Raw genomic sequence first — 57671 nt, 5'->3', positions numbered from 1 at the left:
TGCGTGACACAACGCCATATGATCTGGTTAATGAGTCGATTAATCAGACGCTTGGTCGTACTTTGATTACGTCTTTAACGACCTTGTTTGTGTTGGTTGTCTTGTTCGTTGCAGGTGGCGAAGCCATTCATAACTTCTCTATGGCATTGTTAGTAGGTATTATAATTGGTACTTATTCTTCTATTTTTGTTGCGGCAAATTTATTGCTGGCGATGAATGTAACACGCGAAGATTTGATTCCTGTGCCGAAAGAAGAGTTGGAAGACGATTTACCTTAAGTAGATCTTTTTCTTTTGTTTATAAAAAAAGCCTGCTTCGTGCAGGCTTTTTTGTTCGCTAGCTAGGTTTTGTTCGTTAGTGGTCTTTGTACCTGTTATGTTTTGGTCTTATTTAAAGTCGAGGTGAATCACTGAAGATGTATTTTTTATTGCTTAGCTCATTACTTTTGTTGGCTAGTGTTCAGGTAAATGCTAATGCCTTGGATTTAAGTGCAATGGATAAAACAGCGCAGAGCTTTTCCAATATCAAGACGATTCAGGTCGCTTATAAGGGGGAGCTTGTATGGTCAAAGGCTTATAACAAGGCGGATATTAATGCTGTTACCAATATTAAGTCGGCTTCGAAGTCTCTCATGTCAGCTATTGTTGGTATTGCTATTGAACGTGGTGTAGTTGATGGAGTTGATCTGTCTGTTGCATCTCTGCTGTCGGATCAACTGCCAGCTAATCTAGATCCTCGTTTAAGTGATATTACGATTGGGCATTTGCTTTCTATGCAGGCGGGCTTGGAACGAACCTCTGGGCGTTATTATGGTCGTTGGGTGGCAAGTGATAATTGGGTTCAAGCTGTTTTGTCGCGACCTTTTGTTGATGATGTCGGTGGTGATATGCAGTATTCAACCGGCAATACGCATCTTTTGTCTGCGATCATCATGTACCAGACAGGAGAGAATACTTATCAGTTGGCGAATAAGTGGTTACAAGGAAGTGGTATTCGAATTCAGAGTTGGGAAATCGATCCGCAAGGTATTCCAATGGGTGGAAATCAAGTGGGCATGACACCAGCGTCGCTATTGGCTTTTGGGGAATTGTATCGACGTGGAGGGGTGACTGCAAAAGGTCGTCGTTTACTTTCTGAAAAATGGATAGCCGAAAGTTGGGAGCCAAAAACACAATCTCGTTTTCATCGAGGGCTGTATGGGTATGGATGGTTTATTCAAAATTTTGAAGGTGTGCAGGGTTACTATGGTTGGGGTTATGGCGGGCAAATGATTTATGTTTTTCCGGAGCTGGATTTAACTGTAGCAATCACATCGGATGAGTTTTTGCCTTCTGGAAAGACTGGCTATCGTGACTCACTTCATGAAATGGTCGGTCAAGATATTATCCCTGCCATTCAGTCAGTTATGTAGTTTGAGTATTGGTTTGTAGTAGTAAAAAGCCTGCGATGATGGGCAGGCTTTTTTTGGTATGATTTTCTGGTGGTAATTACATGTTGGTGATTTTGCCGAAATGCATGCCCATTTTGGTTGGGGTTTCAGCTTGTATAGATTCTTCCCAATTTACCGCATCCTTGCCAAAAAGAACGATGGCGGTTGATCCAAGTTTGAATCGCCCCATTTCTTCACCTTTCTTAATCTCAATGTTATTGAGCTCTTTGTAGTCCCAAGTGACAACATTTTTGTTGAATGGTGTCACTTGCCCTGCCCATACCGTTTCTATGCTAGCTACGATCATAGCGCCAACCAAAATGACTGCCATCGGACCGGCTTCTGTATCGAATAGACAAACGGTGCGCTCGTTACGAGCGAATACGTTGGGAATTTGCTCAGCGGTTACTTTGTTTACTGAAAAGAGCTTGCCAGGGATGTGGATCATCTTGGTGAGCTTGCCTGTTAATGGCATATGGACACGGTGGTAGTCTTTAGGGGATAAATACACCGTAGCGAAAGAGCCGCCAAGGAATTGATTAGATAAAGAAGCATCGCCGCCCAATAGTGTTGTGAGGCTGTAGTGATGTCCTTTCGCTTGGAACAATGTGCCATGTTCTATTTTGCCAAGCTGGCTGACTGCTCCATCAGCAGGGCAGGCAATACCGTTTTCTTCATTGCAAATAGGGCGTAGTTCTGGGCGAATGGCGCGGGTGAAAAAATCGTTAAAGTTGCGGTATGACAATTCATCGCTGTTGATTGCTTCAGACATATCTACTTGGTATTTTTTGACGAATTGACTGATAAAGGTGTTTTTTACCCATTTATTTTCGCATTCCGCTATTTTTCCGATAGCTCTAGATAATGTTTTCTGCGGGGTGATATGTTGTGCAAAGGCAAAAAGTTGATCTTTAGTCACGTTGATTGTCCTGATATAAGTGAATTTATAGTGTGCTGTGGCTGATTAAAGACACGATCTGTTTTAGGTTCTTGTAATCTGTTTCATTAAATTCGGTACGAGTTTCTAGCCAAAATATAGCCGTTTCTTTTTCTGATATTTTTGTGGATGCCAAAATAAGGTGGCTGTTGGTGTCAATTATTTGGTCCGACGTGTGCGGAAAATCTTTCAGTAGATTATCAAGTTTTTGCCCGTATATGTGAATGGCTGAGCGTTTGTTAGATAACTTTTTAAATACGCTTGATGGGGCGCTCCATTGGATCGATTTAATGACGTCTATGTTATAGCCAAATTGAAACATGGGAGATATTTTGTCGTTCGCATGTTTAAAAATAATGCTGTGTTGTGTGTTTGGTATGGCTTGCTTGATGGTTTTTAGGGCAAGTCCGGTTTTATGTTTTGCGTCATATTCTTTGTTTTGGTTGAGTGCTTTTTTGAGTGCTGCAATTGGCGTCAAAGATACTTTAGGTTTTGAATTTTTTTTCCCTGTATATAATTCGGGATCAAGTAATTGTTGCGCTAGCGGAATTTTTCCTCCGGTGTTGTAGAGCTTGGCGGCTTCAGTGCTTGCGAAGTGGGCGGTTTGAATGATTTCGCCAAGTCGACGATGCATGACTGTCGCAACTACACGGTAGAAAAATGGCAGGTTTTTGGAGTCCCATCGCATTAAATTTGCTTCATGAGCGACCTTGTTTGCGCAATACGAGAAAATAAGTGGGTTGTTTACTAGGATGGTTAATCTTTTATCTTCGGTGAAGCCGGGCAGTTCATCTGGGTGGTGTGCTAGGTGAGCCAGTTCTTGTAGCTCTTTTGTATTTGGTATGTGTTTGGTCAAAAATGATTCGATGACTTTGTTCGGCGTATTCCAATAGGTGCATAAATGCACAGTTAGCTCATCTATGCGGCAGCCTAAAATATTTAATTCAGCTTGGCTGGATTTTTCACCTTGCTGGATTTTTTGGTTGATTTCTAACATGGTTGGATAGGCATAGAACCATAATAGCCATCTTGCTGAATCTCGAAATAAGGTTATCCAGAAAATATCATCTTCGTTGTTAGTCAGTTTTTCAATTGACCAGTGTCTCGCGATAGTGGCTGCTTCGTAGCTGGTCTGGAGCTCTCTTAAGAGTGCCATTAAATGAGGTTGTTTTTGTCTGTCTTTGGTTTCATAGGCAACAAAATGGGAAAACAGTCTTGCAATGCCGTTCATGCCAACCATAGCGGCAGCGTGAAAAGGTGTTTTTATTTCACTGTTTTTATTCGGCATGATGCGATTGGCTTCGTTGAGAATAGCAAAAGCCAATAATGGGTCGGAGGCTATATTTGCTTGCATGCCATCAAGAGTGTCTTCTGTTCTTTTTATTTGAGTCTTCAGGCGCGATAAATTGACTGCTCTAACAGGGAGTTTTTTATTTTTAAGAAAATGTAGCCATTCATTTAGGCCAGAAGGTGACTTGTCTTTCATAGCTGGTTACATTAGTGGCTCGGTTGTTGGATTTATAAAGGCTCTTATATTTTAGATCTCATTAATCATACTGTATATTGATATGAGAGCATACTTTGTCGGTATTAAGGAAGTGAATATGTTTGCATTAGCTGGCTTGCTAGTTGTAATTGTTAGTGTTGTGTCTGGCTATTTGGCATCTCATGGGAATATGTTGGCGCTGTGGCAACCTTTTGAGGTACTCATTATTTGTGGTGCGGCTCTAGGGGCTTTTATGGTAGCAAACCCATTTGTGATACAGAAAAAAGTGCTGACTATGTTGCCTCAGGTTATTACTGGCAGTCGGCACAATAAAAAATTCTATTTGCAATTGTTAGGCTTGATGTACAGCTTGTTTCAAAAAAGTCGCCAAGATGGTTTTTTGTCTATTGAAGAGGATATTGAATCGCCTTTTACCAGTGAGTTGTTTAGTCGCTTTCCGGATGTGGTGCGTGATCATGAGGTGGTGGATTTTCTGACAGACAATTATCGAATATTCACATTAACAGGTCTTCCAGCTTATGAAATAGAAGCCATTATGGATAATGAGATTGAGCAGATTCAGGAAGAATTAGTAGCGCCAAGTCATGCGCTAACGCGAGTGGCTGAAGGTTTGCCAGGTTTTGGTATTGTTGCGGCGGTATTGGGTATTGTTATCACCATGGGATCTATTGGGGGGCCGCTAGAGGAGATTGGTGCACATGTTGCGGCCGCTTTGGTTGGGACATTTTTGGGTATTTTTTTCGGTTATGGTTTTGTTGGACCTGCTGCCTCTCATCTGGAAAGTTTGGGTACTCATGAGTTGAAAGCCTATTTGTGTGTTAAGGCGTGCTTGAATTCCATAGTATCTGGCTACGCGCCACCTGTTGCCGTTGAAACTGGTCGGAAGTTGTTGCCACCAGAAATGCGTCCGAGTTTTATTGAATTGTCAGATGGTCTTAAGCAGTATCGTTAGTATGGGGGCATCGTACCTAGTTAAGGAGGGTTTTGGATGGCTCTAGGCTCTAATGGGTTGGTAATCCGCCGAGTAAAGAAAATCAAAAAAGGCGGGCATCATGGTGGGGCTTGGAAGATAGCGTTGGCAGATTTTGCTTTAGCTATGATGGCGTTTTTCTTGGTTTTATGGATTATGGGTGTGGCTTCTCCAGAGGAGTTGAGAAGTATTGAAGGATACTTTCAGGACCCGATGGGTTCTTCCTCAGCAGGTTATAGTGCTAATCCTATCGATTTAGGTGGAAGTTCAGCGAAAAGTACAGAAAATAAATTAGATCTTCAGTTGCCTGAAGTAGGCAGTACTGATACTCAATCTATAGATAAGCTTCAAGATAATGGTCGGGATTCTGCTGAATCTAAGAGTATTAGTAATATGCTGCAGGAAGAAATGAGTAAGATGAACGTTTTGCTTTCGCAGCAGAATAATATGCGCATTGAAATTACGCCGCTGGGTGTACGTATTACGTTATTAGATGATCCAGATAAGCCTATGTTTGAGCGCGGAAGTGCTCGGATGATGGCGGATACTGAAAATACTTTGCTGAGTATGTCGCCGATATTTAATAAAGTGACTAACCCTATTGTTATTACGGGCCATACTGATTCATCTAAATTTGGTGCTTCGGGTCGGATTGATAATTGGGATTTGTCGACTTTGCGAGCAAATGCGGCGCGCCATATCTTGGAAGAGGGTGGTGTTGAGGATAGACGTATTGCTCAGGTGATTGGTCTGTCTGATACCATTCCTTTCAATCGATTTGATACGGATAGCGCAGAGAATAGGCGCATTAGTATTACCTTGTTAACCGATGATGCTTATAAGAAATTGCTGGACCAGAATCGTAGTAATTTTGGTAATCCTGGTCAGCAATCTGATTTGAAAATAACGCCTCAAACGGTTTTTTAGAAGGCTTGGTTTTCGCGTATTGAGTGTTTGATTCTTAGGAAGCTTTGGAAGCGGTGCTCCGTGATTTCTCCTTTTTCTAGAGCTTCTAAGATTGCGCATCCTGGTTCTTTTTCATGGGCGCAATCGCGGAATCGACAATAGCCAATATGTGGTCGAAATTCGATAAAGCCGTTTAGTAGTTCGTCTTCCGAAATATGCCATAAGCCAAACTCTCGAATCCCAGGGGAGTCGATGAGGTCGCCGCCTTTCGGCATATGGAACAGTCGAGCGGTAGTGGTGGTGTGTACACCCTTTTTGCGTTTCTGTGAAAGTTCACCCACGCTAATGTCAATATCAGGAAGCAAGGTGCCAATGAGAGAAGATTTGCCTACGCCTGATTGCCCCACAAAAACACTTGTTTTATCCTGCAAGAAATCATAAAGCGATTCCATACCAGCTTGGTTTTTGATGGAGGTTCTGATGATTTTGTAATTCAGATCTTCATAGGTTTTTAGTAGCTGATCCAAGTCTGCTTTATTGCTGTCGTCGATTAAATCGCATTTGTTTAGCAAAATAACGGGTGGTATGCCAACGGTCTCTGCAGCCACTAAATAGCGATCTATTAGGTTGGCATGCGCAACTGGCTCGGCGGCAATGACGACGATTATATGGTCGATGTTGGCGGCAACTGGCTTTATTCTGCCGTGCATGTCTGGACGAGACAGGGAGGTGTGTCTTGGTGTTGTGGCAACAACAACACCACCTTCATTTTGTTTTGGGCGCCAGACAACTTTGTCGCCAGTCACAAGTTGACCTAGGTTGGCGCGCAAATTACAGCGCGTGGAGATGCCAATAAAAGGTTCTTGAGTGCCTTCAACTTCTACTTGCGTACCGAAGTGGGAGATAATAATGCCTTCAGTTTCAGGTCCGAGATCGGATGACTGAAGGAGTTCTTCGGCGGCATCACCTCGCTTTTGAGTGCGTTCTACGCGCTCTTTGTGAATTCTTTCGATTCGCCAAGTTTGTTGTTTAGTAAGTTTTCGCTTCGACATTAGATTCGTCTGGTCATAAAGTAAGGCGCATAGAGTATAATGCCTAGCATTGATAATAAAGGACTTGGAAGATTATGAGCTTAAATGAAGAGAATTTAGTGTGGATCGATCTTGAAATGACAGGATTGGACCCAGAAACCGATACCATTATTGAAATTGCTACTGTGGTTACGGATAAGCATTTGAATGTATTGGCGAAAGGTCCAAGCCTTGCTGTCCATCAAGAAAAGGCAGTAATGGATGCAATGGATGAATGGTGTACACAGCATCATGGTGACTCTGGGTTAACGGCTAGAGTGTTGTCTTCGACTATTAGTATGGCACAAGCAGAAGAAGAGACTGTTAAGTTTTTAGCTCAGTATGTTCCGGCTGGAAAGTCGCCTATTTGTGGTAACAGTGTTGGGCAGGATCGTCGTTTTTTGTATCGCTACATGCCTAAGTTGGAAGCCTTTTTTCATTACCGTTATTTGGACGTTAGTACAGTTAAAGAGCTGGCTAAACGTTGGAAGCCAGAGGCGCTTGATGGCTTTTCTAAATCTGGTTCCCATTTGGCGATGGACGATATTCTAGAATCTATTGGTGAGTTGAAGCATTACCGTAAAACTATGTTTGGTTTGGAAGATAAGGCTTAATTAGTCGGTTCTTGTTTGTGTGAATTGGCGGGCTACATTTCGTTTGTTGCTCGTTAGTTTCTTTATTATGGTTCTCTTTTTAGCTTGCGAGTCCTGATACTCCGTCCCATATTAGCTTTAATCCTGTTAGGAAGAGAAAACTGTACATGATTTTGAAAAACAGCGCCGTGGACAGTTTGTAGTGTAGCCATGCGCCGAGTTGGACCCCCGAGAAAGCGACTGGCGTAAAGCACAGCGACAAAAGTACGTTGGAACTATTTAGCTGGCCCAGCATCCCGTATGGGATGAGTTTTACGTAGTTGACCGCGGTAAAAATAACGGCAGCAGTGGCCACGTATTGAGTTTTGTCTAGGTTTGCCCTTAGCAAATAGACACTCATTGGTGGTCCGCCAGCGTGGGCGATAAAGCTTGTGAAGCCGCCAAGCGTGCACCAGAGCCTTCCAGCAATCGTACTAAGCGGCTTTTGTTGACTGGTTTGGTTTTTCTTGGGCCATGAATTTAATGTAAAGCCTACCGCAATAATCCCAACCATTATTTTTAGCCATTCTGCTGAAAACCATGATGCTGTGAGTCCGCCGATGATGACGCCAATAATCGCAGCGGGTATGCATTTTATAAGTTGTTCTGTGTTCCATTTCTTCCAGAATTTTTGCACGGTAAATATGTCCATTATGCAGAGAATTGGAAGCATTATGGCGGCTGCAAGTGTTGGGGAGGTTTGTAGTGAAATCAGCGGAACCGCGAGAATGCCAAATGCGCCAGAAAAGCCGCCTTTTGATACGCCAGTGATAAAAACGGCAACGGCAATGATTGAAAGAAAAAGCCAATCCATGTGCATCCTTTATTGGGTGTTTGTTTTTGTGGGTAGTAGGTTGGTTTATTATGAGTGATTGATGCTTGTTTCAAAAGGCTTCTGTATTAGAATTGTCGGAAATAAAATGATCGTGCATTTGGTGTTTTCTCAAGATTGAGTAGTAAAAGGGTTGATTGGTAATGCGAATAGAAAAAGATGTTTATGGTGAGGAGGCGATGGAAAAGCTGGGTGAGGTTTTTTCATCGGTGCTGAAGTCTGGTGCGGTGGTGTATTTGGAAGGTGATTTAGGTATGGGTAAAACCACGCTGGTGAGAGGTGTTTTGCGTGGTTTGGGATATCAAGGGCCAGTGAAAAGTCCTACCTATACGATTGTTGAGCCTTATGAAATGTCTGGCTTTGAGGCGTTTCATTTTGATTTATATCGAGTTGCGGATGCTGAAGAGCTAGAGTTTATGGGGATTCGCGACTATTTTAATGATGGTAGTTTGTGTTTGATTGAGTGGGCAGAAATGGGGCGAGGGATTTTGCCAAAGGCGGATTTAGTTGTCTCGCTGAGCTTAATTCGTCAAGGGCGCCATGTGTGTGTAGAGGCGAACACAGATAAGGGTGGTGAGGCTTTAAGCGTCTTGAAAGAAACGATAACTTCTTGATGTATAGAAGACTTTACTATAAGTAAGATTGAGATCCATTTAATCAGCAGTTATAGTGTGTCAGATATACTAGCTAGCTGTCTGATATGCATACTAAATTTCGTAATTATCTATTTATTTTTATTTGTTCAATCCTGTCTTTGGCGACTTGTAGTGTTTTGGCTGCAGAGGTTCGAGATATTCGTGTTGCTCAGCAAGAGGGGGTGACACGTTTGGTGTTTGAGCTTTCTGAGGCTGCAGAGCACCGTATTTTTCCTCTTTCTAATCCTGATCGTATTGTTTTAGATATTAGCGGAGTGGTTTTAAGTCCCTCAGTGGTAAATGGCTTGTCTGCGCTGTCTTCAGATGTCTTGATGCGAGTAAGATATGCGCGCCGGGATTCAGGTGTTCGGTTTGTACTTGATTTGGGGCAGGCGGCTAAGGCGAAAAGCACTGTTTTGGCTGCCAATGGTACTTATGGCCCTAGGATATTGGTTGAGCTTGAGTACGGGGTAAGAAAACCTGCGACTATTGTTAAAAGTTTAGCGAATCTCTCTAAAGAGAAGCGGGATATTGTGATTGCAATTGATCCAGGTCATGGCGGTAAAGACCCTGGTGCATTGGGTCAATATAATGTGCGAGAGAAAGATATCGTGCTTTCTATTGGTAAAGAGCTGGCGCGCCGTATCAATGCGGTTGACGGCTTTAAAGCGGTGTTAACTCGCTCAACAGATAAATACCTTCAGCTGAGAGATCGTTCCCGCGTGGCGCGTGAGGCCAACGCTGATTTGATGATATCCATTCATGCGGATGCGTTTACCAAATCCAGTGCTAGAGGGGCTTCTGTTTGGGCGTTGTCATTAAGTGGCAAAAGTTCTGAAATGGGTCGCTGGCTGGCTCAACAGGAAAACTCGGCTGATTTGGTGGGCGGAATTTCGTTGGATGATAAAGATCAGTTACTTGCTGAAGTTTTATTGGATATGTCGATGAATTCGACTATCCAAATGAGCCTTAATATCGGTAAGAGTGTTCTGGGGGAGATGAAGGGGGTTGCAGTATTGCATAAAGACAGTGTTCAGCAGGCTGGCTTTGTGGTGCTGAAGTCGCCAGATATTCCTTCTATATTGATCGAAACTGGCTTTGTGTCCAATAAAACCGAAGCCAAGAATTTATCGAGCAGAACGTATCGTGTGAAATTAGCCGATTCTATTTCAAAAGGTGTGGTTGAGTATTTCACCAAAAATGCCCCTGATGGAACCTTGGTTGCTTGGAAGCAAAAGAAACATTCTGATTATGTTTACACGGTTAGTAAGGGTGATACTCTATCCGAAATCGCGCGTCGAAATCAGGTGTCCTTGTCTGTTTTGCGTCAAGCTAACAATCTAAGTAATGACGTTATTTGGATTGGTCAGAAGCTTGTTATTCCTGCTGGTTAAAAGTCTTATTAAAGCCTCTTTATTTCTCAAAGAGGCTGTTCTCAAATTAAAGGTCGTTCATGCAAAGAATTAATCTTTTATCTCCACGTCTAGCCAACCAAATCGCCGCGGGAGAGGTGGTTGAACGTCCAGCTTCCGTTGTTAAAGAATTGCTTGAAAATAGTCTTGATGCTGGCGCATCGCAGCTTGATATTGATGTGGAGCAAGGTGGCGTAAGACGTATCAAGATTCGCGATAACGGCACTGGCATCATGAAAGATGACCTGTCGTTAGCGTTAAGTCGTCATGCTACCAGTAAAATCATTACCTTGGACGATTTAGAGGCTGTTTGTACTCTTGGTTTTCGTGGTGAGGCGTTAGCCAGTATTAGTTCTGTATCGCGAATGCACTTAACCTCTCAGGCTGAAAATGAAGTAGAAGCTTGGAGAGTTGAGGCGGAAGGCAAAGATATGGCGACGGCAATTCGTCCAGCCTCCCATCCCCAGGGTACAACTATCGACGTGCGTGATTTGTTTTTTAATACGCCTGCTCGTCGTAAGTTTCTTCGTACTGAAAAAACGGAATTCGCGCACCTTGAAGAAGTCGTTAAGCGGCTGGCGTTGAGTCGTTATGAAACTGGCTTTCGACTGAGTCATAACGGTAAACAAGTTTATGACCTTCGTCCTGTCACCGATCAGCTTCATGCTGAGCATCGGTTGGCAACTTTGCTGGGCAAAAAATTCATCGAGAATTCATTGACGCTAGATGTTGAGGCGGCTGGTTTGCGTTTGTGGGGGTGGATTGGTTTACCGACGTTTTCTCGTTCTCAGGCGGATCTGCAATATTTCTTTGTAAACGGCCGAGTGGTCAAAGATAAGCTAGTGGCTCACGCTGTGCGCCAGGCTTATCGCGATGTTTTATATAATGGTCGCCATCCGACTTTTGTTTTGTATCTTGAGTTGGACCCCTCGACGGTTGATGTGAACGTGCATCCGACAAAGCATGAAGTGCGTTTTCGTGATGGTCGTTTAGTGCATGACTTCTTGTTTAGTCGTATTCATAAGGCTATCGCGGATGTTCGCCCAGAATCAGATGCCGCCCCTACTGGGATGAATGATTCGGCGCAGACTGATGAGCGGGCAAGTTATGGTGCGAATATAACAGAGCAATCTGCTTTGCCCTTGTCTAATCGTTCTGCGTCTTCTTCGATGGACTGGATGCGCTCTACTTCAAATTCGTTGGGAGCGTCAGAGGTTCGAGGCCAACTTGATGGCATGAGTCGCCTGTCTGGTTATGCGCAAGAGTATGCGGCAAAAACGGAAGAGGTTGATCCTGAAACAGGTGAAGTTAGAGAGGTTTCTCCTACAAATGTTGTGGGGCAGGGTGAAAGTCCGTTTGTTAGATCTGAAGGTGATTACCAAGCGGTTCCACCATTGGGTTTTGCTGTGGCTCAGTTGCACGGCGTTTATATTCTTTCTGAAAGTGAGCAGGGTCTTATTTTAGTGGATATGCATGCGGCTCATGAACGAATTGTCTATGAGCGTATGAAGACAGCGTTTTATCAAAAAAATATTTCATCTCAGCCTTTGCTGGTACCGATAAATATTGCTGTGTCGCAAAGTGAAGCGGATCTTGTTGAGGAAAGTGGTGAGGTGTTTGAAGCATTTGGCTTTCGAGTAGAAAGAACTGGGCTAGAAAGTGCTATGGTTCGCGAAGTTCCCGTTATACTGATACGGGGCGATGTGGAAGGTCTTGTGCGTGATGTGATTAGTGACTTGTCTGCGAATGGTGTGTCCGATCTGATGGAGTCGCGGGCTAACGAGTTGATGGCTTCAATGGCGTGTCACGGTGCTGTGCGCGCAAATCGTAAGTTGACTATTGCCGAGATGAATAGTCTTCTTCGTGATATGGAGGTCACTGAGCGAAGTGGGCAGTGTAATCACGGCCGACCAACTTGGGCACACTTAAGTATGTCTGATTTAGATAAACTCTTTTTGAGAGGACGTTGATATGACAAAACCGCATGTTGTGTGTTTGATGGGGCCGACGGCATCAGGGAAAACAGGTTTGGCAGTTGAGCTGGCTGAGCAGCATAATTTTGAAATTATCAGTGTCGATTCTGCTCTTGTTTACAAAGGAATGGATATTGGTACGGCCAAGCCGGATGCACAGTTGCTTGCTAGAGCACCTCATAGATTGATTGATATTATCGATCCTCTTGAATCTTACTCGGCCGCTGATTTTGTTTTGGATGCGGTCGAGCATTCGCAAGAGATTATTGCCAAGGGGAAAACGCCACTTTTAGTGGGTGGTACTATGATGTATTTCAATGCTTTGCAAAAAGGTCTGGCAGAAATGCCGCAGGCGGATGCAGAGTTGCGTGCGTTGATTGAGGCTGAAGCAGCAGAAAAGGGTTGGGTGGCTTTGCATGAAGAGCTACAGAAGTTTGATCCGGAGGCAGCGTCTCGGATTCATCCTAATGATCCTCAGCGTTTGCAGCGTGCTATTGAAGTGTATCGGCTGACCGGCAAAACGATGAGCCATTTCTGGGCGCAGCAGGAAGCTGTGTCTTTGCCGTTTGAGATGATTAATATGGCAGTGATGCCAAAAGAGCGCAGTGTGTTGCACGAACGTATTGAGCAGCGTTTTTATGACATGATGGATCAGGGGTTTTTGGCTGAGGTTGAAGGCTTCTACAAGCGTGGTGATCTAACGATTGATATGCCATCTATGCGTTGTGTTGGCTACCGACAGTTATGGCAATATTTAGACGGTGCTGATTTGCTAGATGATGCTATCTTTAAAGGGGTGGTTGCTTCTCGTCAATTGGCAAAAAGGCAGCTTACTTGGTTGAGGGGATGGGAGGATCTGATGATTTTTGATAGTTTGTCGAAAGATCTTGTGCCTGAAGCCTTGAATTATATAGAAAGCAGGATTATATAGGGAAATAAATAAAGATTTGGTGTACTATCTATAGTATTGTTTTATCAATAATTAATTTAATTTTTTTGCTTGTTTAAGGAGATCACAATGTCAAAAGGGCAATCATTACAAGACCCTTATCTAAATATTCTACGTAAAGAAAGAGTGCCAGTATCCATCTTTCTTGTAAATGGAATTAAACTTCAAGGTCAAATCGAATCATTCGATCAGTTTGTGATTCTATTGAAAAATACTGTTAGTCAAATGGTTTACAAACACGCCATTTCTACAGTTGTGCCTTCCCGTACAATTCGCATCCCGTCTCCTGATCAGCCGGAAGATGACGCTGAATAGTTTGTCTGTAATAAGACAAGCAGAGGAATAATAGATTGTTTTTTGAACGTCCAGATAGTGGTGATATAGCTGTATTGGTTCATATAGATTTTCATGATCAAAATGAGTCTTATGGTCCAGAAGAGTTTGTTGAACTTGCTATTTCTGCTGGTGCCGACCCTGTGGCTGTTGTCACGGGATCTCGTCAGCGACCTGATGCTAGATATTTTATCGGTACTGGCAAACTAGCAGAAATTAAAGATATTGTTGATCGAGAGGAAGCCCAAATTGTTCTTTTTGATCATGCATTATCTCCTTCCCAAGAGCGTAACTTAGAAAGTGTCTTACAATGTCGTGTGCTTGATCGTACAGGGCTTATACTTGATATTTTTGCTCAGCGAGCACGTACCCATGAGGGTAAATTGCAAGTTGAGTTGGCTCAATTACAACACATGTCGACTCGTCTTATTCGTGGTTGGACGCATTTAGAACGCCAAAAAGGCGGTATAGGTATGCGTGGGCCCGGTGAAACCCAGCTTGAGACTGACCGTCGATTGCTTAGAGAACGTATCAAAGCCATTCAGAAAAGACTGGCAAAAGTAGGTTCTCAGCGGGATCAGAATCGCCGATCGCGTGATCGTTCCTCTGTTCCAACGGTGTCGCTGGTGGGCTATACCAACGCAGGCAAATCTACTTTATTTAATAGAGCAACAGGCGCTGAAGTTTTTGCGGCCGACCAATTGTTTGCCACCCTAGATCCAACTTTGAGGCGTTTAGATTTAGAACAAATAGGCTCTATAGTATTGGCTGATACGGTGGGATTTATTCGTCAATTACCTCACCGATTGATCAAGGCATTCCAGGCGACCTTAAAAGAGTCGTCTGAGGCGGATTTGTTATTGCATGTAGTGGACGCAGCGGATATTTCTCGTGATGAGAATATGAAGCATGTTGATTCTGTGCTGGAAGAAATTGGCGCTAATGAAGTGCCAACTTTGACTGTATTTAACAAAATTGATGCCTTGCCGACAGCAGAACCTAGAATTGATAGGGATGCTAACGGGAACCCTTTCCGAGTTTGGTTGTCTGCTCGTGATGGTCAAGGTGTTGACTTACTTAAGCAAGCTATTGCTGAACTATTAGCAGAAGATGTTTTTAGTGAAACACTTTATTTGTCGAGTCAGTATGGTCGTTTAAGGGCTATGTTGTTCGAGCATGGAGCGGTGAAATCGGAGCGCTTTGATGAGGCGGGTCGTTTTGTTCTTGATGTAAAGTTGCCTAAAAAAGATTATTTGCAGATTTTGGCTCGCGCAGGCATGTCTGAGGATCAGATAGAAGCGGTGTGAGCTGTACAGGATTATCATTAAAATAAAGTGGAGACGTAGTATGGCCTGGAATGAACCGGGTAATAACGACAATGACCCATGGAATCCAGATAAAAACCGTAATAATGGTGCTGGGCGCCCAGATGGAGATCGTGAAAAAGAGACCAACAATGACCCTTGGGGTCGTAAGCCTGGAGGCAATGAACAAGGGCCTCCAGACTTGGATGAGGCTTTTCAGAAGTTAATGGGGATGCTTGGCGTTAAAAAAACGCGCAAATCCGGTGGCTCTGATGGTGGTGGCTCTGGTGGTATGTCTAGCAAATTTGGCGGTGGTTTGATTGCCATTGTGTTGATTGCTTTGCTTGCCTTGTGGGCAGCTACTGGTGTTTACCAGGTAGATCAGCAGGAGCGAGGGGTTGTGCTTCGTTTAGGTAAGTATCACTCCACGGTTATGCCAGGTCTTCATTGGAATCCACCTATGATCGACTCTGTGAGTAAAGTGAATGTAACGAAAGTTCGTTCTCATGATCATAAAGCGCTGATGTTGACGGTTGATGATGCCATTGTTGAGGTGGGTGTTTCTGTCCAATACTCTGTTCAGGATCCAAAGGATTTCTTGCTTAATGTTCGAAATCCAGAAGAGTCTCTTGCTCAGGTGACAGAAAGTGCACTTCGTCATGTTGTTGGTAGTTCTGAAATGGATCAGATTTTAACGGAAGGTCGTGAGTTATTGGCGTCAGAAGTTAAGGCACGTATTCAGGATTACAGTAGTGCATACGGTACCGGTTTATTGATTTCGAAAGTCAACGTTGAAAATACTCAAGCGCCGACTCAGGTGCAAGAGGCTTTTGATGATGTTATCAAAGCGAAAGAAGATGAGTTACGTGTACGTAACGAAGCTGAATCTTATGCGAATGGTATTATTCCAGAAGCTCGTGGTCGTGCTCAGCGTATCAGAGAAGAGGCTGAGGCTTATCGATCTGAAATAGTAGCTCGAGCGAGCGGTCAAGCGGATCGTTTTGATCGATTGTATCGTGAGTATACTAAGGCGCCAGACGTTACACGTCGTCGTTTGTATATTGAGACGATGGAGTCTGTTTATAAAGACGCAAATAAAGTTGTTGTTGACACTAAAGGTGGAAATAACATGATGTATTTGCCTCTGGATCAATTGATGAAACAGCGTGCTGAGTCTTCTAAAGGTGCTGGATCTTTGAATTCAAACAACATTGGGGCGTTAACTGATCAGGTTCTTGATGAGATTCGCAAACGCCAAAGTGCAACCATTCGTAGAGAGGGCAGAAACTAATGAGAGGCTTTTCTTTTTTCATTTTATTTATTGCCCTTCTTGGTGTGTTGGTCGCATCTCAGACGTTATTTGTTGTTAAAGAGACAGAGCGTGCTGTAGTGCTTAAGTTTGGTGAAATTGTTCAGGATGATGTTAAACCTGGTATTCACTTTAAGCTTCCAATCATGAATGAGGTTAAGACATTTGACGCTCGAATTCTAACAATGGACTCACGCCCTCAGCGTTACTTGACGCTAGAGAAAAAGGCTGTTGTGGTTGATTCTTATGTTAAGTGGAAAATCGATTCTGTTGCCAAGTTTTATCAGGCTACGTCTGGTGATGAGTTTGTTGCCAATCGAGTTCTATCTTCTCGTGTAGATACTGGCCTTCGTAATAAGTTCGGTGAGCGAACTATGCATGAAGTGGTTTCTGGCGAGCGTGATCAGCTAATGACTGAGTTACGTGATGACTTGAATCAAGTTGCTCAGAATGAATTGGGTATCTCGATTGTGGATATTCGAGTTAAGCGAATCGACTTGCCGCCTGATGTTAGTGAGTCTGTTTATCAGCGTATGAGAACTGAGCGTGAGCGTGAAGCTCGTGAGCACAGATCGAAAGGTTTGGAGTTGGCTGAAGGTATTCGTGCTGATGCAGATCGTCAGCAAGTAGTATTGGAAGCTGAAGCTCAACGTGATGCTGAAATGATTCGCGGTGACGGTGACGCTAAAGCAGCGGCTATTTACTCGAAAGTTTACAAGCAAGATCCTGAGTTTTACGAATTTTATCGTAGTCTTCAGGCATACCGTGAAAGCTTTAACGGTAACAATGATTTGTTCGTTCTTGAGCCAGATAGCGAATTCTTTAAGTATCTGAATAGCTCCACTAGTCGTAGTGCTAAATAGAGTGGATATTCGTCAATAATCGTACATGAGGCCTATTTGTTAAAATGGGAAACATGGTACTATTACACAAACCGGGCCCAGCCCGGTTTTTTAATGGTCAAAATAAAGAGAATCTATGCAGGAATTGTTGCAGTCGCTGCTGGTTGGCGTCAGCCTTTTATTGATCGCCGAGGGCATTTTGCCGTTTCTCGCGCCTAATGTGTGGAGAGAAATAATGGTAAAAGCTATCGCGAGCTCAGATTGGAATTTGCGTATTCTGGGCGCGGTTAGTATGTTTCTTGGATTAATGCTTCTTTTGCTGACTCGAAGCTAAGAGGATAATTTAATGACATTAGCAGATCGCTGGTTACTTCCAGAGGGCGTTGACGAGGCGTTGCCTGAACAGGCCGCTAAGATTGAGCACCTTAGAAGAACTCTGCTTAATCTCCATGAAAGTTGGGGATATCACTTAGTAATACCTCCTCTTTTAGAGTATCTAGATTCCCTTCTTACGGGTGCTGGCTCAGACCTAGAAATTGAAACATTTAAAGTAATCGACCAATTATCAGGTCGACTTTTAGGTATTCGTGCCGATTTCACATCCCAAGTGGCTCGTATTGATGCTCATTGCCTTAAAGATGATGGTGTGCAGCGTTTGAGTTATTGTGGCAGTGTTCTACGAACAATGCCGGCTGGCTTAGATGGTACTCGTAGTCCCATTCAGTTGGGCGCAGAAATTTATGGGCATGGCGGCGTAGAAAGCGATGTTGAAGTTTTGTCTTTGATGTTGCAAACCTTGTCTACGGCCGGTTTGTCTAACCTTGTTCTTGATCTTGGGCATGTTGATGTCGTGAGTGGTGTTCTTGCTGCTTGCGATTTGACTGCGGATCAAGAAGGTAAATTGATTGAGCTTTATAAGGCTAAAGATTTGCCGGAGCTTGATAGATATGTTGATGGGCTTGAATGTCTGCGTGATATTCAGAAGCAATGGTTGGTTGGTCTGCCACGTTTATGTGGCGGTAAAGAAGTATTAAAACATGCGGCAGATTTGCTTGGTGATGTAAGCGAGTCAATCCGAGATGCGATTGTTTTGCTGCAGAAAGTGAGTGAATCAATTTGCCAGCGTTTCCCTGCGGTGGGTCTACATTTCGACCTGAGTGATTTGGTTTCTTATAGTTACCACACAGGTGTTGTTTTTGCGGCTTACGTGCCTGGGCATGGTAATGCCATTGCTCGTGGTGGACGATATAACAATATTGGTCAAGTGTTTGGGCGGTCCCGTCCTGCTACAGGTTTTAGTACGGATGTAAAAGCCTTGGTTGCTTTGACAGAGATTGTGGTCAATAAGCCAAAAACTGTTCTTTCGCCAATTTGCTCAAGTGATGCGCTTTGGCATAAAGCGAATTCCTTGCGGGCTGAGGGATATCGAGTGGTAGAGGTCTTGGATGATGTTTACCCTGGAGATGCTGATTTTAAGCTGGAATTTGTTGATGAAGCTTGGCAGTTGATGCCAGTTCAGAGCTAGACTTTTCTTTAAGAACTATCTAAATGAGACCTGAAATTATGGGTAAAAATGTTGTTATTCTAGGCACTCAATGGGGCGACGAAGGTAAAGGTAAGGTTGTAGACCTACTTACTGAAGATGTTGCTGCGGTTGTACGTTTTCAAGGTGGTCACAATGCTGGCCATACATTGGTTATTGATGGCAAGAAAACAGTCTTGCATTTGATTCCTTCTGGTATTTTGCGTGAAGGTGTTCAATGTATTATCGGTAACGGTGTTGTGTTGTCTCCTGCAGCATTGAAAACTGAAGTGCTTGAGTTGTTGGAGCAAGGTGTTCCAGCGGTTGAGCGCTTGAAAATCAGTGCGGCTTGTCCACTAATTCTTCCTTATCATATTGCTATTGATCAGGCTCGTGAGCTTGCTAAAGGTGAGAAAAAGATAGGTACAACGGGTCGTGGTATAGGGCCTGCTTATGAAGATAAAGTGGCACGACGTGCTATTCGTGTTGGTGATTTGCTGGATTCTGAGCGCTTTGCGGCCAAACTTAAGGAAGTCCTTGAGTATTACAACTTTGTCCTCACTCAATATCATAAAGTTGAGCCTATTTCCTTTGACGAAGTGTATGCTGCTGGTTTGGAAATGGCGGATTTCTTGCGCCCTATGGTGGCTGACACTATTACCTTGCTGCATGACTTGCGTAAAGCGGGTGCGAACATCATGTTCGAAGGTGCTCAAGGTTCATTATTGGATGTCGATCACGGTACTTACCCTTATGTGACATCTTCAAATACAACGGCAGGTGGTGCTCCAGCGGGTACTGGTTTTGGTCCTTTGTATTTAGACTACGTGCTTGGTATTACAAAAGCTTATACCACTCGTGTTGGTTCTGGTCCTTTCCCGACTGAACTTTTTGACGAGGATGGCGAGCGTTTGGGTCGTCGTGGTCATGAGTTTGGTGCAACTACGGGGCGCTCTCGCCGTTGTGGTTGGTTCGATGCTGTTGCTTTGCGCCATGCCGTTCAGATTAACTCTGTTTCTGGTATTTGTTTGACTAAATTGGACGTTCTTGACGGTTCTTCTGTCATCAAAGTTTGTGTTTCTTACGCAGATGAAAATGGTAATCCTGTCGCCGGCTCTTTGGTTGATAGTGAAGGTTATGAGAAGGCTAAGCCTGTTTATGTTGAGTTGCCTGGTTGGGCTGAATCAACAGTAGGTGCTGCAAATTTTGAAGCGCTACCAAAAAATGCTCAAGATTATATTCGCTTCCTTGAAGAGCAGGTTGGTGTGCCAATTGATATTATTTCTACTGGCCCAGATCGTAACGAGACAATTGTTATTCGCGACCCTTTTAAACAATAAGTTTTAAATAATGGGTTTGTTGTTAAAAAAAGCCGCTTAGTTGCGGCTTTTTTTGTTTTAATGGGTTGCTAAGTTCAGCATATTAGCATTCTTTGTAAATAGAGTGAAAAGAGGGGGAGGAGTTTGTCTGGGGCTAAGGTAATATTTACAATTGAATTTAAGGCAATTTAAATGCCTGCTAAATAATGAAAAAATGAGAGGGAATATTTATGGTTAAGTTATTGCTTGCTGATGATGATGCTCGTTTATCGGATTTGATTAAAGAATATTTTGATGGCGAGGGTTACGAGGTAGCGCATGCTTGGAATGGTCGTGAAGCGTTAGAGTTCATGGCTGCGGAGATGCCTGATATTGTTATTCTCGATGTTATGATGCCTGAGTTGGATGGCTTTGAAACGTTAAAGCAGATACGTAATAAGAGTTCGGTGCCTGTTATTATGCTGACGGCAAAAGGCGATGATATAGATCGTATTCTTGGCTTAGAGATGGGGGCGGATGATTATTTGTCTAAACCATTTAATCCGCGAGAGTTGTTGGCTAGAATTAAGGCTATTTTGCGTCGAGCAAGTCAGGAGCGAGAAGACGACCCAACTGCTGATATAGATCTTTCTGGTGTATTATTGCGCCGCAAAGATCGGACTGTATATTTGGAAGGTGAATTGGTCGAGTTAACAACTTCAGAATATACCTTGTTGGAATGCATGCTAATGGCACCCGGCCAGGTATTAACAAAGCAAGAGCTTTCTGAAAAAGCTTTGGGTCGTAAGTTGACTATGTATGATCGTAGCTTGGATATGCATATTAGTAACCTGCGCAAAAAAATTGGTAATTTAGAAAATGGTGATCCTCGAATCAAAACCGTCCGTGGTGTAGGCTATATTTTTGTGTCAAATGAACTAGGTGCTTAGCTTTTTATGAAAAATACTTTTCTGCGTGTGTTTCTGGTAGTGCTTCTTTCCAATATTGTTGTGGTGAGTATTGGTTTGGGGATGGTCCAGTTTATCCAGAAACGCAATCAGGTGTCAGCTGATTTACTGGGGGATGTCGGTGTTCAGTTGGTGGCTGGGTATGAAAAGTTCGGTATTACTTCTTTGCAAGAGGAAACAGAAAAAGCTGAAAAGCGTTTGTCTGGAACGATTTATCTTTATCAGGAGAACGGTCGTCCTCTTTTAAAAGCTTTGCCTCGTAACTTTAGAGAGCAAAATACGCCAAGTGCTACAAGTAGGCCCTCGGCGGATTTTTTACATAGTCAATTTATTCAGGTTATTGGTGGGGATAATGTTCAGTATTTGCTTATCTTTAAACCAAATCCTGAAATTAGCTCTCTAGCACCGGAAGCGGTTGTCGGGTTTTCTTTATTAGGCTTGCTCGTTTCGAGTGGTGTTTTGGCTTATTGGCTATTGGGGCCATTGCTTAAGTTGCAGCGTGTTGCTCGCTCTTTTGGTCAAGGTGATATGACGGCTAGGGTTGAAAATAAGCTGGCTCGAAGAAGTGATGCTGTTGGTAAGTTAGCCCGTGAATTCAATGAGATGGCCGTTAGAATAGACACTCTACTGTCATCGAAAGAGCGGTTAATGCGTGATGTTTCGCATGAGTTAAGAACGCCACTTGCTAGGATAGAGGTGGCGTTAACGATTGCAGAAGACAAATATGGTACAGAGGCGCAAAGAGGCTATTTGAACCGAATTCGAACAGAGCTTCATGAGCTTGATGAGCTAATAGGTCAGGTGCTTACTTTGAGTCGTTTAGAGGCGGCCTCTCTCATAAAAGAGGAGGTGGATCTTCAAGATTTCTTGGGTGATATCGTCGAGGACGTGAGTTTTGAAAGTCAGTTGAAAGGCATTTCAGTCACTAAAATCGGTCGTGCGCCAAAAACTATATTGGGTGATCCGCTTCAGTTGCGGCATGCTATTGAAAATGTACTTCGCAATGCATGTTTCTATGCAGGTTGTAATGGTGTGATTGAGGTTGAAACTCAAGAGAAGGCGGGTACTGCTTTTATCTACGTGCGAGATAATGGCCCTGGTGTTTCTGATGACAAATTAGAGAAGATTTTCCACGCTTTCTACCGTTCGTCTGAAGCTCGGGAGGCTAACAGTGGTGGTTTTGGTGTTGGTCTTACTATCTCTCAGCGTATTATTAGTGCTCACAAAGGGCAGATAAGTGCTAAGAATCGTCAGGAGGGTGGTTTAGAGGTGTGTTTTCAACTGCCTGTTGCTTAAACTTAGATTTTAAGTTCAAGAAAAACTTCTGTTTTTGATAAAGCGCTTGTTATTGTCTTTATAGATAAGTAATATGCGCCTCGCAAGTTGGCTAGGCAGTCGCCGCTCAATTTATTGGGGGGAGGAAAGTCCGGGCTTCGCAGGGTAAAGTGCCAGGTAACGCCTGGGGGGCGTGAGCCTACGGAAAGTGCAGCAGAAAATACACCGCCTAAGCAGTTTACTGCCGGTAAGGTTGAAATGGTGCGGTAAGAGCGCACCGCGCGACTGGCAACAGTTCGTGGCAAGGTAAACCCCACTTGAAGCAAGACCAAATAGGAACTCTTTGGCGTGACCCGCGCTGAGTTCGGGTAGGTTGCTAAAGACGTGCAGTGATGTACGTATTAGATGAATGACTGTCCACGACAGAACCCGGCTTATCGGCCAACTTGCACTTTTTTACTTTCTGTTTTTTTCTTCCTGCTTTGTTTTCTATTCTATTCAATTGGTGTCATGGCTAATGGCGCTTTCTTTACTGCTACTTCTCTATATCTTTTAGCTCTTCCACTTCTCGTTTGTTTCTATCCCTTAGAACGGTCTTTTTTTGTCTAAAAAGTGTCACTTTGTGGTTTTTCTCCTGTTTTAGTCTCTGTGTTTCTCTCTTTTTCACGTCTTTACAAAATCATTGCATCTATTTTTGTCTATTTGGTTGGTTTTTTTTTACTCTTTTTCATAAATAGTGTTAAATTGTGGGATAAAGTGTCGATAAGTGGGATATGGCAATGTTTCGTGGGATTCATCAGGTGAGTGTAGATGTGAAGGGGCGAATGTCTCTTCCGGCACGCTTACGCGATGATCTTGCCCAATATGATGAAGATGGTGTGGTTGTGACCATTGATCCTGTTTCTCGATGTTTGCTGCTTTATCCCTTATCTGAGTGGGAAGTAATTCAACAAAAATTAGATAAGTTGCCCACATTTCAGCCACAGGCAAGGCGTTTGCAGCGTCTTTTGGTGGGGCACGCAACGGATTTAGAGGTGGATAAAGCGGGGCGTATTTTATTGCCCGCGCCACTGCGTGAATTTGCTCGATTAGATAAAAAGCTAACGATTCTTGGTCAAGGCAAAAAATTAGAAATTTGGAGCCAAGAAGAGTGGGAAGCGCAACGTGAAGATTATTTATCTCAAGACGCTCTTGAGGATTTACAAACTGAAACCATGATGGATATTTCTTTATGACAAAGACGATGGCAGAACACATAAGCGTCATGCTTAATGAGTCCGTCGATATGCTTGTAACTGACGCTAATGGTCTTTATGTCGATGGGACATTTGGCCGTGGTGGGCATACTCGTTTGGTTTTAGATCGATTAGACAAAGGTCGTTTGCTTGGTTTTGATAAGGATCCAGTGGCGATAGGGTATGGCAAGGCATTGGAGCAAGAAGATTCACGCTTTTCGATTGTTCAAGATAGCTTTGCGAACATGGCTGAGCACATTAATGCTGTATTTGGTGTTGATAGAATTGATGGTGTGATGATGGATCTTGGCGTCTCTTCACCTCAGATTGATGATGCCGAACGCGGTTTTAGTTTTATGAACGATGGTCCGTTAGATATGCGGATGAACCCAGATAAAGGTCAGAGTGCGGCAGAGTGGATTGCTGCTGTTAGCGAAAAGGATATGGCGGATGTTATGTATCAGTATGGCGAAGAGCGATTTTCTCGCCGTATAGCAAAAGCAATCTGTGAATACCGTTCACATACTCCAATTCTAAGCACGCTTCAGCTTTCTAAAATTGTTGCGGAGGCAAACCCAGCTTGGGAGAAAGGTAAGAATCCTGCAACTCGTGCATTTCAGGGTATTCGAATTCACATCAACAATGAGTTAGGTGACTTGGAGGTTGGTCTGGATGCCGCAGCCGAAGCGTTAAAGGTTGGTGGTCGACTGGCGGTTATTAGTTTTCATTCCCTTGAAGATCGAATTGTTAAGCGCTTTATGAAGTTAAAAGCTAAGGGGCCTGAGCTACCAAGGCACTTGCCAATTCGAAACGCACATCTTGATATTAAGTTTAAGACAATCGGTAAGGCAATTAAGCCATCTCAATCTGAAGTGAGCGAGAATGTTCGCTCTCGTAGTGCTGTCTTGCGCGTTTTGGAGCGGGTCAGTGATTAAGGCGCGCTTTGCACCGCTAGTCTTTGCTGTCGGTGTTGTGTTTTTAGCAATGATTTCCATTGCTGTTGTTATTCAGGTTTACGATTTTAGGAAAGACTTCTCCTACCTTCAGACGTTGAAGCAGGATGAAGTGGATTATGAAGTGAAATGGGGGCAGTTGCTACTTGAACAAAGTGCGCTCACCCAGCCTAGTCGCCTAGAGCAGGCGGCTATTAAAGATTTAAATATGCACGCACCTTCTCAGGATGAATTGATAATAGTGAAACCATGAGTATTCATAATAGTGATCACACACCAGGAAAATGGCGCTTTAGATTTGTCTATGGCGTTGCATTATTGCTGTTTCTTATTGCCGGCGGTCGACTGTTTTATTTGACTGTTGTCGATAAGGATTTCTTGCAAAATCAGGGCGAGATTCGTGCGGTACGTACGGAAGCTATTCCTGCTACTCGGGGTATGATATTGGATCGTCGTGGCGAGCCACTGGCTGTTAGTACGCCAACTTGGACGATAATAGCCAACCCTAAAGCCTTGTGGAAAATGCCCCTTGACCCTTCCTCAAATATTGGTCCTGAGCAAGAGATTAAGCGTTTGGCTGAGGTGATGGGTGTTGGTCGAGCGTGGTTGCAAGAGCGATTTGAAGCCAATAAAACTCGTTCTTTCATGTATTTGCGTCGCCAAATTCCGCCTAATGAAGCGGATGCTATTATGGCGGCTCATGTGGTTGGTGTTAGTAAGACGAAAGAATACAAACGCTTTTATCCTGCTGGTGAAGTAGCGTCTCATGTTGTTGGTTTTACCAATATCGATGATAAAGGACAAGAAGGTATTGAGCTTGCCTATGATCAAGCTTTAGAGGGTCAGCCTGGTCGTCGCAGTTACGTGAAAGATCTCTCTGGTAATATAATTCGTGGTGTTGGTGTCGAAGAAGCTGAGCATCCAGGTGAAAATATTGAACTTAGTATTGATCTGAGATTGCAGTATTTGGCTTATCGAGAACTTAAAGCTGCCGTCACAGAGCATCGAGCAACTTCCGCGTCAGCGGTAATTTTAGACGTGAAAACGGGAGAAATATTGGCGATGGTAAATCAGCCATCTTACAACCCAAATGATCGTTCTAAATTGGAATATGAAGAGTTGCGAAATCGTGCAGTGATTGATTTGTTTGAGCCGGGTTCGACCATGAAACCGTTCACTATTTCGGCTGCGCTAATGTCTGGCCAATACACGACAGAAACCACCATTGATACGTCTCCGGGCTATTTGCGTTTTGGGCGTTTTACTATTCGTGACGCTGCGAATTATGGCGTAATTGATTTTGAAAAATTACTCATTAAGTCAAGTAACGTAGGGGCATCAAAAATTGCTTTGTCACTTCCCCAGGATGCCGTTTGGAATATGGATTATGAGCTGGGAATCGGCTCGCCTGTTGGAATAGGCTTCCCTGGTGAGGCTTCTGGGGTCTTGCCTTCACATCCAAAGTGGCATCCATCAGAAATTGCTACTTTGTCATATGGCTATGGTTTGTCTGTGTCGACTTTGCAATTGGCTCAAGCTTATATGACGTTGGCAAATGGCGGTTATCGTGTTCCGGTTACTATCTTTAAGCAAGATGTGCCTGCGGATGGTAAGCAGGTTATTCCGCCAAAAGTGGCTCATGATGTTGTGAAAATGATGGAGTCTGTCGTGACTCGAGGCTCAGGTAAAGCGGCGCAGATCCCAGGTTATCGTGTTGCTGGTAAAACAGGTACTGTTCATAAAGTCGGCTCGAAAGGGTACGAATACGATCAGTACATTGCTTTGTTTGCAGGCGTGGCGCCAGCTTCGAACCCTAGGCTAGCAATGGTTGTAATGATTAATGACCCGAAAGGACGTGAGTATTATGGTGGTGAAGTTGCGGCTCCTGTGTTTTCTCGAGTAATGGAAGGTGCGTTGACGACTCTGAATATTTATCCAGACTTGCCTGAAGGGCTCAGAGAGGTTCGCTTGGAGCCTAAAAAAGTTCCTTATCAAGTTGTACAGGGTGGTTAAATGGGGCAATTAACGCATGCTCAACTTCTTAATTTGGCGGGTTACTCTTTAGAGGGTAATCCGCATTCTGCTTTATATAGCCACCTAGAAACAGACAGTCGTAAAGCCGATCCTGAGTGTGTGTTTTTTGCATTGCCAGGTGTAAGCTCAAATGGTTGGGATTATTTGGATAAGGTGGTTGAATTAGGCTGCAAAGTGGCGGTTATCCCTTCACAGTTAAATTTGCAGCGAGACGATATTGAACTGGTTTCGGTTGCCAATCCGGCAGAATTATTGGTTGATTGTCTGCATGGTTTTTTTGGACGTATGCCGCAGAATATGGTGGCGGTCACTGGGACTAATGGCAAATCTTCTATCTGTTTCTATATTGCCCAGCTTGCTAAATACCTAGGCTTTTCAAGTGGTTTGGTCGGGACTTTTGGTATTGGCCCTTTAGACTCTTTGTCTGAGGCGAAACAAACTACGCCTGATCTTCTTTCGCTACACCTTACTTTGATGCATATGGCTGAATCAGGTGTGGATTTTGTAGCTTTTGAGGCATCGTCTCATGCGCTGGATCAAGGGCGTATTGAAGGTGTTCCCTTTCAAACGGCTGTATTTTCAAATCTGTCTCGAGATCATCTTGATTATCATGGTGATATGAATTCCTATGCTTTGGCAAAGCGACGTTTGTTTGCCTTTGAAAGCTTATCTCACTCTATATTATGTCTTGATGACAGTTATGCGGGTTTTATGGCGGAAGGTGCTAGTGGCTCTGCTTGTCATACCTATAGTTCGCAAAATCCGAGTGCCGATTTTTATGCTAAACAGTTAGTGCTTGAACCAACCGGCAGTCGATTTGTTTTGTGTCATCCTGAAGGGGAGTCTCCTGTCTTCTTGCCTCTTTTGGGGCGTTTTAATGTGCAGAATGCTTTGGCCGCATTGGCGAGCCTTTGGTATGGAGTGAATGATAAGGCGACTTTAGTGAGTGGCTTGTCTAGTTTAAGTGGTGCGCCGGGGCGCATGGATAAAGTTCAGTTACCTAATGCTCCACTTGTTGTGGTGGATTTTGCTCATACTTCAGAGGCTTTAGAAGTGGCCCTGCAAGCATTGAAAGAGCATACAAATGGTCGACTAATTTGCGTGTTTGGTTGTGGTGGCGATAGAGATAGAGGTAAGCGACCTTTAATGATGGCGGCGGCTATGAAGAATGCCGACTATGTATGGTTGACCTCTGACAATCCTCGCACCGAGTCTATAGAACAAATATTTTCCGATGTTTTAGTGCAAACGAATGATGATGAGGCGTTTAGTTTTGAGCCCGATCGTCGGGTGGCTATTCGTCAGGCTATTTTGTCTTCTGGTCCTAATGATGTAGTGTTGATTGCAGGTAAAGGGCATGAAACTTACCAGGATATTCAAGGTGTTAAGCATCATTTTAATGACAAAGAAGAGGCGCTGAGGGCGTTGGAGGCTTATGTTAATTAATCTTACTCTTTCAGATGTTGCGAATGCCTGTGGTGGTGAGCTTGTTGGTGAGGGTTGCGTGCTCAGTGATGTTATAACTGACACTAGAAAAGTCTCACCGGGTTGCCTGTTTGTTGCCTTGAAAGGCGTGCGTTTTGATGGGCATGACTATATTGATCAGGCTGTTCAAAATGGCGCGGTAGCCGTTGTGTCTGAACGCATTCTTGATGGCTATAGCTATGTCAAAGTTGCAGACACCACATTGGCCTACGGAGCAGTAGCTAGGTTGATTCGAGATGCTTTTCAAGGCGCTGTTGTATGCATTACAGGCAGTAATGGTAAAACAACCGTAAAAGATTGGCTGGCGCAGTCCCTCAGTGACAAAAATGTGTTAAAAACACGCGCTAATTTAAACAATCAAATCGGTGTGCCGCAGACGCTTCTTGAGTTGGACGCAAATCATGATGTTGCTGTTATTGAAGCGGGAACCAGCTTTACTGGTGAGATTCCACGGCTGGCGAGCATTGCCTTCCCCGACATAGTTATACTGACAAATGCCAGTGGAAGTCATTTTGAAGGGTTGGGTGGCCTTGAAAGTATTGCCAAAGAAAAGGGTGCATTAATTTCTGGCTCTTCAGCTAATGCTAGTGTCGTTTTGAACGCCGATGATGAATATTTTGATTATTGGTGTGACTTGGCTGGTGATCGTAAAGTGTATTCTTTCGGCTTTAGTGAGTCTGCCGTTCTTTATGCTTCAGATATTAAGCTGGGCGCTGAGTCTAGTTCGGCAATATTTCATTTCAATGGTGATTCGTTACCGGTGAATGTTGCGGGTGCTGGAAAGCATCAAGTTGCGAATGGTATGGCGGTTGTTTTAGCTATGTTGATTCTAGGGATTGATTTTAAGCAAGCGACTGATAAATTAGCCACCCCAGTATTGGTTTCGGGTCGTTTAGAGCGCTTAACCGCGAAAAATGGCGCTCTATTGATTAATGATTGTTACAATGCCAGCCCGTCATCGGTTGAAGCGGCTATTGACGTTCTAGCGACGCAATCAGTAGACGAAACATGGTTAATTCTGGGTGCCTTGGGAGAGCTTGGTGCTCAACGAGATGCAATTCATCATGGTTTAGGGGTATATGCTAAAGACAAAGGGATTTCGTGTTTGATTTGTGTTGGTCCCGTAGCGGGTGTTGCTGGTGCCGCTTTTAGAAGTAAGGGTGGTAACGCTATATTTTGTAATACTCATAATGAGGCGGCGACAGTTGTTCGTCCGCTAGATAAAAAACACGCTATTTTAGTGAAAGGTTCTCGTTCCGCTAAAATGGAAAATGTCATTGAAGCATTAATTAATTAGGATATTCCTTACCAATGTTACTTCTGTTAACGGCTTATTTAAGTAAATACCATACATTTTTTACGGTCTTTAATTACTTGTCTCTACGTGCCATCTTGGGTGTTCTTACAGCATTGGCTATTTCACTATTGATTGGCAACAAGGTCATTGTTTTGTTGCAGCGTCTGCAAATTGGGCAGGCGGTTCGCAGTGATGGACCTCAAACGCATTTGTCAAAAGCGGGCACGCCGACGATGGGTGGTGCGCTCATTATTTTCTCGATTTCTGTCAGCACGCTTTTATGGGGTGATTTGCGTAACCAATATGTATGGGTTGTTTTGTTGGTTATGTTGGCATTTGGTGTTGTTGGTTGGGTAGATGATTATCGAAAAGTGGTTGAGAAAAACCCTCGTGGTCTTCCTGGTCGATGGAAATATTTTTGGCAGAGTATATTCGGTTTGGCCGCGGCGTTTTATTTGTACTATACGGCGAGTACGCCTGCTGAAACGGCCTTAATTGTGCCTCTCTTTAAAGATGTCGCGATCCCTTTGGGTATGTTTTTCATTGTGCTGACGTATTTCGTTATTGTCGGCACCAGTAATGCGGTGAATTTAACCGATGGCTTAGACGGGTTGGCGATTCTTCCGACTGTGTTAGTGGGGGGGGCGCTTGGTGTGTTTGCCTACCTGACCGGTAACATCCGATTTGCAGATTATTTGCTCATCCCCTATGTACATGGTTCCGGGGAGTTGCTGGTGTTTTGTGCTGCTCTTGCTGGGGCGGGTTTGGGCTTTCTATGGTTTAACACTTACCCTGCGCAGATTTTTATGGGTGACGTAGGTTCTTTGGCATTAGGTGCGGCGCTGGGGACAATTGCTGTTATCGTTCGTCAAGAACTCGTGTTGTTCATCATGGGTGGTGTTTTTGTGATGGAAACAGTGTCGGTTATTTTGCAAGTCGCCTCCTATAAGTTGACCAAGCGAAGAATATTTAGGATGGCACCCATACATCACCACTTTGAACTAAAAGGCTGGGCTGAGCCTAAAGTTATTGTGCGTTTTTGGATTATCACTGTTTGTCTTGTTTTAGTGGGTTTTGCCACCTTAAAAGTACGTTAGGAGTTTTGCATGTCGTTGATCGGGTCAGATCGGGTAAGAGCCGTTGTCGGCTTGGGTGCGACAGGCTTGTCTTGCGTACGTTTTTTAGCGAGCAAGGGAATTGAGTTTTATGTGGTGGACTCTCGTGAGAATCCACCAGGCTTGGAACAGGCAAAAGAGTTTTGTTCTGATGAGCGAATTTTCACCGGTAGTCTCGATGTGCTGGAAACGCTCGGAGTGACTGAGTTGTTCGTGAGTCCCGGAATTGCATTGCGCACACCTGTTTTGGCTCGTTTGGCCGAGCGTGGCGTTGTGATGCGTGGTGATATTGATTTGTTTTGTGATTATGCGGATGCTCCTTTTGTTGCCATAACTGGCTCTAATGCGAAAAGTACCGTCACGACGTTAGTGGCTTTGTTGCTCCAGGCGAGTGGGAAAAATACCAAAGCTGGCGGCAACTTGGGATTGCCAGCGTTAGATTTATTATCTCCTGATACCGATTTCTACGTGATCGAGTTGTCTAGTTTTCAGCTTGAAACAACGCACGCATTACAGGCTGATCTGGCTTGTCTTCTCAATGTCTCCGAAGATCATATGGACCGTTATAAGGATCTTTATGAGTATCAACGTGCCAAACAAAAAGTCTATCGTGGTTGCAAGGCGGCTGTCTGTAATAAACAGGATATATTAACGGCTCCACTGTTGGCTGAAGGTGTGCCTGTTCGTGCCTTTACGACCAAAAGTCCTGATTTAAAAGAATATGGCATGCTTAAAGATGGTGATGGGGCTTGGTTGTGTAAAGGTGTTGAGCGTCTTTATCATACGTCCGAAATCGCGTTAAAGGGTTCTCATAATCACGCCAATGTTCTGGCTGCCTTGGCAATGCTAGAGTTGCTTGGTGTAGAGGTGATGTCTGAGGCCGTTGGGAATGTATTGAAAGAGTTCGGAGGTCTGCCGCATCGATGTGAAACGGTTCGAACTCTTAATGGTGTGACCTATATTAATGATTCAAAAGGCACCAATGTTGGAGCGACGTTGGCGGCGCTTCAAGGACTTGGTTCAGTGGCAAATAAAAATATTGTGCTGATTGCTGGAGGGGAAGGGAAAGGCGCAGACTTTAGCGCTCTTACTAAACCTGTTAAGGATCTGGTACGCACTGTGTATTTGTTTGGTAAAGATGCCAATCGCATTGCGGAAGTCTTGTCACCGGATTCAATGATTAAGCGCTTTGAAACCTTAGATGAGATTGTGGTTGATATTGGACAGAGCAGTAAAGAAGGTGAAATAGTTTTGTTTTCGCCTGCTTGTGCAAGCTTGGATATGTATAAAAACTACGAAATGCGCGGAGCTCACTTTGCTCGTTTGGTAGCTGAGTTATGACATGGTTAAAAGTGTTTGATCGAGTGTCTCTTCGTGAGTTTGCTCAGGTTGATGCTATTTTTGTTGCCGCTATTGTTTCTATTTTGGCGCTAGGGATGGTCATGGTTTCTAGTGCGTCCATTTCTATCTCTGAAACGATTCATGGTCACCCTTATTTCTTTATGGGAAGGCAAGGTTTATATCTTGCCATCGGTTTGCTATTTGGTTGGATTCTACTGTCTTTGCCCACGCATCAGCTGCAGAAGTGGGGGATTTTGATGATGGGGCTGTCTCTTATCTTACTCATTCTTGTTCTTATTCCCGGAATTGGAAAAAGTGTTAATGGCAGTCGTCGTTGGATCAATTTGGTGGTTTTTAACCTTCAAGCATCAGAAGTTGCAAAAGTGTGTATGGTGGTTTATGTCTCTGGCTATCTAGTGCGAAGAGCTGACCGGGTACGAGAAGGTTGGGTTGGCTTCGTTCTTCCGCTTTGCTTATGCAGCATTTTTCTTTTGTTTTTGCTTTTTGAGCCGGATTTTGGTGCCTCTGTCGTGTTATTGGGCACTGTAATGGTGTTGTTGTTTTTGGGTGGAGCACCCTTGTATCAGTTTTTGCTATTGATGGTTGGTGCTGTTTCCATGCTAGGCGTTGTTGCAATTTCTGAAAGTTATCGCTTAAAGCGCTTGATGAATTTTATAGATCCATGGGCTGATCCTTTTAATGAGGGTTATCAGCTTAGTCAGGCTTTAATCGCTTACGGTCGTGGTGAGTGGTTTGGTTTAGGTTTGGGGAATAGCGTTCAGAAGTTGTCCTATTTACCTGAAGCTCACACGGATTTTGTATTTTCTATTTGGGTTGAAGAAACGGGCATGTTTGGTGGTTTGTTGTTGATATGCTTGTTTGCATTGATGGTCGCCCGTGCTTTTAAAATTGGTCGTCAGGCTATGACGCTATCTCGTCCGTTTGCTGCTTATATGTGTTTTGGTTTTTCAATTCTAATCTTGGCTCAGGTTATTATTAATATAGGTGTGAATACAGGCTTTTTACCAACCAAGGGGCTGACTTTACCGTTGATTAGTTATGGCGGCAGTAGCTTGATAATTACTTTAGGTAGCTTGTTTGTTGTGGCGCGTGTTGATATTGAGAACAAACGGGCACAGAGGGATGGTGGTTCTGGTGAATTGGCGGAAATGAAAGAGAAGACGATATGAGCGATGTGAAAAGAGTCGTTATAATGGCTGGCGGAACCGGCGGTCATATTTATCCAGCATTGGCTTGTGCTCATAGTTTTAAGGATAAAGGTGTCGAGGTTCAATGGCTTGGCTCCAAAGGCGGGATGGAAGAGTCTCTTGTGCCTAAGCATGATATTTCTTTGCATTCTCTCTCCATTAAAGGGGTCAGAGGTAAGGGGATATTAGGTCTGTTAGTCGCTCCTTTCAGAATTTTGCATGCAATCGGTCAAGCTGTGGCTGTGTTACAAAAAGTGAAGCCCGATGTTGTATTAGGTATGGGTGGGTTTGTAGCCGGTCCGGGTGGTGTGGCAGCTAAGCTTTTAGGTATTCCATTGGCTGTGCATGAGCAAAATGCCATTGCTGGGACAACAAATACTCTTCTGTCAAAGTTGGCGAGTCTAAGATTACAGGCTTTTGATGGTGCTTTGCCAAATGCTATTAGTGTGGGTAACCCTATTCGAAGCGATATTCTGGATCAGCGTGTTCGTGTATCTAGAAATGGAGTAGCAAGACCGCTGAGACTACTTGTTGTTGGTGGTAGTTTGGGTGCTAAGGCGATTAATGACGTCATTCCACAAGTCTTAGCTAAATGGTCTTTCTCGCAGCGTTTGGATGTTTGGCATCAGACGGGTGTTCGAAATTTTGACGAAGTATCGATGCTTTACAAAGAAGCCGGTGTAGATGCCCGTGTTGAAGCCTATTTAGATAATATGGATCAGGCCTATTATTGGGCTGATATTGTTTTGTGCCGTGCAGGCGCTATGACGGTAAGTGAGCTGGCAGTGGCAGGTTTGCCTTCTATTTTGGTCCCTTACCCGTATGCAATAGATGATCACCAGACTGCGAATGCGCGCTATTTAGAAAACGTTGGGGCCGCTTATTTGCTACCTCAGCCGCAATTAAATTGTGACAAAATCATTTCTTTGCTTGCTAGTTTTGTAGAAGGTGAAGAGACATTATTGAAAATGGGGGAGCAGGCCAAATTGGTTGCTCATCCAAATGCAACGCAAGATGTTGTTGCACATTGTTTAAGGTTAATAAAATCATGATTGATATTAAAGCTCAGTACGATATCCCTACGATGCGTCGTATTCAGAATATTCATTTTATTGGGATTGGCGGTGTTGGTATGTGCGGCATTGCAGAGGTGTTGCATAACCAAGGGTATAGGGTTTCTGGCTCTGACCTTAAGTCATCATCAACTACTGAGCGTCTTGAAGGCCTTGGTATTAAAATTTATCTTGGGCATTTGGAAGAAAATGTCTATGACGCTCACGTGATTGTGGTATCTACTGCTGTCAATGAGCAGAACCCAGAGATTATTTGGGGTAAAGAGAATAGGGTTCCTATTGTTCGTAGAGCAGAAATGTTGGCTGAGTTGATGCGTTATCGCCATGGTATTGCGGTCGCTGGGACTCATGGCAAAACGACAACAACAAGCTTGATGGCATCTGTATTGGCGGCAACTGGCGAAGCACCGACATTTGTTATTGGTGGGCGTTTGACTAGTGCTGGGGCGAATGCGCAATTAGGTAGTAGTGCTTACCTTGTAGCAGAAGCTGATGAGAGTGATGCGTCATTCCTGCATTTGCAGCCACAAACTGTGATCATAACCAATATTGATGAAGATCATATGGATACTTATGGTGGTGACTTTGAAAAGGTGAAGCATACCTTTATTGAGTTTGTGCACAATCTGCCTTTCTATGGTTTAGCGGTTTTGTGTGTTGATGATGAAAATGTTCGTGAAATTTTGCCACATTTAAGTCGTCCAGTTTTAACTTACGCTATTGATGAAGAGGCGGATTTTTACGCAACCGATATAGTACAGACGGGTCGATACTGTGAGTTTTTAGCTCACCGCCCTGAATGTGAGCCACTGAAAATTCGTCTACCGATGCCGGGTCGTCACAACGTACTCAATGCGCTTGCGACTATAGCTGTTGCTACGGATTTGGGTGTTGAGGCGACGGCTATTCAAGCTGGGCTAATGGGCTTTGAAGGTGTGGGACGTCGCTTCCAAGAGCAAAAACCATTGGCGCTTCCTAATGGTTCAGATGTTATGTTTGTTGATGACTATGGCCATCATCCAAGTGAAGTGTTGGCGACGATCAAAGCCATTCGAGCGGGATGGCCTGAGAAGCGTTTAGTAATGGTTTATCAGCCGCATCGCTATACTCGAACTCGTGACCTGTATGAGGATTTTGTCAGAGTTCTCTCTCAGGTCGATGTTTTGCTTTTGTTGGATGTTTACTCGGCTGGTGAAACCGCTATTAATGGTGCTGATAGTCGTTCTTTGTGTGGCAGTATTCGTCAGCGCGGTAATGTTGACCCTATTCATGTTGGGAGTGAGGCGGATCTACGTTCTATCTTGAGCAATGTCTTGCGTGAAGGTGATTTGTTGATTACGCAAGGTGCTGGCGATATCGGTATGGTTGCGAAGAATTTATCAGTGAGCGGTATTTAATATGTCAAAAGCACTTAAAGAATCAGTTATTGCCGTCATTTTTGGTGGCCGTTCTGCAGAGCGTGATGTTTCTATGCAGAGTGGGCCTCTTGTCGCTGAAGGGCTTCGCTCAAAAGGTTTTCAGGTGGTAGAGCTGGATCTCTATGGTCCAAGTGGCGAGTTGGATCCTATTGTGCAGTTACAGTCTATTGAATTTGATCTTGCTTTCATTGCTCTGCATGGTGGAGAAGGTGAGGATGGTCGAGTTCAGGCTTTGCTTGAAATGTTTGGCAAACCTTATACCGGTAGTTCACCTTTAGCTTGTGGGTTAGCAATGGATAAAGTGCTAACTAAACGTTTTTGGAATGGTATTGGGATTCCGACGCCAGCGTATTTATCTTTTGTTGGGCATGCTGATGCAGATTTGATTGAAGATAAGATGTCCTATCCAGTGATCGTTAAGCCTTCTAGAGAAGGGTCAACCATTGGTATCAATAAAGCAATGAATCGTGCAGAGCTTGATGATGCGCTTTTAAAAGCGCTTGAATATGATTCAGATGTGTTGGTTGAAGAGTTTGTCGATGGTCCTGAGTTTACCATTACGGTAATCGATGATATTGCGTACCCTGCAATAGGTCTAAAACCTGCTCCAGACCATAAGCTTTATGATTACGAGGCTAAATACATAGCGGATGATACCGAATATTTGCTGCCTTGTGGTTTAGATGAGGATGATGAGAATGAATTGCAAATGCTGGCGCTTGATGCTTATCGCTCTTTGGGTTGTACTGGATGGGGGCGCGTTGACATAATGCGCGATCAGGCTGGTGTATTTTGGGTGTTGGAAGTAAACACTGCGCCAGGTATGACCTCTCATAGCTTAGTGCCAATGGCAGCTAGCTATGTAGGTATCGATTACGCTTCACTTGTGGAGAAAATTGCGCTGAATGCTTGGGATAGAGTAGGGCGTAATTAATTTATGAGGGTAGCGGCACTAATCGGGGCGGTTTTATTGATATTGGTGGCTGTTTTTCAGGGGAATGATTCTCCTGAAACTTGGTTTGCTATTCAGAAAATAGAGATTAAAGGTGACTTGAAGTACGCCACGGAAGAAGAATTGCAGTCTGATTATTCTTCTTTGCTGGGGCAGAGTCTTTTAAGTGTTTCTTTATCTGATGCTCTAGCCACGGTTTTGTCATCGGAGTGGGTGGCAAGTGCAGAGATTCGTAAAGTTTGGCCAAATACATTGCAGGTGCTTGTTCATGAGCATACGCCTCTAGCATACTGGGGGGATGGGCAATTGATATCCACCTCTGCGGTTGTTATTACCCCTCATAAGGTGCCTAATTTGCCGCTTACTAAATTATATGGCCCTGAAGACTCAAGCGATGTTGTGCTAGAGCAATTTGGTTTAGTGAGTCAGGTGTTGGCTTCAACCTCTCTTCGTGTCTCGACACTTACTTTAGAGCCAAGAGGGGCGTGGAGCATTATTTTCACCAATGGTATAGCGGTTAAGCTTGGTAGGAATGAGATTTTAGAAAGGTTGCAGCGCTTTATAGCGGTGTATAAAAGTGATTTATCGGGTAGAATAGATCAAATAACGTCAGTCGATGCTCGCTATCCTCATGGGGTAGCTGTAGGTTGGAAAAAAAATAATTGATATTGGCCTGTTTGTTGCTTTTTTGAACAATAAGGTTTTGGTTTTTGTCAAAACAACACGTAATGCCGGGAAGGTGAAATGATAGTCGGTTTGGATGTAGGCACATCGAAAGTTATCTGTTTGGTTGGCGAAGTTCTAGCTGATGGTAGTTTGGAAATTGTCGGTATTGGCTCTCATAGTTCAAAGGGTATGAAGCGTGGTGTGGTAATCAACATTGAGTCAACGGTTCAGTCAATTCAGCGTGCGGTTGAAGAGGCAGAATTAATGGCGGGGTGTAATATTCATTCTGTCTATGTCAGTGTTGCTGGTAGCCACATTCGCAGCTTAAACTCTCATGGTATTGTTGCTGTTAAAAATGGCGAAGTGCAGCAAGAAGATATTGATCGAGTTATTGATGCGGCTCAAGCGGTGCCAATTTCTTCAGATCAACGAGTGCTTCATATATTGCCGCAGGAGTATCACATAGATTCTCAAGAAGGTATTAAAGACCCTCTTGGAATGTCTGGTGTTCGGCTTGAGGCGAATGTGCATTTGATTTCGGGTGCTGTTAACGCTGTGATGAATGTTGAGAAGTGTATTAAGCGATGTGGCCTAGGGGTTGATGGTGTCATCTTGTCCCAGCTGGCTTCTAGTGAATCGTCGCTTAGTGAAGATGAAAAAGATTTAGGTGTTTGCTTGATTGATATCGGTGCGGGAACATCTGATATTGCTGTTTGGCTTGATGGTGCATTGCATCATACCGCAGTGGTTCCTGTTGCTGGTGATCAGGTAACAAATGATATTTCGATGGCTTTACGTACGCCAACTCAGCATGCGGAAGAAATCAAAGTGAAATATGCGTGTGCCATGTCTTCAATGGCATCTGCTGATCAGGTTCTTCAAGTGCCTAGTGTTGGTGATCGTCAGCCAAGATCAATCACTCGTCATGCTTTGACTGAGGTTGTTGAGGCAAGATATGAAGAAATTTATAATTTAATTCTGGATGAATTAAGACGCAGTGGGTATGCCGAGCGAATCCCTGCAGGTATTGTAATTACTGGTGGTACGTCACTTATGGAAGGGGCGGCAGAATTGGCTGAGAAGGTTTTTCAGATGCCAATTCGATTATCTTTACCAGATTGTACTAAAGGAATGTCTGACATTGTCGATAACCCTATATATTCAACAAGTGTTGGATTATTGGCTTATGGTAGTAAAGAGGCTGAAGTAACCGAGATCTCGAAACGGATGATGTCTAAGGCGCAAACTAAACGAGAAACATCAGTTCTGGCACCTAAAAAAGAAATCGGGCCGTCCTTCAGTGCAACGAAGGCATGGCAGAAATTAAAACACTGGTTTCAAAGTTATATTTAGTCAGAATTGATTGTGAATTTATTGAGGAGCGATAAGCCCATGAATGTCTTTGATTTAGCCGAAGATAATTTATCAGATAATGCTGTAATTAAAGTAATCGGTGTTGGTGGTGGCGGTGGTAATGCCGTGCGTCATATGCTTGAAAACCGATTGGAAGGTGTTGAGTTTATTTGTGCCAACACTGACTCTAAAGCACTGATAGGTTTTGAAACAGGAGTTTCTTTACAGCTTGGTTCAACCATTACTAAAGGGTTGGGTGCTGGGGCAAATCCAGAAGTGGGTAGAGATTCGGCCTTAGAAGATCAAGAGAAAATCACCCAGTTGTTGACTGGCGCTGATATGGTTTTTATCACCGCGGGTATGGGTGGTGGAACCGGTACAGGTGCCGCGCCAGTTATTGCTAAAGTGGCGCGCGAATTGGGGATTTTGACGGTGGCTGTTGTTACTAAGCCTTTTCCTTTTGAAGGTCGTCGTCGTGCAAAAGTTGCCGAGGAAGGTGTGAAGGAGTTACGCGAAAATGTCGACTCTTTGATTACCGTTCCAAATGAGCGTCTTTTGCCAGTTTTAGGTAAGAATATTTCATTACTGAAAGCGTTTGGCGAAGCAAATAATGTTTTGTTTAATGCGGTTCAGGGTATTACAGATTTGATTATGCGACCTGGTTTAATCAACGTCGACTTTGCAGATGTAAGAACGGTTATGTCTGAAATGGGTATGGCGATGATGGGGACGGGGTCTGCATCTGGCGAGGATAGAGCTAGGGTGGCTGCTGAGGCTGCAATACATAATCCTCTACTGGAAGATATTAATCTCAGAGGTGCGCGTGGCGTGCTGGTAAACATTACAGCAAACGAAGAAGTTGGTTTGTCTGAGTTTACCGAGGTTGGTGGGATTATTGAAGAATATGCATCGGAAGATGCTACTGTCGTGATTGGTTGTGCAATTGATCCTAGTGTAGGTGATGAAATGCGAGTCACGGTGGTTGCAACTGGTTTAGAGGGTCGCTCCGCAGTCGAAATGAAGTCTGCTGTTGGTGAATCTGTTGTCTCTCAACCAGTTATGGCGAAGGTTGAACAAGTTGTTGATAGCGAAAGCGCAAAAGCAACTGTGGCTCAATCTGTGCCGAAGCCTGAGCAGCATGTGAAGGCTGAAGTGGTAGAGAAAAACTTGGATGAAAAGAAAGAGTCTGTTGATTCTGCCTCTATTTCAAGTGGCGATAAATTATCGTATTTGGACATTCCGGCATTTTTACGTCGTCAAGCTGATTAATTTAAGCAAAATCAGTGCAATGTTACGGTGCTGGATTGTATAAAAAATGTGTTATTGATACTATTTTGTAAAGAATAGTATCCAGTCATAAAATTGTAGGAATATAATGGTACGCCAACACACACTTAAGAACATTATTCGAGCAACTGGGGTGGGTTTACACTCTGGCGAGAAGGTGTATTTGACACTAAAGCCTGCGCCTGTAAATACAGGTATTGTATTTGTTCGTACAGACTTGGATCCAGTTGTAGAGATTCATGGTGATGCGCGAGCAGTCGGATCAACAAATTTTGCTACGGCTTTATGTCAGGGTGATGTGAAGGTAAGTACTGTAGAGCATTTGTTATCAGCAATGGCTGGTTTGGGTGTAGATAACGCTTATGTAGAAGTGAGTGCTAGTGAAATTCCTCTTATGGATGGAAGTGCTAGTCCTTTTGTTTTTCTTCTGCAATCGGCAGGTCTAGAGGCCCAGAGTGCACCAAAAAGATTTATTCGAGTGAAGAAGCCGATTAGAGTTGATGAGGGTGATAAATTCGCTTCTCTTGAGCCTCACTCTGGTTTTCGCTTGTCTTTCACTATTGACTTTCAGCATCCAGCTATTGGCGAAGATGTTCAAAGTACATCATTTGATTTTTCAACGACCACTTTCGTTAAGGAAATTAGTCGTGCGAGAACATTTGGTTTTATGAAGGATCTTGAATACTTTAAAAACAATAACCTTGCTCGTGGTGCAAACATGGAAAATGCCATCGTACTTGATGACTACCGTGTGCTAAACGATGAAGGTCTACGTTACCGTGATGAATTGGTTCGTCATAAAGTATTGGATGCGATTGGTGATTTATACCTTCTAGGTCATAGTTTGATTGGTGAGTATAAAGCTTACAAATCTGGCCATGCTTTGAATAATAAGTTATTGCTTGCTTTGCTTGAACATCAAGATGCTTGGGAATATGTTGTTTTCGAAGATGACGCGCAAACGACTCCAATTTCTTATGTGGAGCCTGCTTTTGTCGGTGCTTAGTAAGTGATTATTTCTTGATCGCATTTTAAAAAACCAGACTATATGTCTGGTTTTTTTGTATTTAGGTCCTTGATATTTCATGTTTTGTCACACATTACCATGATAGACTGTCCTTATTACTAATTGGCTACGATGAGTTCAAGATGTTAGGAACCGTAATTAAAAAAATTGTCGGCACAAAGAATGACCGAGAAGTTAAACGATATAGAAAAGTCGTTGCACAAATAAACCAACTTGAAGAATCTTTTCACAAATTATCAGATGATGATTTGTCGGGTAAAACTGGTGAGTTTCGTGATCGTCTCGTAAACGGTGCGTCACTAGAATCTATTCTGCCTGAGGCTTTTGCTGTTGTCCGCGAGGGTAGTAGTCGAGTGATGGGAATGCGTCATTTTGATGTGCAGCTCATTGGTGGCATGGTTCTAAATGAAGGTAAGATCGCTGAAATGCGTACAGGTGAAGGTAAAACGCTTGTAGCAACCTTAGCAGTTTACTTAAACGCTTTGTCATCTAAAGGCGTACATGTTGTGACTGTGAACGACTATCTGGCTAAGCGTGATGCTAACTGGATGCGTCCTTTATATGAATTTTTAGACATGAGTGTTGGAGTGGTTTTTTCTGGTCAAGATCGTGACGAGAAGAAAGCAGCATACTTGTGTGATATTACCTACGGTACAAATAACGAATTTGGTTTCGATTACCTCCGCGATAATATGGTATTTCGTTTGGAAGACCGTGTTCAGCGTGATCTTAACTTCTCAGTCGTTGATGAAGTGGACTCCATCTTGATTGATGAGGCTAGAACGCCTCTGATTATCTCTGGTGCCGTTGAGGACAGTTCTGAGCAATACCGTAAGATCAACAATTTGGCTCCTTTGTTGGTGAAGCAAGAAGAGACTGAAGATGAAGAGCCAAGTGGTCATTATGTCTTTGATGAATCGCAACGCAGTATTGAGTTAACAGAAGAAGGTCATTCTTTTGTTGAAAATTGGCTAGTAGAACAAGAATTGTTGGGAGAAGGTGAGAGCCTATATGCGGCTGGGAACCTTTCTTTGTTGCATCATGTTCATGCCTGTTTGAAAGCGCACGTGATTTTCAAAAAGAACGTTGATTATGTGGTTCAGGGCGATCAAATCGTCATTGTTGATGAGCATACAGGTCGAACAATGGCTGGTCGACGTTGGTCTGAGGGGATTCATCAGGCTGTAGAGGCTAAAGAAGGTGTGACTATTCAGGCCGAAAGTCAGACTTTGGCATCCACCACTTTCCAAAATTATTTCCGTTTGTATGACAAACTGTCTGGTATGACAGGTACGGCTGATACTGAAGCGTTTGAGTTTCAGCAGATTTACGGCTTATCCGTTATTGTGATCCCTACAAACCGTCAGGTTCAGCGTAAAGACTTCAATGACTTGATTTATATGTCTACTGAAGACAAATTCGAAGCCATTGTATTGGATATTGAAGAGATCGTTAAGCAAGGCCGTCCTGTGTTGGTTGGTACGGCGTCTATTGAGTACTCTGAGCTTTTATCTAATTATCTACTTAAGAAAAATGTTAAGCATAATGTTCTTAATGCTAAGCAGCATGAGCGTGAAGCTGAAATTGTTGCTGATGCAGGTCGTCCAGGAGCAGTGACTATTGCGACTAATATGGCAGGTCGTGGTACGGATATTGTGCTCGGAGGTAACTTGCAAGTTGAGTTAGCTCAGCTAGGTGAAAGTGCTAGTCAAGAGGCTATTGATGCGCTGAAAGCGGATTGGAAATCTCGTAATGAGTCTGTGTTGGCGGCAGGTGGTTTGCATATTATTGGTACTGAGCGCCATGAATCTCGCCGTATTGATAACCAGTTGCGTGGCCGTGCTGGTCGTCAGGGTGATGTTGGTTCTTCGCGTTTCTACTTGTCTCTAGAAGATAATTTAATGCGCATCTTTATGTCTGATCGCATCAAGAAAATGATGATGGCTCTTGGAATGGAGAAGGGTGAGGCCATTGAGCATAAAATGGTTTCAAACGCGATTGAAAAGGCTCAGCGTAAAGTAGAAGGTCGTAACTTCGATATTCGTAAGCAGTTGCTAGAATACGATGACGTGGCAAATGATCAGCGCCAAGTAATTTATCGTCAGCGTTTTGACATGATGGTGTCTGAAGATCTTTCTGAAGCTATTTCCGCAATGCGAGAAGAAGTTGTTACTGGTCTGATTGATGAATTTATTCCACCGCAAAGCATCTTCGATATGTGGGACCTTGAGGGATTGGAAGAGAAGGCGCGTAATGAATTTGGTTTAGAGCTTCCAGTTGCAAAATGGGTTGAAGAAGATAAGAAATTATATGAAGAGCCTTTGCGTCAGAAGATTCTGGATGCCTTTGTAAGTGATTATAAAGCGAAAGAAGACATTGCTGGCGAGCAGCCTTTTCGGTCTTTTGAGAAACAAGTGTTATTACAGGTTCTTGATACTCTGTGGAAAGAGCATCTTCAGACGATGGATATGCTTAGACAAGGTATTCACTTGCGAGGTTACGCTCAGAAAAACCCTAAGCAAGAATATAAACGTGAATCGTTTGAGTTGTTCCAAGGGCTGCTAGAGCAAATTAAATACGAAGTGATCCAAATTATTACTCGTGTGAAAGTTCAGTCTGCTGAAGAAGCTGAGAAGATTGAAGAGGCTCGTAAAAAGCAAGAAGAAAAAACAACCGTTAACATGATTCACGATTCTCTGAACTCGTTAGCTGAAGGGGATTCGGGCTCTGCTGATGCCCAAGAGTATCCTAAAGTAGGTCGTAATGAGCCGTGTCCGTGTGGTTCAGGTAAAAAATACAAACAGTGTCACGGTAGTCTTATTTAATTGGAGAAAGCTTAAATGGCTGTAGGGTTGCATGATTTTCCTCATATTCCTGAAATAAAAGGAATTAGAATTGGTGTCGCAGAAGCTGGCATTAAAAAGCCCAACAAAAAAGATGTTGTGATTTTTGAGTTATGCGAAGGTGCCTCTGTTGCTGGGGTTTTTACTCAAAATGCTTTTTGCGCTGCTCCTGTGCGTATTTGTCAGAAGCATTTAGGTTTGTCTGGCAGCCGCTATTTGTTAATCAATACAGGTAATGCGAACGCAGGCACGGGGAAATCAGGGCTAGATACTGCTTTAAAGACTTGTGAGGTTTTGGCCCACGAGACTAACGTGAGTGTTGAATCTATTTTGCCTTTTTCAACAGGTGTCATTGGCGAGCCATTGCCGGTAGCTAAAATTGTTGCGGCTATTCCTAAGGCACTTGCGAATTTATCTGCTGATAACTGGCGCTCTGCGGGTGTTGGTATTATGACCACCGACACTTTGCCTAAGGGCTCGGTTCGTACTTTCGAGTTTGGTGGTCAAAGCTTTTCCATTGCGGGTATATCAAAAGGTGCCGGCATGATCCGTCCTAACATGGCGACCATGTTGGGTTATGTTTGCAGTGATATCGCAATGGACGTTGATGTTCTTCACGCGATATTGAAGGACGTGGTTAATAAAAGCTTTAACCGAATTACTGTTGATAGCGATACTTCTACCAATGATTCCTGTGTGGCTGTTGCAACAGGTATGGCTGGTAATGCTAAAGTGACTTCTGTAAATGAGCCATTGGCACAAGCTTTTATTGTTGCCTTTACTGAGGTTATGCAGGAGTTGGCTCATGCCATTGTTCGCGATGGAGAGGGGGCGACTAAATTCGTTACCGTAGAGGTTGTTGGTGCTGCTGTTGAGTCTGATGCGACGAAAGTTGCATTTGAAATTGCACATTCGCCTCTCGTTAAAACTGCGCTATTTGCTTCTGACCCTAATTGGGGGCGAATTTTGGCGGTAGTTGGTCGTGCTGGCGTTGATGGTTTAGATGTTGATCGTGTTCAGCTTCACATCAACGGTTTTGAAGTGGCTCGTGATGGTGGTCGATCTCCAGATTATTTGGAAGAGCATGGCAAGCAGGCAATGGCACCTGAAGAAATACATATAGTGCTCGACTTAGGTATGGGATCTGAATCTGATACTGTTTGGACGACGGATTTTTCTCACGAATATGTGACTATTAATGCAGAGTACCGCACCTAATGTTAGTTAGAGTGGCTGTTGGTGTCATCCTTCGTGCTGATACGGTTTTTATTGCTCTACGTAACTCCAGTCAGCATCAAGGTGGTTTGTGGGAGTTTCCTGGAGGTAAGTGTGAGCCTTCCGAGTCGGCTGAGACTGCTTTGGTGCGAGAGTTAAAGGAGGAGTGTGGTATTGTTGTCACGGAGTGCTCTTTTTTTAAAACCATTGCCCATGATTATGGAGATAAGCAAGTTGAGCTTTGTTTCTATAAGGTCACGGCTTTTGATGGTGAGCCAGAAGGAAGAGAGGGGCAGCAAGTGAGTTGGGTGGCTATTTCTGATTTGTCGGCCTACCAGTTCCCAGAAGCTAATCAGAAAATCGTATCGGATTTAATGAGCATGGTCTAACACTGATTGTCTTGATTTATCTGCAAAAAAAAGAGCTTAGGCTCTTTTTTTTGCTTTCGTGAAAGTATTCAGGAATACTAATTTAATATTTGGGCGAGCAGTTTTCGTACCACGCTTGGTTCAAAAGGTTTCCCGCAGATCGCGTCAACGCCCTCTTGAGCTATATTTGACAATTGGCTGTCTTCCGAGTTTGAACTTACCATTAGTATTGGTATATGAGCCAGGGCGGGATCCTTTCGAACGGCATCGGTTAGCTCTTTGCCATCCATTTCAGGCATATTGTAATCAGTGACAATAAGGTCAAATTCCATTTCGTTAAGAAGGGCGATAGCTTCTTTGCCATTCTCTGCAAATTCTATTTCTTCAATGCCCATGGTGTTGAGTGTTTTGCTGACATGTTTTCGTGCCATGCGGCTATCATCAGTAACTAATACTCTCAGGGTTTTGGGGTCAAATAGCTCAAGGTCAATTTCTTCTTCAACAATTAGGTCTAAGGTGGCGTGAATGGCTCGGGTTAGATCTCTTTGGTTGAATGGTTTAGGGAGAATGGCGAGTACCCCAGATTGTCTTAAATGTTCTAGGTGATCCCTGTTTCTTTCACTTGAGATCAGCATAAAGCACTGGTTTTCAGAGTCTTTGTTTGTTCTGATGCGGTCAATGAGGTCATTGGCTGAGCCGTCAGGAAGGTACATTGAGGATATAACTAGATCGGGAGGAAAAGAGGCTAATGATTTTATGGTTTCTTCGATGCTATTGGCATACTCTATTTGTTTGATGCCAGCGTCTTCCAGCGCTTTTGTTATTACTTTCTTTTGCATGTCTGAAGGTTCGACCAGTAAAAAAGAAAGATCGCTTATCGCCGCATAAGTACTCATATTGTAAGGCCGCCTATATTTTAATGTTTATACTGCTTTTTACCGAGAATATTTTAAGGATAATGATTGCATCTAGTTAATTCCTTTATAATAAATAGGTTAACATGTTTTATCTAGTTTATTTGAATGGTTGGGGTGTGAATGTCGACAGCGAGTGCGTGTCATATTTTGGTTAAGACGAAAGCGGAAGCTGAATCTTTAAAGTTGAAGCTGGATAAAGGGGCTGACTTTCATAAATTGGCTAAGCAGTTTTCTACCTGCCCGTCAGGAAAAAAGGGGGGTGACCTTGGCGAGTTTCGTAAGGGGGATATGGTGCCAGCGTTTGATAAGGCTGTTTTTGGTGGGCCTTTGTATAAAATACAAGGGCCAATTAAAACGCAATTTGGTTTTCACCTTATAAAAGTATTGTATCGTTCTTAAGTTGATTGAAGAGAGAAAATCATGATTAATGTTATTCAGCTTGATGAGTCTTATTTTGTGGCGCCACAATTAATTGAGGCGGATCTTGCTATGCTTAAATCACAGGGTTTTGAACGAATTATTAATAATCGCCCTGATGCTGAGTCTGATGATCAGCCGTCTGGGCAAAGTATTCGTGCTGCAGCTGAGTTGTTAGGAATGGAGTATGTTAGTAATCCAATGGATCTATCTTCATTATCTCAAGAGCATGTAGATCTTCAGGGAGGGGCTTTGCTTGATGATAAGAAAACGCTGGCTTTTTGTCGTACGGGTACTCGATCCTCTGTGTTGTGGTTGTTGTTAGAGAGTGGCAAGGGGGCTGATTCTAGTGATCTGATGTCTTATGTTTCAGGTAAAGGATTTGATCTCACCCGTTGTTTGGCGGCAATGTCGCCTTTGCTAAAGTCTTAGAAGTGAATTGGTTTCTTATATAACAGTAGTATTGGTAAATTATGGTTAGTCGTCCGTCACTAGAAACTGCAACTGCGTCAGATCCAGATCACTTTGTTGAGCCGTTAGAGCTTGGTAAGCGAGTGAAAGAAATTCGTTTGGCGAAAGGCTGGACGCTTGAAGAGGTTGGTAAAAGAACGGGTATTGCTCGGTCAACGTTGTCGAAAATTGAGAATGACCAAGTGTCGCCTAGCTTCACTATTGTGCAGAAACTGATTAATGGTCTGGAAATGGATTTGCCGCAACTTTTTGTTGAGGCGAGTGAGCATTCTATTGCTGGGCGTCGAGATGTTACCCGTAAAGGAAAAGGCGAACCGCACCCAACGGCTACCTATGAGCATGAGCTGCTAAATTATTCCATCAGTCGAAAAAAAATGGTGCCCTTTAAAACAACGGTTAGGGCTCGAGCTTTTGCAGAGTTTAAGGAGTGGGTTCGCCATGATGGGGAAGAATTTCTATTGGTCTTGCGGGGTAAAATTAATTTTTTCTCTGAACTCTATGAACCGATTGAATTAAAAGAAGGTGACAGTGTGTATTATGATGCCACTATGGGGCATGCGGTGGTTTCCTTATCTGAGAAGGATGCCGAAATCCTCTGGGTTGTTGCTCGTTAATGTCGTCAAAAAAATATTGAAAGAATAAGGTTGTAGAAAATTATGTCACATTGGAATTTAACAAGTTGGAGAGAAAAAACGGCGCTGCAGCAGCCTGTTTATCCTGATGCGGAGCATTTGGCTCAGGTTGAAAATACATTGGGAAAAATGCCTCCTCTTGTTTTTGCGGGTGAGGCGCGTCAACTTAAAAAAGCCTTAGCGCAAGTGGCTAATCGTCAGTCATTTTTGCTGCAAGGTGGTGACTGTGCTGAAAGTTTTGCTGAATTTCACGCTAATAATATTCGTGATACGTTTAAAGTTATGCTGCAAATGGCAGTTGTGCTGACTTATGCAGGCAAATGTCCTGTCGTAAAAGTTGGCCGTATGGCTGGTCAGTTTGCAAAGCCGAGATCGGCTGATACTGAGGCAATTGGCGGTATTGAATTGCCTAGCTATCGCGGTGACATTATTAATGGTATTGATTTCACTGAGCAGGCAAGAGTTCCAGATCCTGAGAGATTGGTTCAGGTTTATAATCAAAGTGCGTCAAGCATGAACTTGCTTCGAGCTTTTGCTCAAGGTGGCTTTGCGGATTTACATCAAGTACACCAATGGAATTTAGACTTTTTGAATGCCAGCCCAGCAGGTGGTCGTTTCCAAGGGGTGGCTGATAAAATAGATGATGCGCTTCAGTTTATGGAGGCATGTGGTATTGGTCCTGGTTTGGCTCAGTTAAAAGAAACAGAATTTTATACTTCCCATGAGGCGTTGTTGTTGCCTTATGAGCAAGCGTTAACTCGTAAAGATAGCTTGACGGGTGAATGGTACGATTGTTCTGCGCACATGCTGTGGATCGGAGATCGTACTCGTCAACTGGATGGTGCGCATGTGGAGTTTTTACGTGGTGTGCAAAACCCAATTGGTGTGAAAGCTGGTCCGTCTATGGATCCAGAAGATCTGTTAAGGCTGTGTGATGTCTTAAACCCAAATAATGAAGCGGGTCGTTTGAATATAATTGTTCGAATGGGTGCGGATAAGGTTGAAGATGGTATGCCTAAGTTGATTCAAGCTATTCAACGCGAAGGTAAAAATGTTGTATGGAGTAGCGATCCAATGCACGGTAATACTGTTAAGGCTTCTACTGGCTATAAAACACGTCGTGTAGATGATGTACTAAAAGAGGTTCAGCAATTTTTCCAAGTGCACAGTGCTGAGGGTAGTTATGCTGGCGGTGTTCACTTTGAGATGACGGGTCAGAACGTAACGGAGTGTGTTGGTGGTGCTTTTGAAGTAACAGAAGCTGATTTGGCAGATCGATACCATACTCATTGCGACCCGCGTCTAAATGCGGACCAGTCTTTAGAGTTGGCGTTTATGATTTCGGAAACGCTTAAAAAGGCGAGATCTTAGCTTTCTGTTTGCTTATCTATTTGGATGGGCGGTATTTGGTTAATAAAAAAGCTCAGTTAGATTAATAACTGAGCTTTTTTTGTGTCTCATTTTTTGAGCTTAGCTTTTTCGACGGCGGAACGCTGATGTAGCAGATTTTGATGTTACATCAATTTTTGCCATGATGAGGGCCATTTCATCTGCTTCAGCTTGTTGCTGTGATTTTAGCTTTTCTTCACGCTCTTTTTTTGAAGCTTTTTCAGCTTCGCTGAGCATTTTCTGTATGCTGGCTTTGCTTTTGGTTCGGGTTGGTGCTTTTTTCTTTTCCGATTCTTTAGCAATAGCTGCACCACTTAGTCTTTCTTCTCCGATAAGCTCTCCGAAGAAGGACTTGGCAGTTGGTGTTGGTTCAATTGTTTTTTTTGGAAGCTCGACAGTTTTTTTTGTGGCCGCTTTTCTTGTTTTTTTCGGCTGTTCTGCAGTCGATACACCATTGGCATCAAACAGAGCTTTTTTACCAAAGCTTAAGCTTGTAGCTTTTTCTGCGGATTGAGCAATTTTATAACCGCGTAAACTTTCGCCGTTATAAATAGAGATGTAGTCCGTTTCTAGCTCATAAAGCTCTTCTTTGTCGCTTGTTTCAAATAGTTCTTCAACTGTGAAAGCTTCAACGCCATTCTCCCTAATGTCGTTGTATAAAGGAAAGTCTAAACCTTCGCTAGTTGCTTCCACGTATTGTTCAAAACGCTGAAAGCCACTATTGAAAGACGTTCCAATGTAGTGTTTGCCGGAGATGTTATTTGTGATTTTAAAAACGACCAAAATCGCTGCCTCTTACGTAATATCTTTTTAATAGCACATAAACCCCATTCACCTGAGGTAACCCAAAGGTGAATGGGGTTTATAAGAAATAGGGTTAGTGTTTTACGACGATGTTAAGACCGTCACGCACGTTCAAATGAACGTTTTCAACTCGATTGTCTTGCGCGATTAGGCGGTTGACTTGGTTGACAGCAATATCGCTGTTTTCTTTCGGATCTAGAACTCTTCCTTGCCATAGGGAGTTATCGATAATGATAAGTCCACCAGATCTAACCAGCGGTAGAACTGCTTCGTAGTAATTTAGGTAGTTACGCTTATCCGCATCAATAAAAACAAAGTCGAATTCCCCTTCAAGGGAATTGATCGTGTCGAGTGCCGGGCCAAAAATTGCTTTAATTTTTTTGCCATGTTCACTGCGATCAAAAAAAGACTGAGCAAACTCAATTGCTCTTGGGTTGGTTTCACAGCAAATAAGCTCACCATGGGCGGGCATGCCTTCTGCAATAGATAGGGCTGAATACCCGGTAAACATGCCAATTTCTAAAGCGCGCTTTGGTTGTGCTATTTTTGCCAGAAGCTTCAGCGTACGGCCGATGGTTTTTCCTGATAACTTATTTGGGTAGCCCATATCGGAGTAGGTCTTATCAACCAACTCAATTAATAGGTCTGGTTCTGCTTGAGTCGTCTCAATGCAGTAGTCGTCAAGATTATTGAGATCCATATTGCCTTTTAATAATTGAAGTCTTTGTGAAACGGATGCTAATTTTACTCTGCGTACAGAGAATGTCTATGGCTTAATGACAGAAAAAGGGCTTGATTTTTGTTGATGGCCGCTACATGCAGAAAAAAGGCGTATTTAAATTAGATTCGCATGAATAATCGAAAAATGATAATTTATGCGCTGAAATTTACATGTGCTCTTTGGTATGGAGCACCACTGACTCCGATAGGGGAATAAAATGCCTGTAATTACTTTGCCTGATGGCAGCCAACGTTCTTTCTCAAACCCAGTAACTGTTATGCAAGTCGCCGAGGATATTGGTCCTGGTTTAGCAAAAGCAACAGTGGCGGGTCGCATAGATGGTCAACTTGTTGATGCGTGCGAACTTATTTCTGATGACGCCAAGTTGAGCATCATTACGGGTAAAGACCCTGAAGGTGTAGAGATTATTCGACACTCGTTTGCTCACCTAGTTGGGCATGCGGTTAAGCAGTTGTATCCGACAGCCGAAATGGCAATCGGTCCTGTTATTGATGAAGGTTTTTATTACGACATTTCATATGAGCGTCCTTTTACACCGGATGATTTAGTGGCAATCGAGAAGCGCATGGGTGAATTGGTTAAAGCCGATTACGATGTCGTGAAAAAAATGACGCCTATTGCTGATGCTCGTCAACAGTTTGTTGATCGTGGTGAATCTTATAAAGTCGCTTTGATCGATGATATGGATGAGTCAGTCAAAGAGGTTGGGTTGTACAATCATGAAGAATACATGGATATGTGTCGTGGTCCTCACGTGCCAAACACTCGTGTATTGCGTCATTTCAAATTAATGAAGTTGGCCGGCGCTTATTGGCGTGGCGACTCCAATAATGAAATGTTGCAGCGAATTTATGGTACAGCTTGGAACGATAAAAAAGAATTGAAAGCTTACCTGACACGAATCGAAGAGGCTGAAAAGCGCGATCATCGTAAGTTGGGTAAGAAATTAGACCTTTTCCATGTGCAGGAAGAAGCGCCTGGTATGGTGTTTTGGCATCCGAAAGGTTGGAGATTGTATCAAGCTGTTGAGCAATATATGCGTCAGAAGCAGATTGATAACAACTATCAAGAGGTGAAAACACCTCAGATCGTTGACCGCGTGCTTTGGGAAAAGTCAGGGCATTGGGGTAAGTATCACGAGAATATGTTTACAACACATTCTGAGAATCGTGATTATGCTGTTAAGCCGATGAACTGCCCATGTCATATTCAGGTTTATAATCAAGGTCTGAAAAGTTACCGTGATCTGCCATTTCGCATGGCCGAATTTGGTTCCTGTCACCGTAACGAGCCTTCAGGTGCATTGCATGGCATTATGCGTGTACGTAACTTCGTTCAGGATGATGGCCATATCTTTGTAACAGAAGGTCAAATTCAGTCGGAAGTGTCTGAGTTCATCGATTTGTTGCATGAAGTTTATGCTGACTTCGGCTTCGATAATATCGTATATCGCTTATCGACTCGTCCTGAGCAACGTGTTGGTTCTGATGAAGTTTGGGATAAGGCTGAAAAAGCGCTGTCCGAAGCATTGGATTCTGCAGGGCTTGATTGGGAAGAGTTGCCAGGTGAAGGTGCCTTTTATGGGCCTAAAATAGAGTTTTCTCTGAAAGATGCCATTGGCCGAGTGTGGCAGTGTGGTACAATTCAGGTTGATTTCTCGATGCCAACTCGCTTGGGAGCGCAGTACGTATCGGAAGATGGCTCTCGTCAAACACCAGTTATGTTGCATCGTGCGATTGTTGGATCGCTTGAGCGTTTCATTGGTATTTTGATCGAAGATACAGAAGGTGCCTTTCCGGTCTGGCTTGCGCCTGAACAAGTTGTTATCATGAACATTACTGATCGCCAAGCAGACTATTGTGCTGATTTGGAAAAAAGATTGAATTCAAATGGCTTTAGAGCAAAACTTGACTTGAGAAACGAGAAGATCGGGTTTAAAATCCGCGAGCATACTCTGCAACGAGTGCCGTACATGATCGTCGTCGGTGATAAAGAAGTTGAGCAACAGCAGGTTGCTGTTCGAACTCGTACCGGTGATGACCTTGGAGTGATGAGTATTTCCGATTTTGAAGACTTACTTCAAAAAGAAGTTGCTCGCCGTAGCCGTAAACAAGAAATGGAGATAGTACTATAAAAGGTAATATGAATCGTGGACGTGCCGCTAGTAAGCAGCGTCCTCTAATCAACGAAAACATTCGAGCTACCGAAGTGCGTTTGATCGCTGCTGATGGTGAACAAGTTGGCGTTGTCTCTCTAGAAGAGGCACTAAAAGCAGCTCAAGAGGCTACTTTAGACTTAGTGCAAATTGCTGATTCAGATCCGATTGTTTGCAAAATCATGGACTACGGTAAGCATATTTTTGAAGCGAAAAAAGCGAAAGCTGCTCAAAAGAAAAATGCTAAGCAGATCCAAGTAAAAGAAATGAAATTCCGTCCAGGGACGGAGGAAGGGGATTATCAGGTAAAACTCCGCAACCTGATACGTTTCCTTGAAGGCGGGGATAAGGCCAAAGTATCACTACGATACCGCGGTCGTGAAATGGCCCATCAGGAGCTTGGCATGCAACTTATGAATCGAGTCGCAGCAGACTTAGAGGAATATGGTGCAGTTGAACAAGCCGCGAAAATGGAAGGTCGTCAATTGACGATGGTGCTAGGCCCCAAAAAGAAGAAGTAATTTTAAATAGATTGGCTTTAAGGGCTTCGGCTCTTAAAGGCCGAATTATTAAGAAATTACACTAACATTAACGAATGCGAGAGTGGTTTTATCATGTCCAAAATTAAGTCACACAGTGGCGCAGCTAAGCGCTTCAAACGTACCGCGAATGGTTTTAAGCATAAGCAGTCTCATACTAGTCACATTTTGACTAAGAAATCGACTAAGCGTAAGCGTCATCTTCGTTCTATGAACCAGATTGCGCAAAGCGACAAAGCGTTAATTGTACGCATGTTGCCATACATCTAAGTCTAGATTTTTTTAGTTCATTAATTTATTAGTATAAGGTTTATATTATGCCTCGCGTAAAACGTGGTGTTCAGGCTCGTCGCCGTCACAAGAAGATTTTAAAGCAAGCTAAAGGTTACTACGGTGCACGTAGCCGTGTATTTCGTGTAGCAAAACAAGCTGTTATCAAAGCTGGTCAATACCAATACCGTGACCGTCGTCAGCGTAAACGTCAATTCCGCGCATTGTGGATTGCTCGTATTAACGCTGCTGCACGTATCAATGGTCTATCTTACAGCCGTTTCATTGCTGGCTTGAAAAAAGCGGCAATTGAAATCGACCGTAAGGTTTTGGCTGACCTAGCTGTGTACGAGAAAGAAGTTTTTGCTGCTATCGTTGAAAAAGCGAAAGCAAGCTTGGCTTAATTTCTGACGTAGCCTTAGGGTGATTCGATCTTGATAGATTTCATCTTAATAGAAAGAGTCACTCAATGCAGTCTTTGATAGGGGAAGAGCCAATGGTTCTTCCCCTATTTTATTTTTTGGAGTGTGTAAATGGAGAACCTAAAGCAGATTCTTGCTGATGCGTTAAGCGCAGTGGCTGCGTCTGAGAGTGAGTCCGCGCTGGATGATGTACGTGTGCATTATTTGGGTAAGAAGGGCGCTCTGACTGCTTTGTTGAAACAGCTTGGTAATGTTTCCGCAGAGGATCGACCAAAATTTGGTCAAATGGTCAACGAAGCAAAAGACCAAGTTCAGGAAAAGATTACTGAACGAAAAGCATCACTTGCTAAAGCAGCATTAGATGCCAAGCTTGCAACAGAAACGATCGATATCTCCTTATCTGGTAAGGGTCAGGAAGTGGGTGGCTTGCATCCGGTGACTCGTACAATGGATCGTATTGAAACCTTTTTCCGTGGAATTGGCTTTGATGTGGCTGCAGGGCCTGAAATTGAAGACGATTATCACAACTTTGAAGCTCTAAACATTCCTGCGCATCACCCTGCGCGTGCAATGCAAGATACCTTCTATTTTAATCCAACAACCGTACTAAGAACGCATACATCTCCAGTTCAAGTGCGCACAATGGAAACGACTCAGCCGCCAATTCGAATTATTTGTCCTGGTCGTGTATATCGTTGCGACTCTGATCAAACTCACACACCTATGTTTCATCAGGTTGAAGGTCTATTGATCGACGAAAATATTTCGTTTGCAGATTTGAAGGGGATATTGCAGCAATTTTTGAATGTCTTCTTTGAGGATGATTTGAAAGTTCGCTTCCGTCCAAGTTACTTTCCATTTACTGAACCTTCAATAGAAGTGGATATCATGCGAACCAATAGCAAAGGCGAAGAGTCTTGGTTGGAAGTGTTAGGTTGCGGCATGGTGCACCCGAAAGTGCTTGAGATGTCAGGAATTGATTCTGAGAAATACACGGGGTTTGCTTTTGGTATGGGCGTTGAGCGTTTTGCTATGCTTCGCTACAAAGTAGATGACCTTCGTATGTTTTTCGAAAACGATTTGCGCTTCCTTAAACAATTCAAGTAACCAGTCGATCTAGGATGTTTTTATGAAAATTAGTGAGAATTGGCTAAGAGAGTGGGTCAATCCAGACATCAGTAGCGATGATTTGGTTGCTCAGATTACGTTAGCTGGCCTTGAAGTAGATGAAGTGTTGCCTGTTGCCTCTGAGTTTTCAGGCGTGGTAGTGGGTGAGATTGTCGGAGCTGAGCCTCATCCGAATGCTGATAAACTGCAAGTTTGTCAGGTGTCTGATGGTGCGGAGATCTTTCAGGTTGTTTGTGGTGCGCCAAATGCGCGTCCAGGTATCAAAATTCCTTTTGCTAAAATTGGCGCTGTTCTAGGGGCTGATTTTAAAATCAAAAAAGCCAAACTTCGCCAAGTAGAGTCTTTTGGTATGTTGTGCTCAGCCTCTGAATTGGGATTGAGTGATGATCATGATGGCATTATGGAATTACCAGCTATTGCGAAAGCAGGTGAAGACTTCCGCGCTTTTTTGAATCTTGATGATCAGGTTATTGATGTAGATTTAACCCCTAACCGTAGCGACTGTTTAAGTGTTGCTGGTTTGGCTCGCGAAGTCGGGGTTTTGAATAAGACTGATGTGACGCCTGTTGAAATCACACCAACTGACGTTGTTGTTGGTGATGCTTTCCCTGTGAAAGTCGATGCAACAGACGCTTGCCCTCGTTACTTGGGCCGTGTTGTGCGTGGCGTCAATGTTGCTGCTCAGACGCCTTTGTGGATGGTTGAAAAGCTTCGTCGCAGTGGTATTCGTTCTATCGACCCAATTGTAGATATCACAAACTATGTGATGTTGGAGTTGGGTCAGCCAATGCATGCTTTTGATCTAGCGAATCTATCCGGCTCGATTGTTGTGCGAATGGCCGATAAAGATGAAAAAATCGTCTTGCTTGACGGTCAGGAAGTAGCACTTCGTTCAGATACTTTGGTAATCGCTGATGAAAAATCACCTCTAGCCATTGCCGGTGTAATGGGTGGCGAAGGATCGGGTGTTAACGAAGCAACAAAAGATATTTTCCTTGAAAGTGCTTTCTTTGCGCCATTGGCTTTGGCTGGTAAGGCGCGTTCTTATGGATTGCATACTGATTCCTCTCATCGATTTGAGCGCGGTGTCGATGCAACGCTTCAGGAGCGAGCTTTAGAGCGAGCAACTGCGTTAGTTGTCGAAATTGCTGGCGGCCAAGTAGGTCCTATAACTCATGCTGTGAGTGAGTCGTCTTTACCTGAAGCCGCTGTTGTTACTTTGCGTCGTAAAAAACTTGATCAGTATTTGGCGATGTCTATCGATAAAGACTTGGTGACGGATATTTTAACTCGTCTTGGTCTAGATATGATTGAAGTGACAGATGAGGCTTGGACGACAAAAGCGCCATCACATCGTTTTGATATCGCAATAGAAGCGGATTTGATCGAAGAGGTTGCTCGTATCTACGGTTATGACAATCTTCCGTCTTCAATGCCTCAGGCGGCAGTGAATTTTACGCCTCTGTCTGAAACAAAAACTCAGATTCAAGTGATGCGCTCTATTTTAGTGTCGCAGGGTTATCAAGAAGCAGTAACTTATAGCTTTATTGATCCTGTCTTGAGTAAGCAGTTTTTGCCTAATATCGAGCCTGTGCCTTTGGCAAACCCAATATCTGCAGATATGGGTGTAATGCGTCCAAGTTTGGTTCCAGGGTTGGTTAAAGCCTATCTTTACAATCAAAATCGTCAACAGTCCCGTGTTCGCTTGTTTGAAACAGGTCGTCGCTTTATTGGTACGGTTGATGCATTAGCGGATTTGGATCAGCAGCAGCAAGTAGCTGGCTTAATCGCAGGCACTCGTCATGCTGAAGCTTGGTATCATGGTAGCGAGAAGGTCGATTTTTATGATCTGAAGGCGCATGTAGAAGCTCTGTTTGAATTAAATGATGGTGGTAAGCCAACTTACGAGCGTTCAGCTTGCGAGTTTTTGCACCCAGGACGCTCAGCAGACATCTTTTTAGATGGTAAGTTTGTTGGTTTGATGGGGGAGTTACATCCACTGTTGTCTAAGACATTAGGTGCCAATCAGCCAGTCTATGTATTTGATATTGCGTTAGATGCTGTACTGAATGCGAAGTTGCCTGAATACGAAGCCGTCTCTCGTTTCCCTGAGGTTCGTCGTGACCTAGCGTTATTGGTTGAGCGTTCTGTGCCTGTTAGTGAGTTGGAGAGGGTGATTTCTGCAACGGCGGGTGAGGCACTCAAAAATGTGTTGGTTTTTGATGTATATCAGGGCCAAGGTATTGATGAAACGAAAAAAAGTGTCGCTTTGGGCTTGACGTGGCAGCATCCTTCACACACTCTTAGTGATGAAGAAGTGAACAACTCAGTTGAACAAACTGTTGCAGCCTTGTCTGAGCAGTTGGGAGCCGTTGTAAGGGGGTAGGTTTATGGGATCGTTGACAAAAGCGGACCTTGCTGAAAATTTAGTGGATTCAATTGGCCTAAGTAAAAAAGATGCCAAAGATCTTGTTGAAGGTTTTTTTGATGTAGTTCGTAGTTCACTAATCGAAAGGCAGCAAGTTAAGTTGTCGGGCTTTGGTAATTTTGAAGTGCGTGAAAAGAGTCAGCGCCCTGGTCGAAATCCTAAAACGGGAGAAGAAATCCCAATTACCGCGCGTACTGTCGTTACATTTAGGCCTGGGCAGAAGCTTAAGTCTAAAGTAGAAGACTATATGCAAGAGTAGCTTGAAATGTTTCTAGAAAAGCCACCCATTAGGGTAATGCTGTTCACTTAAGGGTTGAATTTAATTGAATAGCCTCAGAAAATCCGATTAAGCTTTCTTAATCGGATTTTTTTGTGTCTATTCAG

General features: G+C 43.5%; 55 protein-coding genes and 1 other RNA gene (1 of these 56 running past the window's edge). 49 read left to right on the top strand and 7 right to left on the bottom strand.

What is annotated here, in order from left to right:
- On the top strand, positions 1-278 hold the end of the coding sequence (secF, locus tag AC2A4J_RS17680) for a protein translocase subunit SecF (RefSeq protein WP_255825042.1). It extends 637 nt beyond the left edge of the window; 278 of the gene's 915 nt are visible here — the last part of the coding sequence; its start codon lies off the left edge, out of view; the stop codon is at positions 276-278.
- A 137-nt stretch (positions 279-415) separates the two neighbouring features.
- Positions 416-1411, top strand: coding sequence for a serine hydrolase domain-containing protein (locus AC2A4J_RS17675; RefSeq protein WP_484176960.1), 996 nt, complete (start codon positions 416-418; stop codon positions 1409-1411).
- A 76-nt stretch (positions 1412-1487) separates the two neighbouring features.
- Here the strand turns inward: AC2A4J_RS17675 and asd are convergent, their stop codons facing one another.
- Positions 1488-2348, bottom strand: a complete 861-nt coding sequence (asd, locus tag AC2A4J_RS17670; RefSeq protein ID WP_484176959.1) for an archaetidylserine decarboxylase — start codon at positions 2346-2348, stop codon at positions 1488-1490.
- A 25-nt stretch (positions 2349-2373) separates the two neighbouring features.
- Positions 2374-3852: an HDOD domain-containing protein gene (locus AC2A4J_RS17665; RefSeq protein ID WP_484176958.1), complete on the bottom strand. Its 1479-nt coding sequence runs from the start codon at positions 3850-3852 to the stop codon at positions 2374-2376.
- 118 nt (positions 3853-3970) lie between these two features.
- Between AC2A4J_RS17665 and motA the strand changes: the two genes are divergently transcribed.
- The gene (motA, locus tag AC2A4J_RS17660) at positions 3971-4825 is read left to right on the top strand and encodes a flagellar motor stator protein MotA (protein ID WP_484176957.1); all 855 of its coding nucleotides are present in this window, start codon (positions 3971-3973) and stop codon (positions 4823-4825) included.
- Between the two features lie 36 nt (positions 4826-4861).
- The gene (locus AC2A4J_RS17655) at positions 4862-5770 is read left to right on the top strand and encodes a flagellar motor protein MotB (RefSeq protein ID WP_484176956.1); all 909 of its coding nucleotides are present in this window, start codon (positions 4862-4864) and stop codon (positions 5768-5770) included.
- Here AC2A4J_RS17655 and rsgA read toward each other — a convergent pair.
- Positions 5767-6801 (bottom strand): small ribosomal subunit biogenesis GTPase RsgA, encoded by a 1035-nt coding sequence (gene rsgA, locus AC2A4J_RS17650; RefSeq protein WP_255825030.1) that lies wholly within the window; start codon positions 6799-6801, stop codon positions 5767-5769. The two genes, AC2A4J_RS17655 and rsgA, sit on opposite strands and share 4 nt — an antisense overlap.
- A 74-nt stretch (positions 6802-6875) precedes the next feature.
- On the opposite strand from rsgA, the gene orn reads away from it, so the two are divergent.
- Positions 6876-7433, top strand: coding sequence for an oligoribonuclease (gene orn / locus AC2A4J_RS17645; RefSeq protein ID WP_255825029.1), 558 nt, complete (start codon positions 6876-6878; stop codon positions 7431-7433).
- A 79-nt stretch (positions 7434-7512) separates the two neighbouring features.
- On the opposite strand, the gene AC2A4J_RS17640 is transcribed toward orn, so the two are convergent.
- The gene (locus AC2A4J_RS17640) at positions 7513-8265 is read right to left on the bottom strand and encodes a sulfite exporter TauE/SafE family protein (RefSeq protein WP_484176955.1); all 753 of its coding nucleotides are present in this window, start codon (positions 8263-8265) and stop codon (positions 7513-7515) included.
- Between the two features lie 161 nt (positions 8266-8426).
- Here AC2A4J_RS17640 and tsaE point away from each other — a divergent pair, with 161 nt between their 5' ends.
- The 33 genes from tsaE to mutT all read left to right on the top strand — a co-directional run bounded on the left by tsaE (position 8427) and on the right by mutT (position 44994).
- A complete protein-coding gene (gene tsaE, locus AC2A4J_RS17635; protein ID WP_484176954.1) occupies positions 8427-8897 on the top strand; it encodes a tRNA (adenosine(37)-N6)-threonylcarbamoyltransferase complex ATPase subunit type 1 TsaE in 471 nt (156 codons plus the stop codon).
- A gap of 86 nt (positions 8898-8983) precedes the next feature.
- Positions 8984-10312 carry an N-acetylmuramoyl-L-alanine amidase gene (locus tag AC2A4J_RS17630; RefSeq protein ID WP_255825026.1) on the top strand — a complete coding sequence of 443 codons (1329 nt, stop codon included), beginning with the start codon at positions 8984-8986 and terminating at the stop codon, positions 10310-10312.
- Positions 10313-10371: 59 nt separating this feature from the next.
- Positions 10372-12300 (top strand): DNA mismatch repair endonuclease MutL, encoded by a 1929-nt coding sequence (gene mutL, locus AC2A4J_RS17625; RefSeq protein ID WP_484176953.1) that lies wholly within the window; start codon positions 10372-10374, stop codon positions 12298-12300.
- Between the two features lies 1 nt (position 12301).
- A complete protein-coding gene (miaA, locus tag AC2A4J_RS17620) occupies positions 12302-13234 on the top strand; it encodes a tRNA (adenosine(37)-N6)-dimethylallyltransferase MiaA (RefSeq protein WP_484176952.1) in 933 nt (310 codons plus the stop codon).
- 87 nt (positions 13235-13321) lie between these two features.
- On the top strand, positions 13322-13567 hold the full coding sequence (hfq, locus tag AC2A4J_RS17615) for an RNA chaperone Hfq (RefSeq protein WP_012070321.1): 246 nt from the start codon (positions 13322-13324) through the stop codon (positions 13565-13567).
- Positions 13568-13602: 35 nt separating this feature from the next.
- The gene (hflX, locus tag AC2A4J_RS17610; protein ID WP_255825023.1) at positions 13603-14892 is read left to right on the top strand and encodes a ribosome rescue GTPase HflX; all 1290 of its coding nucleotides are present in this window, start codon (positions 13603-13605) and stop codon (positions 14890-14892) included.
- 40 nt (positions 14893-14932) lie between these two features.
- On the top strand, positions 14933-16180 hold the full coding sequence (gene hflK / locus AC2A4J_RS17605; protein ID WP_255825022.1) for an FtsH protease activity modulator HflK: 1248 nt from the start codon (positions 14933-14935) through the stop codon (positions 16178-16180).
- The gene (gene hflC / locus AC2A4J_RS17600) at positions 16180-17061 is read left to right on the top strand and encodes a protease modulator HflC (protein ID WP_255825021.1); all 882 of its coding nucleotides are present in this window, start codon (positions 16180-16182) and stop codon (positions 17059-17061) included. The genes hflK and hflC overlap by 1 nt, the downstream gene beginning before the upstream one ends.
- A 115-nt stretch (positions 17062-17176) precedes the next feature.
- Positions 17177-17374, top strand: coding sequence for a DUF2065 family protein (locus AC2A4J_RS17595; RefSeq protein WP_255825020.1), 198 nt, complete (start codon positions 17177-17179; stop codon positions 17372-17374).
- Positions 17375-17386: 12 nt separating this feature from the next.
- Entirely contained in the window at positions 17387-18565 is a 1179-nt protein-coding gene (locus AC2A4J_RS17590; RefSeq protein WP_255825019.1) for an ATP phosphoribosyltransferase regulatory subunit, read from the top strand.
- 38 nt (positions 18566-18603) lie between these two features.
- Positions 18604-19902, top strand: a complete 1299-nt coding sequence (locus tag AC2A4J_RS17585) for an adenylosuccinate synthase (RefSeq protein ID WP_255829282.1) — start codon at positions 18604-18606, stop codon at positions 19900-19902.
- A 209-nt stretch (positions 19903-20111) separates the two neighbouring features.
- Positions 20112-20810 carry a response regulator transcription factor gene (locus AC2A4J_RS17580; RefSeq protein ID WP_255825018.1) on the top strand — a complete coding sequence of 233 codons (699 nt, stop codon included), beginning with the start codon at positions 20112-20114 and terminating at the stop codon, positions 20808-20810.
- Between the two features lie 6 nt (positions 20811-20816).
- A complete protein-coding gene (locus AC2A4J_RS17575) occupies positions 20817-22124 on the top strand; it encodes a sensor histidine kinase (RefSeq protein ID WP_255825017.1) in 1308 nt (435 codons plus the stop codon).
- Between the two features lie 83 nt (positions 22125-22207).
- An RNA gene (gene rnpB, locus AC2A4J_RS17570) (RNase P RNA component class A) lies at positions 22208-22556 on the top strand.
- A 326-nt stretch (positions 22557-22882) separates the two neighbouring features.
- Positions 22883-23338, top strand: coding sequence for a division/cell wall cluster transcriptional repressor MraZ (gene mraZ, locus AC2A4J_RS17565; RefSeq protein ID WP_255829281.1), 456 nt, complete (start codon positions 22883-22885; stop codon positions 23336-23338).
- Positions 23335-24273, top strand: a complete 939-nt coding sequence (gene rsmH / locus AC2A4J_RS17560; protein WP_484176951.1) for a 16S rRNA (cytosine(1402)-N(4))-methyltransferase RsmH — start codon at positions 23335-23337, stop codon at positions 24271-24273. The genes mraZ and rsmH overlap by 4 nt, the downstream gene beginning before the upstream one ends.
- On the top strand, positions 24266-24544 hold the full coding sequence (gene ftsL, locus AC2A4J_RS17555) for a cell division protein FtsL (RefSeq protein ID WP_484176950.1): 279 nt from the start codon (positions 24266-24268) through the stop codon (positions 24542-24544). Before rsmH ends, ftsL begins: the two co-directional genes overlap by 8 nt.
- Complete coding sequence (locus tag AC2A4J_RS17550; protein WP_484176949.1) at positions 24541-26304, top strand: peptidoglycan D,D-transpeptidase FtsI family protein; 1764 nt, start codon at positions 24541-24543, stop codon at positions 26302-26304. The genes ftsL and AC2A4J_RS17550 overlap by 4 nt, the downstream gene beginning before the upstream one ends.
- The gene (locus tag AC2A4J_RS17545; protein ID WP_484176948.1) at positions 26305-27771 is read left to right on the top strand and encodes a UDP-N-acetylmuramoyl-L-alanyl-D-glutamate--2,6-diaminopimelate ligase; all 1467 of its coding nucleotides are present in this window, start codon (positions 26305-26307) and stop codon (positions 27769-27771) included.
- On the top strand, positions 27761-29107 hold the full coding sequence (locus tag AC2A4J_RS17540) for a UDP-N-acetylmuramoyl-tripeptide--D-alanyl-D-alanine ligase (protein ID WP_484176947.1): 1347 nt from the start codon (positions 27761-27763) through the stop codon (positions 29105-29107). Before AC2A4J_RS17545 ends, AC2A4J_RS17540 begins: the two co-directional genes overlap by 11 nt.
- A gap of 14 nt (positions 29108-29121) precedes the next feature.
- On the top strand, positions 29122-30204 hold the full coding sequence (mraY, locus tag AC2A4J_RS17535) for a phospho-N-acetylmuramoyl-pentapeptide-transferase (RefSeq protein WP_484176946.1): 1083 nt from the start codon (positions 29122-29124) through the stop codon (positions 30202-30204).
- 9 nt (positions 30205-30213) lie between these two features.
- Positions 30214-31563: a UDP-N-acetylmuramoyl-L-alanine--D-glutamate ligase gene (murD, locus tag AC2A4J_RS17530; protein WP_484176945.1), complete on the top strand. Its 1350-nt coding sequence runs from the start codon at positions 30214-30216 to the stop codon at positions 31561-31563.
- Positions 31560-32753 (top strand): putative lipid II flippase FtsW, encoded by a 1194-nt coding sequence (ftsW, locus tag AC2A4J_RS17525; protein ID WP_484176944.1) that lies wholly within the window; start codon positions 31560-31562, stop codon positions 32751-32753. Before murD ends, ftsW begins: the two co-directional genes overlap by 4 nt.
- A complete protein-coding gene (gene murG, locus AC2A4J_RS17520) occupies positions 32750-33823 on the top strand; it encodes an undecaprenyldiphospho-muramoylpentapeptide beta-N-acetylglucosaminyltransferase (protein ID WP_484176943.1) in 1074 nt (357 codons plus the stop codon). The genes ftsW and murG overlap by 4 nt, the downstream gene beginning before the upstream one ends.
- Positions 33820-35241 carry a UDP-N-acetylmuramate--L-alanine ligase gene (gene murC, locus AC2A4J_RS17515; RefSeq protein ID WP_484176942.1) on the top strand — a complete coding sequence of 474 codons (1422 nt, stop codon included), beginning with the start codon at positions 33820-33822 and terminating at the stop codon, positions 35239-35241. Before murG ends, murC begins: the two co-directional genes overlap by 4 nt.
- Position 35242: 1 nt before the next feature.
- On the top strand, positions 35243-36196 hold the full coding sequence (locus tag AC2A4J_RS17510; RefSeq protein WP_484176941.1) for a D-alanine--D-alanine ligase: 954 nt from the start codon (positions 35243-35245) through the stop codon (positions 36194-36196).
- Positions 36197-36199: 3 nt separating this feature from the next.
- Positions 36200-36880, top strand: a complete 681-nt coding sequence (locus AC2A4J_RS17505) for a cell division protein FtsQ/DivIB (RefSeq protein WP_484176940.1) — start codon at positions 36200-36202, stop codon at positions 36878-36880.
- 78 nt (positions 36881-36958) lie between these two features.
- Positions 36959-38233 (top strand): cell division protein FtsA, encoded by a 1275-nt coding sequence (ftsA, locus tag AC2A4J_RS17500; protein ID WP_484176939.1) that lies wholly within the window; start codon positions 36959-36961, stop codon positions 38231-38233.
- A 39-nt stretch (positions 38234-38272) separates the two neighbouring features.
- A complete protein-coding gene (gene ftsZ, locus AC2A4J_RS17495; protein ID WP_484176938.1) occupies positions 38273-39502 on the top strand; it encodes a cell division protein FtsZ in 1230 nt (409 codons plus the stop codon).
- A gap of 106 nt (positions 39503-39608) precedes the next feature.
- On the top strand, positions 39609-40526 hold the full coding sequence (gene lpxC, locus AC2A4J_RS17490; protein ID WP_484176937.1) for a UDP-3-O-acyl-N-acetylglucosamine deacetylase: 918 nt from the start codon (positions 39609-39611) through the stop codon (positions 40524-40526).
- 143 nt (positions 40527-40669) lie between these two features.
- Positions 40670-43372 (top strand): preprotein translocase subunit SecA, encoded by a 2703-nt coding sequence (secA, locus tag AC2A4J_RS17485; RefSeq protein ID WP_484176936.1) that lies wholly within the window; start codon positions 40670-40672, stop codon positions 43370-43372.
- A 15-nt stretch (positions 43373-43387) separates the two neighbouring features.
- Complete coding sequence (gene argJ, locus AC2A4J_RS17480) at positions 43388-44608, top strand: bifunctional glutamate N-acetyltransferase/amino-acid acetyltransferase ArgJ (RefSeq protein ID WP_484176935.1); 1221 nt, start codon at positions 43388-43390, stop codon at positions 44606-44608.
- Positions 44608-44994 carry an 8-oxo-dGTP diphosphatase MutT gene (gene mutT / locus AC2A4J_RS17475; protein WP_255824996.1) on the top strand — a complete coding sequence of 129 codons (387 nt, stop codon included), beginning with the start codon at positions 44608-44610 and terminating at the stop codon, positions 44992-44994. Before argJ ends, mutT begins: the two co-directional genes overlap by 1 nt.
- A 77-nt stretch (positions 44995-45071) precedes the next feature.
- Here mutT and AC2A4J_RS17470 read toward each other — a convergent pair whose 3' ends face one another.
- Entirely contained in the window at positions 45072-45869 is a 798-nt protein-coding gene (locus AC2A4J_RS17470; RefSeq protein ID WP_255824995.1) for a response regulator transcription factor, read from the bottom strand.
- A 141-nt stretch (positions 45870-46010) separates the two neighbouring features.
- On the opposite strand from AC2A4J_RS17470, the gene ppiC reads away from it, so the two are divergent.
- Genes ppiC through AC2A4J_RS17450 form a run of 4 tightly spaced genes read left to right on the top strand, consistent with a single transcriptional unit; the run spans position 46011 to position 48781 of the window.
- The gene (ppiC, locus tag AC2A4J_RS17465; protein WP_072840589.1) at positions 46011-46289 is read left to right on the top strand and encodes a peptidylprolyl isomerase PpiC; all 279 of its coding nucleotides are present in this window, start codon (positions 46011-46013) and stop codon (positions 46287-46289) included.
- A 21-nt stretch (positions 46290-46310) separates the two neighbouring features.
- The gene (locus tag AC2A4J_RS17460) at positions 46311-46739 is read left to right on the top strand and encodes a protein tyrosine phosphatase family protein (RefSeq protein WP_484176934.1); all 429 of its coding nucleotides are present in this window, start codon (positions 46311-46313) and stop codon (positions 46737-46739) included.
- A 41-nt stretch (positions 46740-46780) separates the two neighbouring features.
- Positions 46781-47392, top strand: coding sequence for a helix-turn-helix domain-containing protein (locus AC2A4J_RS17455; protein ID WP_484176933.1), 612 nt, complete (start codon positions 46781-46783; stop codon positions 47390-47392).
- 42 nt (positions 47393-47434) lie between these two features.
- Complete coding sequence (locus AC2A4J_RS17450; RefSeq protein WP_484176932.1) at positions 47435-48781, top strand: class II 3-deoxy-7-phosphoheptulonate synthase; 1347 nt, start codon at positions 47435-47437, stop codon at positions 48779-48781.
- A 99-nt stretch (positions 48782-48880) separates the two neighbouring features.
- On the opposite strand, the gene AC2A4J_RS17445 is transcribed toward AC2A4J_RS17450, so the two are convergent.
- Together AC2A4J_RS17445 and AC2A4J_RS17440 are read right to left on the bottom strand one after the other, a co-directional pair.
- A complete protein-coding gene (locus tag AC2A4J_RS17445; RefSeq protein ID WP_255824991.1) occupies positions 48881-49582 on the bottom strand; it encodes a GIY-YIG nuclease family protein in 702 nt (233 codons plus the stop codon).
- 94 nt (positions 49583-49676) lie between these two features.
- The gene (locus AC2A4J_RS17440) at positions 49677-50303 is read right to left on the bottom strand and encodes an O-methyltransferase (protein ID WP_484176931.1); all 627 of its coding nucleotides are present in this window, start codon (positions 50301-50303) and stop codon (positions 49677-49679) included.
- Between the two features lie 238 nt (positions 50304-50541).
- On the opposite strand from AC2A4J_RS17440, the gene thrS reads away from it, so the two are divergent.
- The 7 genes from thrS to AC2A4J_RS17405 all read left to right on the top strand — a co-directional run bounded on the left by thrS (position 50542) and on the right by AC2A4J_RS17405 (position 57546).
- Positions 50542-52479, top strand: a complete 1938-nt coding sequence (thrS, locus tag AC2A4J_RS17435; RefSeq protein WP_484176930.1) for a threonine--tRNA ligase — start codon at positions 50542-50544, stop codon at positions 52477-52479.
- An 8-nt stretch (positions 52480-52487) separates the two neighbouring features.
- The gene (gene infC, locus AC2A4J_RS17430; protein ID WP_113916037.1) at positions 52488-53021 is read left to right on the top strand and encodes a translation initiation factor IF-3; all 534 of its coding nucleotides are present in this window, start codon (positions 52488-52490) and stop codon (positions 53019-53021) included.
- A gap of 93 nt (positions 53022-53114) precedes the next feature.
- A complete protein-coding gene (gene rpmI / locus AC2A4J_RS17425) occupies positions 53115-53309 on the top strand; it encodes a 50S ribosomal protein L35 (RefSeq protein WP_012070284.1) in 195 nt (64 codons plus the stop codon).
- Between the two features lie 47 nt (positions 53310-53356).
- On the top strand, positions 53357-53713 hold the full coding sequence (rplT, locus tag AC2A4J_RS17420) for a 50S ribosomal protein L20 (RefSeq protein WP_024023333.1): 357 nt from the start codon (positions 53357-53359) through the stop codon (positions 53711-53713).
- Positions 53714-53842: 129 nt separating this feature from the next.
- Entirely contained in the window at positions 53843-54838 is a 996-nt protein-coding gene (gene pheS, locus AC2A4J_RS17415) for a phenylalanine--tRNA ligase subunit alpha (protein ID WP_255824984.1), read from the top strand.
- A gap of 22 nt (positions 54839-54860) precedes the next feature.
- A complete protein-coding gene (pheT, locus tag AC2A4J_RS17410; protein ID WP_484176929.1) occupies positions 54861-57245 on the top strand; it encodes a phenylalanine--tRNA ligase subunit beta in 2385 nt (794 codons plus the stop codon).
- A 4-nt stretch (positions 57246-57249) separates the two neighbouring features.
- The gene (locus AC2A4J_RS17405) at positions 57250-57546 is read left to right on the top strand and encodes an integration host factor subunit alpha (protein ID WP_012070280.1); all 297 of its coding nucleotides are present in this window, start codon (positions 57250-57252) and stop codon (positions 57544-57546) included.
- The last annotated feature ends 125 nt before the right edge of the window (positions 57547-57671 follow it).

Source organism: Marinomonas sp. ATLA20 (assembly GCF_057180105.1).
The sequence above is the reverse complement of the archived record's forward strand: the minus strand, read 5'-3'. Positions and strand labels throughout refer to the sequence as shown.

Excerpts from the sequence above, each read along its gene's own strand:
- mraZ (WP_255829281.1), top strand. The coding sequence starts at position 22,883 with ATGTTTCGTGGGATTCATCAGGTGAGTGTAGATGTGAAGGGGCGAATG.
- rpmI (WP_012070284.1), top strand. The coding sequence starts at position 53,115 with ATGTCCAAAATTAAGTCACACAGTGGCGCAGCTAAGCGCTTCAAACGT.
- AC2A4J_RS17580 (WP_255825018.1), top strand. The coding sequence starts at position 20,112 with ATGGTTAAGTTATTGCTTGCTGATGATGATGCTCGTTTATCGGATTTG.
- rsmH (WP_484176951.1), top strand. The coding sequence starts at position 23,335 with ATGACAAAGACGATGGCAGAACACATAAGCGTCATGCTTAATGAGTCC.
- ppiC (WP_072840589.1), top strand. The coding sequence starts at position 46,011 with ATGTCGACAGCGAGTGCGTGTCATATTTTGGTTAAGACGAAAGCGGAA.
- AC2A4J_RS17405 (WP_012070280.1), top strand. The coding sequence starts at position 57,250 with ATGGGATCGTTGACAAAAGCGGACCTTGCTGAAAATTTAGTGGATTCA.
- AC2A4J_RS17575 (WP_255825017.1), top strand. The coding sequence starts at position 20,817 with ATGAAAAATACTTTTCTGCGTGTGTTTCTGGTAGTGCTTCTTTCCAAT.
- thrS (WP_484176930.1), top strand. The coding sequence starts at position 50,542 with ATGCCTGTAATTACTTTGCCTGATGGCAGCCAACGTTCTTTCTCAAAC.
- motA (WP_484176957.1), top strand. The coding sequence starts at position 3,971 with ATGTTTGCATTAGCTGGCTTGCTAGTTGTAATTGTTAGTGTTGTGTCT.
- AC2A4J_RS17585 (WP_255829282.1), top strand. The coding sequence starts at position 18,604 with ATGGGTAAAAATGTTGTTATTCTAGGCACTCAATGGGGCGACGAAGGT.
- AC2A4J_RS17450 (WP_484176932.1), top strand. The coding sequence starts at position 47,435 with ATGTCACATTGGAATTTAACAAGTTGGAGAGAAAAAACGGCGCTGCAG.
- pheT (WP_484176929.1), top strand. The coding sequence starts at position 54,861 with ATGAAAATTAGTGAGAATTGGCTAAGAGAGTGGGTCAATCCAGACATC.
- murG (WP_484176943.1), top strand. The coding sequence starts at position 32,750 with ATGAGCGATGTGAAAAGAGTCGTTATAATGGCTGGCGGAACCGGCGGT.
- AC2A4J_RS17640 (WP_484176955.1), bottom strand. The coding sequence starts at position 8,265 with ATGGATTGGCTTTTTCTTTCAATCATTGCCGTTGCCGTTTTTATCACT.
- AC2A4J_RS17455 (WP_484176933.1), top strand. The coding sequence starts at position 46,781 with ATGGTTAGTCGTCCGTCACTAGAAACTGCAACTGCGTCAGATCCAGAT.
- mutL (WP_484176953.1), top strand. The coding sequence starts at position 10,372 with ATGCAAAGAATTAATCTTTTATCTCCACGTCTAGCCAACCAAATCGCC.
- AC2A4J_RS17630 (WP_255825026.1), top strand. The coding sequence starts at position 8,984 with ATGCATACTAAATTTCGTAATTATCTATTTATTTTTATTTGTTCAATC.
- miaA (WP_484176952.1), top strand. The coding sequence starts at position 12,302 with ATGACAAAACCGCATGTTGTGTGTTTGATGGGGCCGACGGCATCAGGG.
- ftsZ (WP_484176938.1), top strand. The coding sequence starts at position 38,273 with ATGAATGTCTTTGATTTAGCCGAAGATAATTTATCAGATAATGCTGTA.
- AC2A4J_RS17675 (WP_484176960.1), top strand. The coding sequence starts at position 416 with ATGTATTTTTTATTGCTTAGCTCATTACTTTTGTTGGCTAGTGTTCAG.
- AC2A4J_RS17440 (WP_484176931.1), bottom strand. The coding sequence starts at position 50,303 with ATGGATCTCAATAATCTTGACGACTACTGCATTGAGACGACTCAAGCA.
- murC (WP_484176942.1), top strand. The coding sequence starts at position 33,820 with ATGATTGATATTAAAGCTCAGTACGATATCCCTACGATGCGTCGTATT.
- AC2A4J_RS17470 (WP_255824995.1), bottom strand. The coding sequence starts at position 45,869 with ATGAGTACTTATGCGGCGATAAGCGATCTTTCTTTTTTACTGGTCGAA.
- ftsA (WP_484176939.1), top strand. The coding sequence starts at position 36,959 with ATGATAGTCGGTTTGGATGTAGGCACATCGAAAGTTATCTGTTTGGTT.
- hfq (WP_012070321.1), top strand. The coding sequence starts at position 13,322 with ATGTCAAAAGGGCAATCATTACAAGACCCTTATCTAAATATTCTACGT.
- AC2A4J_RS17550 (WP_484176949.1), top strand. The coding sequence starts at position 24,541 with ATGAGTATTCATAATAGTGATCACACACCAGGAAAATGGCGCTTTAGA.
- AC2A4J_RS17505 (WP_484176940.1), top strand. The coding sequence starts at position 36,200 with ATGAGGGTAGCGGCACTAATCGGGGCGGTTTTATTGATATTGGTGGCT.
- hflC (WP_255825021.1), top strand. The coding sequence starts at position 16,180 with ATGAGAGGCTTTTCTTTTTTCATTTTATTTATTGCCCTTCTTGGTGTG.
- AC2A4J_RS17540 (WP_484176947.1), top strand. The coding sequence starts at position 27,761 with ATGTTAATTAATCTTACTCTTTCAGATGTTGCGAATGCCTGTGGTGGT.
- hflK (WP_255825022.1), top strand. The coding sequence starts at position 14,933 with ATGGCCTGGAATGAACCGGGTAATAACGACAATGACCCATGGAATCCA.
- orn (WP_255825029.1), top strand. The coding sequence starts at position 6,876 with ATGAGCTTAAATGAAGAGAATTTAGTGTGGATCGATCTTGAAATGACA.
- secA (WP_484176936.1), top strand. The coding sequence starts at position 40,670 with ATGTTAGGAACCGTAATTAAAAAAATTGTCGGCACAAAGAATGACCGA.
- AC2A4J_RS17655 (WP_484176956.1), top strand. The coding sequence starts at position 4,862 with ATGGCTCTAGGCTCTAATGGGTTGGTAATCCGCCGAGTAAAGAAAATC.
- AC2A4J_RS17665 (WP_484176958.1), bottom strand. The coding sequence starts at position 3,852 with ATGAAAGACAAGTCACCTTCTGGCCTAAATGAATGGCTACATTTTCTT.
- argJ (WP_484176935.1), top strand. The coding sequence starts at position 43,388 with ATGGCTGTAGGGTTGCATGATTTTCCTCATATTCCTGAAATAAAAGGA.
- lpxC (WP_484176937.1), top strand. The coding sequence starts at position 39,609 with ATGGTACGCCAACACACACTTAAGAACATTATTCGAGCAACTGGGGTG.
- rplT (WP_024023333.1), top strand. The coding sequence starts at position 53,357 with ATGCCTCGCGTAAAACGTGGTGTTCAGGCTCGTCGCCGTCACAAGAAG.
- AC2A4J_RS17590 (WP_255825019.1), top strand. The coding sequence starts at position 17,387 with ATGACATTAGCAGATCGCTGGTTACTTCCAGAGGGCGTTGACGAGGCG.
- rsgA (WP_255825030.1), bottom strand. The coding sequence starts at position 6,801 with ATGTCGAAGCGAAAACTTACTAAACAACAAACTTGGCGAATCGAAAGA.
- mutT (WP_255824996.1), top strand. The coding sequence starts at position 44,608 with ATGTTAGTTAGAGTGGCTGTTGGTGTCATCCTTCGTGCTGATACGGTT.
- AC2A4J_RS17510 (WP_484176941.1), top strand. The coding sequence starts at position 35,243 with ATGTCAAAAGCACTTAAAGAATCAGTTATTGCCGTCATTTTTGGTGGC.
- pheS (WP_255824984.1), top strand. The coding sequence starts at position 53,843 with ATGGAGAACCTAAAGCAGATTCTTGCTGATGCGTTAAGCGCAGTGGCT.
- tsaE (WP_484176954.1), top strand. The coding sequence starts at position 8,427 with ATGCGAATAGAAAAAGATGTTTATGGTGAGGAGGCGATGGAAAAGCTG.
- AC2A4J_RS17595 (WP_255825020.1), top strand. The coding sequence starts at position 17,177 with ATGCAGGAATTGTTGCAGTCGCTGCTGGTTGGCGTCAGCCTTTTATTG.
- murD (WP_484176945.1), top strand. The coding sequence starts at position 30,214 with ATGTCGTTGATCGGGTCAGATCGGGTAAGAGCCGTTGTCGGCTTGGGT.
- AC2A4J_RS17460 (WP_484176934.1), top strand. The coding sequence starts at position 46,311 with ATGATTAATGTTATTCAGCTTGATGAGTCTTATTTTGTGGCGCCACAA.
- AC2A4J_RS17545 (WP_484176948.1), top strand. The coding sequence starts at position 26,305 with ATGGGGCAATTAACGCATGCTCAACTTCTTAATTTGGCGGGTTACTCT.
- ftsW (WP_484176944.1), top strand. The coding sequence starts at position 31,560 with ATGACATGGTTAAAAGTGTTTGATCGAGTGTCTCTTCGTGAGTTTGCT.
- mraY (WP_484176946.1), top strand. The coding sequence starts at position 29,122 with ATGTTACTTCTGTTAACGGCTTATTTAAGTAAATACCATACATTTTTT.
- infC (WP_113916037.1), top strand. The coding sequence starts at position 52,488 with ATGAATCGTGGACGTGCCGCTAGTAAGCAGCGTCCTCTAATCAACGAA.